The 55379-nt window shown below is 66.2% G+C and carries 51 protein-coding genes and 1 pseudogene (1 of these 52 running past the window's edge); 13 read left to right on the plus strand and 39 right to left on the minus strand.

The window, feature by feature from the left end; translation table 11 throughout:
* Nucleotides 1–114: pseudogene (locus ACYQ4T_RS07360) on the plus strand (IS5/IS1182 family transposase); the annotation flags it as partial.
* A gap of 392 nt (nucleotides 115–506) precedes the next feature.
* Here ACYQ4T_RS07360 and ACYQ4T_RS07365 read toward each other — a convergent pair.
* Nucleotides 507–1256 carry an SDR family oxidoreductase gene (locus ACYQ4T_RS07365; RefSeq protein WP_459852069.1) on the minus strand — a complete coding sequence of 250 codons (750 nt, stop codon included), beginning with the start codon at nucleotides 1254–1256 and terminating at the stop codon, nucleotides 507–509.
* A gap of 19 nt (nucleotides 1257–1275) precedes the next feature.
* Nucleotides 1276–2286, minus strand: coding sequence for a dipeptidase (locus ACYQ4T_RS07370; RefSeq protein WP_459852071.1), 1011 nt, complete (start codon nucleotides 2284–2286; stop codon nucleotides 1276–1278).
* A 189-nt stretch (nucleotides 2287–2475) separates the two neighbouring features.
* Here ACYQ4T_RS07370 and ACYQ4T_RS07375 point away from each other — a divergent pair, with 189 nt between their 5' ends.
* Nucleotides 2476–4212, plus strand: a complete 1737-nt coding sequence (locus tag ACYQ4T_RS07375; RefSeq protein ID WP_459852073.1) for an adenylate/guanylate cyclase domain-containing protein — start codon at nucleotides 2476–2478, stop codon at nucleotides 4210–4212.
* Here ACYQ4T_RS07375 and ACYQ4T_RS07380 read toward each other — a convergent pair.
* The 5 genes from ACYQ4T_RS07380 to ACYQ4T_RS07400 all read right to left on the minus strand — a co-directional run bounded on the left by ACYQ4T_RS07380 (nucleotide 4209) and on the right by ACYQ4T_RS07400 (nucleotide 8657).
* On the minus strand, nucleotides 4209–4625 hold the full coding sequence (locus ACYQ4T_RS07380; protein WP_459852075.1) for a thioesterase family protein: 417 nt from the start codon (nucleotides 4623–4625) through the stop codon (nucleotides 4209–4211). The genes ACYQ4T_RS07375 and ACYQ4T_RS07380 overlap by 4 nt on opposite strands.
* Nucleotides 4595–5572 carry a bifunctional helix-turn-helix transcriptional regulator/GNAT family N-acetyltransferase gene (locus ACYQ4T_RS07385; RefSeq protein ID WP_459852077.1) on the minus strand — a complete coding sequence of 326 codons (978 nt, stop codon included), beginning with the start codon at nucleotides 5570–5572 and terminating at the stop codon, nucleotides 4595–4597. Before ACYQ4T_RS07385 ends, ACYQ4T_RS07380 begins: the two co-directional genes overlap by 31 nt.
* A 117-nt stretch (nucleotides 5573–5689) precedes the next feature.
* The gene (locus ACYQ4T_RS07390; protein WP_459852079.1) at nucleotides 5690–6469 is read right to left on the minus strand and encodes an ATP-binding cassette domain-containing protein; all 780 of its coding nucleotides are present in this window, start codon (nucleotides 6467–6469) and stop codon (nucleotides 5690–5692) included.
* Nucleotides 6466–7527, minus strand: coding sequence for an ABC transporter permease (locus ACYQ4T_RS07395; RefSeq protein ID WP_459852081.1), 1062 nt, complete (start codon nucleotides 7525–7527; stop codon nucleotides 6466–6468). The genes ACYQ4T_RS07390 and ACYQ4T_RS07395 overlap by 4 nt, the downstream gene beginning before the upstream one ends.
* 104 nt (nucleotides 7528–7631) lie before the next feature.
* Nucleotides 7632–8657: a substrate-binding domain-containing protein gene (locus ACYQ4T_RS07400; protein ID WP_459852083.1), complete on the minus strand. Its 1026-nt coding sequence runs from the start codon at nucleotides 8655–8657 to the stop codon at nucleotides 7632–7634.
* Nucleotides 8658–8952: 295 nt separating this feature from the next.
* Between ACYQ4T_RS07400 and ACYQ4T_RS07405 the strand changes: the two genes are divergently transcribed.
* From ACYQ4T_RS07405 to ACYQ4T_RS07415, 3 genes are all read left to right on the plus strand, one after another.
* Nucleotides 8953–10080 (plus strand): ROK family transcriptional regulator, encoded by a 1128-nt coding sequence (locus tag ACYQ4T_RS07405; protein ID WP_459852085.1) that lies wholly within the window; start codon nucleotides 8953–8955, stop codon nucleotides 10078–10080.
* Nucleotides 10080–11087, plus strand: coding sequence for a hypothetical protein (locus ACYQ4T_RS07410; RefSeq protein WP_459852087.1), 1008 nt, complete (start codon nucleotides 10080–10082; stop codon nucleotides 11085–11087). The genes ACYQ4T_RS07405 and ACYQ4T_RS07410 overlap by 1 nt, the downstream gene beginning before the upstream one ends.
* Nucleotides 11088–11160: 73 nt before the next feature.
* Nucleotides 11161–11517 (plus strand): hypothetical protein, encoded by a 357-nt coding sequence (locus tag ACYQ4T_RS07415; protein ID WP_459852089.1) that lies wholly within the window; start codon nucleotides 11161–11163, stop codon nucleotides 11515–11517.
* 90 nt (nucleotides 11518–11607) lie between these two features.
* On the opposite strand, the gene ACYQ4T_RS07420 is transcribed toward ACYQ4T_RS07415, so the two are convergent.
* The 4 genes from ACYQ4T_RS07420 to ACYQ4T_RS07435 form a co-directional block, all read right to left on the minus strand.
* On the minus strand, nucleotides 11608–12618 hold the full coding sequence (locus ACYQ4T_RS07420; RefSeq protein ID WP_459852091.1) for an ABC transporter permease: 1011 nt from the start codon (nucleotides 12616–12618) through the stop codon (nucleotides 11608–11610).
* Between the two features lie 10 nt (nucleotides 12619–12628).
* Nucleotides 12629–14143, minus strand: coding sequence for a sugar ABC transporter ATP-binding protein (locus tag ACYQ4T_RS07425; protein ID WP_459852093.1), 1515 nt, complete (start codon nucleotides 14141–14143; stop codon nucleotides 12629–12631).
* Nucleotides 14144–14291: 148 nt separating this feature from the next.
* Nucleotides 14292–15242 (minus strand): sugar-binding protein, encoded by a 951-nt coding sequence (locus ACYQ4T_RS07430; RefSeq protein ID WP_459852095.1) that lies wholly within the window; start codon nucleotides 15240–15242, stop codon nucleotides 14292–14294.
* Nucleotides 15243–15571: 329 nt separating this feature from the next.
* Nucleotides 15572–16198, minus strand: a complete 627-nt coding sequence (locus ACYQ4T_RS07435) for a DNA-3-methyladenine glycosylase (RefSeq protein WP_459852097.1) — start codon at nucleotides 16196–16198, stop codon at nucleotides 15572–15574.
* A 414-nt stretch (nucleotides 16199–16612) separates the two neighbouring features.
* Between ACYQ4T_RS07435 and ACYQ4T_RS07440 the strand changes: the two genes are divergently transcribed.
* The 3 genes from ACYQ4T_RS07440 to ACYQ4T_RS07450 all read left to right on the plus strand — a co-directional run bounded on the left by ACYQ4T_RS07440 (nucleotide 16613) and on the right by ACYQ4T_RS07450 (nucleotide 17735).
* Nucleotides 16613–16846 carry a DUF2934 domain-containing protein gene (locus ACYQ4T_RS07440; protein WP_459852099.1) on the plus strand — a complete coding sequence of 78 codons (234 nt, stop codon included), beginning with the start codon at nucleotides 16613–16615 and terminating at the stop codon, nucleotides 16844–16846.
* 7 nt (nucleotides 16847–16853) lie between these two features.
* Nucleotides 16854–17213, plus strand: a complete 360-nt coding sequence (locus tag ACYQ4T_RS07445) for a hypothetical protein (RefSeq protein WP_459852101.1) — start codon at nucleotides 16854–16856, stop codon at nucleotides 17211–17213.
* Nucleotides 17214–17561: 348 nt separating this feature from the next.
* Nucleotides 17562–17735, plus strand: a complete 174-nt coding sequence (locus ACYQ4T_RS07450) for a hypothetical protein (protein ID WP_459852103.1) — start codon at nucleotides 17562–17564, stop codon at nucleotides 17733–17735.
* Nucleotides 17736–17751: 16 nt separating this feature from the next.
* Here the strand turns inward: ACYQ4T_RS07450 and ACYQ4T_RS07455 are convergent, their stop codons facing one another.
* On the minus strand, nucleotides 17752–18069 hold the full coding sequence (locus ACYQ4T_RS07455) for a hypothetical protein (protein WP_459852105.1): 318 nt from the start codon (nucleotides 18067–18069) through the stop codon (nucleotides 17752–17754).
* A gap of 359 nt (nucleotides 18070–18428) precedes the next feature.
* Between ACYQ4T_RS07455 and ACYQ4T_RS07460 the strand changes: the two genes are divergently transcribed.
* Entirely contained in the window at nucleotides 18429–19034 is a 606-nt protein-coding gene (locus tag ACYQ4T_RS07460) for a hypothetical protein (RefSeq protein ID WP_459852107.1), read from the plus strand.
* 17 nt (nucleotides 19035–19051) lie between these two features.
* Here ACYQ4T_RS07460 and ACYQ4T_RS07465 read toward each other — a convergent pair whose 3' ends face one another.
* From ACYQ4T_RS07465 to ACYQ4T_RS07500, 8 genes are all read right to left on the minus strand, one after another.
* Nucleotides 19052–20659: a hydantoinase B/oxoprolinase family protein gene (locus ACYQ4T_RS07465; protein WP_459852109.1), complete on the minus strand. Its 1608-nt coding sequence runs from the start codon at nucleotides 20657–20659 to the stop codon at nucleotides 19052–19054.
* Nucleotides 20656–22707: a hydantoinase/oxoprolinase family protein gene (locus tag ACYQ4T_RS07470; RefSeq protein WP_459852111.1), complete on the minus strand. Its 2052-nt coding sequence runs from the start codon at nucleotides 22705–22707 to the stop codon at nucleotides 20656–20658. Before ACYQ4T_RS07470 ends, ACYQ4T_RS07465 begins: the two co-directional genes overlap by 4 nt.
* Nucleotides 22708–22788: 81 nt before the next feature.
* Complete coding sequence (locus ACYQ4T_RS07475; protein ID WP_459852113.1) at nucleotides 22789–23649, minus strand: phytanoyl-CoA dioxygenase family protein; 861 nt, start codon at nucleotides 23647–23649, stop codon at nucleotides 22789–22791.
* A 66-nt stretch (nucleotides 23650–23715) separates the two neighbouring features.
* Entirely contained in the window at nucleotides 23716–24657 is a 942-nt protein-coding gene (locus tag ACYQ4T_RS07480) for an aldose epimerase family protein (protein WP_459852115.1), read from the minus strand.
* Complete coding sequence (locus tag ACYQ4T_RS07485) at nucleotides 24654–25520, minus strand: carbohydrate ABC transporter permease (RefSeq protein WP_459852117.1); 867 nt, start codon at nucleotides 25518–25520, stop codon at nucleotides 24654–24656. Before ACYQ4T_RS07485 ends, ACYQ4T_RS07480 begins: the two co-directional genes overlap by 4 nt.
* On the minus strand, nucleotides 25517–26398 hold the full coding sequence (locus tag ACYQ4T_RS07490; protein ID WP_459852119.1) for a carbohydrate ABC transporter permease: 882 nt from the start codon (nucleotides 26396–26398) through the stop codon (nucleotides 25517–25519). Before ACYQ4T_RS07490 ends, ACYQ4T_RS07485 begins: the two co-directional genes overlap by 4 nt.
* A gap of 134 nt (nucleotides 26399–26532) precedes the next feature.
* Entirely contained in the window at nucleotides 26533–27864 is a 1332-nt protein-coding gene (locus ACYQ4T_RS07495; protein WP_459852121.1) for an ABC transporter substrate-binding protein, read from the minus strand.
* Between the two features lie 28 nt (nucleotides 27865–27892).
* Nucleotides 27893–28669: an SDR family NAD(P)-dependent oxidoreductase gene (locus ACYQ4T_RS07500; protein ID WP_459852123.1), complete on the minus strand. Its 777-nt coding sequence runs from the start codon at nucleotides 28667–28669 to the stop codon at nucleotides 27893–27895.
* 122 nt (nucleotides 28670–28791) lie between these two features.
* On the opposite strand from ACYQ4T_RS07500, the gene ACYQ4T_RS07505 reads away from it, so the two are divergent.
* Nucleotides 28792–29649 (plus strand): SMP-30/gluconolactonase/LRE family protein, encoded by an 858-nt coding sequence (locus ACYQ4T_RS07505; RefSeq protein WP_459852125.1) that lies wholly within the window; start codon nucleotides 28792–28794, stop codon nucleotides 29647–29649.
* Nucleotides 29650–29651: 2 nt separating this feature from the next.
* Here the strand turns inward: ACYQ4T_RS07505 and ACYQ4T_RS07510 are convergent, their stop codons facing one another.
* Genes ACYQ4T_RS07510 through ACYQ4T_RS07525 form a run of 4 tightly spaced genes read right to left on the minus strand, consistent with a single transcriptional unit; the run spans nucleotide 29652 to nucleotide 33239 of the window.
* Nucleotides 29652–30446: an SDR family NAD(P)-dependent oxidoreductase gene (locus tag ACYQ4T_RS07510; protein WP_459852127.1), complete on the minus strand. Its 795-nt coding sequence runs from the start codon at nucleotides 30444–30446 to the stop codon at nucleotides 29652–29654.
* A gap of 6 nt (nucleotides 30447–30452) precedes the next feature.
* The gene (locus tag ACYQ4T_RS07515) at nucleotides 30453–31673 is read right to left on the minus strand and encodes a mandelate racemase/muconate lactonizing enzyme family protein (protein ID WP_459852129.1); all 1221 of its coding nucleotides are present in this window, start codon (nucleotides 31671–31673) and stop codon (nucleotides 30453–30455) included.
* 17 nt (nucleotides 31674–31690) lie between these two features.
* Nucleotides 31691–32464 (minus strand): SDR family NAD(P)-dependent oxidoreductase, encoded by a 774-nt coding sequence (locus tag ACYQ4T_RS07520; protein ID WP_459852132.1) that lies wholly within the window; start codon nucleotides 32462–32464, stop codon nucleotides 31691–31693.
* Between the two features lie 13 nt (nucleotides 32465–32477).
* Complete coding sequence (locus tag ACYQ4T_RS07525; RefSeq protein ID WP_459852134.1) at nucleotides 32478–33239, minus strand: SDR family NAD(P)-dependent oxidoreductase; 762 nt, start codon at nucleotides 33237–33239, stop codon at nucleotides 32478–32480.
* Between the two features lie 119 nt (nucleotides 33240–33358).
* Here ACYQ4T_RS07525 and ACYQ4T_RS07530 point away from each other — a divergent pair, with 119 nt between their 5' ends.
* Entirely contained in the window at nucleotides 33359–34066 is a 708-nt protein-coding gene (locus ACYQ4T_RS07530; RefSeq protein ID WP_459852136.1) for a GntR family transcriptional regulator, read from the plus strand.
* On the opposite strand, the gene ACYQ4T_RS07535 is transcribed toward ACYQ4T_RS07530, so the two are convergent.
* The 5 genes from ACYQ4T_RS07535 to ACYQ4T_RS07555 form a co-directional block, all read right to left on the minus strand.
* Nucleotides 34063–35241: a mandelate racemase/muconate lactonizing enzyme family protein gene (locus tag ACYQ4T_RS07535; protein ID WP_459852138.1), complete on the minus strand. Its 1179-nt coding sequence runs from the start codon at nucleotides 35239–35241 to the stop codon at nucleotides 34063–34065. The two genes, ACYQ4T_RS07530 and ACYQ4T_RS07535, sit on opposite strands and share 4 nt — an antisense overlap.
* Nucleotides 35222–37282, minus strand: a complete 2061-nt coding sequence (locus tag ACYQ4T_RS07540) for an ABC transporter ATP-binding protein (RefSeq protein WP_459852140.1) — start codon at nucleotides 37280–37282, stop codon at nucleotides 35222–35224. The genes ACYQ4T_RS07535 and ACYQ4T_RS07540 overlap by 20 nt, the downstream gene beginning before the upstream one ends.
* A complete protein-coding gene (locus ACYQ4T_RS07545) occupies nucleotides 37279–38166 on the minus strand; it encodes an ABC transporter permease (protein WP_459852142.1) in 888 nt (295 codons plus the stop codon). Before ACYQ4T_RS07545 ends, ACYQ4T_RS07540 begins: the two co-directional genes overlap by 4 nt.
* Entirely contained in the window at nucleotides 38166–39116 is a 951-nt protein-coding gene (locus tag ACYQ4T_RS07550; protein WP_459852144.1) for an ABC transporter permease, read from the minus strand. Before ACYQ4T_RS07550 ends, ACYQ4T_RS07545 begins: the two co-directional genes overlap by 1 nt.
* Nucleotides 39117–39196: 80 nt before the next feature.
* Nucleotides 39197–40726 carry an ABC transporter substrate-binding protein gene (locus tag ACYQ4T_RS07555; protein ID WP_459852146.1) on the minus strand — a complete coding sequence of 510 codons (1530 nt, stop codon included), beginning with the start codon at nucleotides 40724–40726 and terminating at the stop codon, nucleotides 39197–39199.
* A gap of 152 nt (nucleotides 40727–40878) precedes the next feature.
* On the opposite strand from ACYQ4T_RS07555, the gene ACYQ4T_RS07560 reads away from it, so the two are divergent.
* Entirely contained in the window at nucleotides 40879–42024 is a 1146-nt protein-coding gene (locus ACYQ4T_RS07560; protein WP_459852148.1) for an extracellular solute-binding protein, read from the plus strand.
* On the opposite strand, the gene ACYQ4T_RS07565 is transcribed toward ACYQ4T_RS07560, so the two are convergent.
* Nucleotides 42021–42851 (minus strand): IclR family transcriptional regulator, encoded by an 831-nt coding sequence (locus ACYQ4T_RS07565; RefSeq protein WP_459852150.1) that lies wholly within the window; start codon nucleotides 42849–42851, stop codon nucleotides 42021–42023. The two genes, ACYQ4T_RS07560 and ACYQ4T_RS07565, sit on opposite strands and share 4 nt — an antisense overlap.
* A 94-nt stretch (nucleotides 42852–42945) precedes the next feature.
* On the opposite strand from ACYQ4T_RS07565, the gene ACYQ4T_RS07570 reads away from it, so the two are divergent.
* Nucleotides 42946–44076: a mandelate racemase/muconate lactonizing enzyme family protein gene (locus ACYQ4T_RS07570; RefSeq protein ID WP_459852152.1), complete on the plus strand. Its 1131-nt coding sequence runs from the start codon at nucleotides 42946–42948 to the stop codon at nucleotides 44074–44076.
* Between the two features lie 144 nt (nucleotides 44077–44220).
* Here ACYQ4T_RS07570 and ACYQ4T_RS07575 read toward each other — a convergent pair whose 3' ends face one another.
* The 9 genes from ACYQ4T_RS07575 to ACYQ4T_RS07615 form a co-directional block, all read right to left on the minus strand.
* Complete coding sequence (locus ACYQ4T_RS07575) at nucleotides 44221–44418, minus strand: hypothetical protein (protein ID WP_459852154.1); 198 nt, start codon at nucleotides 44416–44418, stop codon at nucleotides 44221–44223.
* 67 nt (nucleotides 44419–44485) lie between these two features.
* Entirely contained in the window at nucleotides 44486–45649 is a 1164-nt protein-coding gene (locus ACYQ4T_RS07580; protein ID WP_459852156.1) for a mandelate racemase/muconate lactonizing enzyme family protein, read from the minus strand.
* A 15-nt stretch (nucleotides 45650–45664) separates the two neighbouring features.
* Nucleotides 45665–46414: an SDR family NAD(P)-dependent oxidoreductase gene (locus ACYQ4T_RS07585; RefSeq protein WP_459852158.1), complete on the minus strand. Its 750-nt coding sequence runs from the start codon at nucleotides 46412–46414 to the stop codon at nucleotides 45665–45667.
* A gap of 68 nt (nucleotides 46415–46482) precedes the next feature.
* Complete coding sequence (locus ACYQ4T_RS07590) at nucleotides 46483–47391, minus strand: precorrin-2 dehydrogenase/sirohydrochlorin ferrochelatase family protein (protein WP_459852160.1); 909 nt, start codon at nucleotides 47389–47391, stop codon at nucleotides 46483–46485.
* On the minus strand, nucleotides 47366–49990 hold the full coding sequence (locus ACYQ4T_RS07595) for a nitrate reductase (protein WP_459852162.1): 2625 nt from the start codon (nucleotides 49988–49990) through the stop codon (nucleotides 47366–47368). Before ACYQ4T_RS07595 ends, ACYQ4T_RS07590 begins: the two co-directional genes overlap by 26 nt.
* On the minus strand, nucleotides 49983–50321 hold the full coding sequence (nirD, locus tag ACYQ4T_RS07600; RefSeq protein WP_459852164.1) for a nitrite reductase small subunit NirD: 339 nt from the start codon (nucleotides 50319–50321) through the stop codon (nucleotides 49983–49985). Before nirD ends, ACYQ4T_RS07595 begins: the two co-directional genes overlap by 8 nt.
* Nucleotides 50318–52756 carry a nitrite reductase large subunit NirB gene (gene nirB / locus ACYQ4T_RS07605; RefSeq protein WP_459852166.1) on the minus strand — a complete coding sequence of 813 codons (2439 nt, stop codon included), beginning with the start codon at nucleotides 52754–52756 and terminating at the stop codon, nucleotides 50318–50320. Before nirB ends, nirD begins: the two co-directional genes overlap by 4 nt.
* 8 nt (nucleotides 52757–52764) lie before the next feature.
* On the minus strand, nucleotides 52765–54429 hold the full coding sequence (locus tag ACYQ4T_RS07610; RefSeq protein WP_459852168.1) for an ABC transporter ATP-binding protein: 1665 nt from the start codon (nucleotides 54427–54429) through the stop codon (nucleotides 52765–52767).
* 5 nt (nucleotides 54430–54434) lie between these two features.
* Nucleotides 54435–55379, minus strand: partial view of an ABC transporter permease gene (locus ACYQ4T_RS07615; RefSeq protein WP_459852170.1) — the 3' portion only. 120 nt of this gene lie beyond the right edge of the window; 945 of the gene's 1065 nt are visible here — the last part of the coding sequence; the start codon falls outside the window, past its right edge — the gene reads right to left on this strand; its stop codon occupies nucleotides 54435–54437.

Raw genomic sequence — 55379 nt, forward strand, 5'->3', positions numbered from 1 at the left:
CTGTGGTGCAGGCTCAAAGACTGGCGCCGCATCGCAACCCGTTACGACAAGCTTGCCAGAAACTTCCTCAGCGGCGCCTATATCGCCGCCATCTTCACGTGCTGGATCAATTGAGTCCGGACCCTAGGGCGAGATTGGTTCAGCCTCGATCCAGCCAACGTTCCTCTCCCCGGCGGAGATCTCGTGAATACCTGTGGCGCAGGTGCAGCATCGCCAGACCACTGCCCCGCGGGCGCAGAGCCTCGTAAGTCCCTGGTGGTGATTGTTTCCCCGCCCCTTTCCGGGCAGCAGATTTTTTGCTTCGTCTGCGTCCGGTCTGCGACGCGGTGCAACACAGACGGCGTCAAACCGCGCGCGGGCTCGACACAAGATTTACGATCTCAAACAGCACGCCGATGATACCACAAGAAGCACTGGACGTCAGGCGCGAGAGCTGGCGCAGATTGCGCTCAGGTTCGGTCGCCTCCGCTCCGGATTCGACTGAACCGATCTGCTCTAAACCAGTTCTACCGGCCGCCGCCAACGCGGATGATAGCGCCGGTCATGTAGGAAGCGGCGTCCGACATCAGGAACAGCACCGGCCCCGCCACCTCGTCCGCCGTGCCGCCGCGGCCGCCCAGCGGCACGCTGGGGGTAAGGCGCGCCAGCCGACCCGGCGGGCCGGCGGCTTCGTGGATCTCGGTCTCGATCAGGCCGGGCTCTACCGCGTTGACGCGGATGCCTTCGTTGCCGACTTCCTTCGCCAGCCCGATGGTCATCGAGTTGATCGCGCCTTTGCTGGCCGCGTAGGCGATGAATTCGTTGGGCGAGCCCAGCGTGGTCGCGGCCGAGGAGATGTTGACGATGACCCCGCCCTTTCCGCCATGCGCAGTCGACATCCGCCGCACCGCCTCGCGGGCGCAGATCAAGGCACCGGTCACATTGATGCTGAGCAGCTGCTCGACATCCCTCGCCTTCAGGGCCTCGACCTTGCCATAGGGACCGATCACGCCGGCATTGTTCACCAGCGCGTCGAGGGGGCCGTATTTGTCGTCGATCGCCTTGAACAGGCGCTCGATATCCGCTTCGACGCCGACATCGCCTTGGATGGCCACCGCCTCGCCGCCATGCTGCTTGATCTCGCCCGCCAGCGCCTCGGCCGCACCCTTCGAATGCGCGTAGTTCACGACCACGCGATAGCCGGCCTTGCCGGCGGCGCGTGCGATTGCCGCTCCGATACCCCGGCCGGCGCCGGTCACCAACACCGTCTTGCTCATGCGCTTACTCGGCTTTCGGTTATTCGGGGACCCAGGTCTGTTCCGCGGCGCGGAGGAAGTTGCCGCCGAGAATGCCGGCGATGTCGGCCTCGGCATAGCCGTGCTTCACCAGGCCTTCGGCGATCTCCGGCAGTTGCTCGGGCGGCACGATCTGCATGGCGCCGCCCGTGCTGCCATAACCGAGCGCGCGCGGCCACCACTTGTCGGGGCTCTCATGCGCCGGCAGGTCGTCGATCTCCGGGTGGAAGACATAGTCGAGGCCGAGGCCGATATGCCGGGCGCCGACGCGCTGCGCCACATAGTCGATGTGGCGGATGATGGTCTCGGTCCGGATGTCGTTGTTGCCGAGGAAGGGTCCGATGCCGCAGATGCCGATGACGCCACCGGTCTTGGCGCATTTGTCGATCTGCTCGTCGGTGATGTTGCGGACATGCTCGCGCAGGGCCAGCGGGTTGGAATGCGAGAAGATGACCGGCTTCGAGGAGACATCCATGATCTCCAGGCTGGTCTTGCGGCCGGTATGCGAGCAGTCCATCAGCATGCCGACACGGTTGATCTCCTTGACCACCGCGCGGCCCAAAGCGGTCAGGCCGCGGTCCTGGTCATGGCAGCCGGACGCGATCGAGTTGTTGAGATTGTAGGCAAGGTGAATCTGCCGCACGCCGAGATCGCGGTAGAGGCCGAGCATGGCGAGATCGTCCTCGAGCATGGCCGAGCCTTCGAGATCGAAGGCGATCGCAAGCTTGCCCTCGCGCTTGGCGCGCTTCACGTCCTCGACCGTGCCGGCGAGCAGGTAGCGCTCGCTGTTCCTGGCGATCCAGTCCCGGAACCCGGCGATCACACGAATGCATTGCGCCAGCGGGTTGAAATCCATCCCCACGTTGAGCGAGACGAAGGTGGCGCCGGCGCGGCGATGCCGCTCGACGGCGGAGAGATCCTGGTTCGCCTGGATCGGCATGCAGGAATGGCCGTCCCAAACGATGGACTTCCGGTAGATCTCGGGTGCTTTCTCGACCGCGGCGACGTCCATGCTGATCCCTTGAATGGCCTTTTGAACTCTTTTGGCGGGCCGTCCGGTGGAGGGTTCGGCCGGCGGCGCATTCTAGCCCGTATGGATGGGGGTCGGACAACCCCTCCCGGCGCCTTCATCCCGGCTCGATTCTGTCCTACACTTCCGCCGCGCAAGCGCCGTCCGCTGCCAGGATTCCGGATCGACCGCATGGACCGACGTCTCACCACCATCGTTGCGGCTGACGTGGTCGGCTACAGCCGGCTGATGGAAGTCGACGATGCCGGGACCCTGGCCGCGCTCAAGGAGCGCCGCAAGTCCATCCTGCGTCCCTTGGCGGCGCAGCACGGCGGCCGCCTGTTCAAAGTCATGGGCGACGGCGTGCTGCTCGATTTCTCGAGCCCGGTCAAAGCCGTCGAGTTCGCCATCGCTCTCCACCGGGCCATGGATGCGGCCAATGACTCGCTCGAAGAGGCGCGCCGGATGGTGTTGCGCATCGGCATCAACCTTGGCGATGTCATCGTCGAGGGTGAAGATCTATACGGCGACGGCGTCAATGTCGCGGCGCGGCTGCAGGCCTTGGCGGCGCCGGGTGGCATCTGTGTCTCCGCCGTGGTGCATGACCAGATCGCCAACAAGGTACCGGTCCGGTTCGACGACATCGGCGAGCCGGCGCTGAAGAACATCAGCCGCCCGGTCCGCGCCTTCCTGGCCTCGGTCGGACGGGCGCCGGGGGTTGTGGATGACCCGCTGACCGCCGCGCGCGATGTCCGCAAGCCGTCGATCGTGGTGCTGCCCTTCGCCAACATGAGCGACGATTCCGAGCAGGAATTCTTCGCCGACGGGCTGACCGAAGACACCATCACCGAGCTGTCGCGGTTCCGCGACCTGCTGGTGATCTCGCGCAATTCCTCGATGAAATACAAGGGCCAGGCCGTCAATGTGCGCGACGTGGCGAAAGCGCTGGACGTCCAGTATGTGATCGAAGGCAGCGTGCGACGCGCCGGCAACCGGGTGCGGATAACCGTACAGTTGATCGACGGCGAGACCGACCGGCATGTCTGGGCCGAGAAGTACGATCGCGAGCTCGAGGACATCTTCGCGATCCAGGACGAGGTCGTGCGCACCATCGTCGCCATCCTGCCCGGGCGGATCGAGGCCGCGACCCGCGCCCGCGCCGAGAACAAGCCCACCTCCAGCATGGCCGCCTTCGAATGCGTGATGGCGGCGCGGCTGCTGCATCACCGATCGACCCGGGAAGACAACGCGCAGGCGACCGCGATGATCGACCGCTCGATCGCGCTCGACCCGCGCTATGCCCATGCCCGGGCCTGGCGCGCCTGCATCCTGGGCCAGGCCTGGGTCAACGGCTATTGCGCCGATCGCGACGCCACCTGGGACGAGGTGCTGGCCGAGCTGGAACGCGCCGCGGCGCTCGACGACAACGACAGCGACGTGCACCGGATCTCGGCCGCGATCGCGGTCGCCCGCAACGATCTCGACAAGGCGAGCTATCACCAGGAGCGGGCGCTCAACCTCAACCCCAACGACGACTTGATCGTCGTGCAGCAGGGCGAGCTCCTGACCTGGCTCGGCCGGGCCGAGGAAGGCATCGACTGGATCCGCCAGGCGATGCGGCTCAACCCCTATCACCCGGCGCGGTTCTGGGGCCATCTCGGCCGCGCCTTCTTCGTCGCCCGCCGTTACGCGGAGGCGATCGACGCCATCAACCGGATCTCGCCGCTCGATGCCGGCCATCACGCCCTGCTCGCAGCGAGCCATGCCGGGACCGGCGACGCGAGCACCGCGGAAAGCCATGCCGCGCAGCTGCTGAAGCTGGCGCCCGATTTCACCGTAGCGGCGCATATCGCGACCATGCACCACGGCCAGGCCGCGGACGAGGCGCACCACCGCGACCTGCTGCTCAAGGCGGGGCTGCCGGCTTAGGACTTCGCTGGGCCGAGCTTCGACAGGAAACGCTCGAGATCGATCAGCACTCGGTCGTGGAAGCCCTCGCCGATCGGGCCCTTCTCGTCGGTGCAGAGCACCTTGAACTTCAATCTGCGGCCGTCGACCTCGACCAGCTCGACTTCGCAGCTGGCAATCATGCCGATCGGCGTGGCGGCGCTGTGGCTGACGTTAACGTGTGTGCCGACGCTGCGTTGGCCCGGCGCCAGATACGGTTTCAGCGCGGCAACGCAGGTGTCTTCGACGAAGCCCACCATGAAGGCCGTCGCGAAGACCGCCGGCATGTCGTGGAAGCCGGCGAAATGCGGCGAGACGCTGGGGACGGTGAGGTCGGGGGTGACGGTGATGCTCTGCTTGTGCTTCAGGCCGAGCGGCGGTGCTCCGCTGGACATTCCTTTTTCTCCAAATCCAGTTCCCAGGTCTGGCCCACCAGGTCCTTGCCGAACAGGTGGTGGCGCTCCTCCTTGACCAGCTTGAAGCCCTGCCCTTTGTAGATATGCCGCGCGGCGGCGAGGACGTCATTAGTCCAGAGGGTCATTCTCTTGTAGCCGAAGGCGCGTGCCTGGGCGATGCATTCCTCGACCAGCCGCTTGCCGAGCCCGAGGCCGCGCGCCGCCGCATCGACATAGAGCATGCGCAGCTTGGCGACCTCTTCGTTCTGCTTCACCAGGAAGATCGAACCTACCGCCTCCCCGCCCCGCTCCGCGATCCAGCAGCGCTCCCATTTCGGATCGAAGTTCTTGGCGAAGGCCATCGCGATCCCGTTCGCCATGACCTCGAACTCGCCGTTCCAGCCGTATTCCTCGGCATAGAGCCGCGCCTGGCGCGCGATCACTAGCGAGATGTCGCCGGGCTTGGGCGCGCGGAGAACATAGCCCTCCGGCTCGGTCCGCGAGCCCATCGCCGCTTCGATTGCATCCATCGCCTGCATCATGCGCTGGCGCTGGGCTTGCGGCATCGGGTCCAGCATCGCGGCCACGTCGCGGCGGGTGGACTCCTCGAGCGGGGCGAATGTTTTGCGGCCCTTCTCGGTCAGGGAGAGATGATAGCGGCGCCCGTCGCTCTCGGAAGGGGTGCGATTCAGCAGCTTCTTCTTCTCGAAGCTGGCGAGAATCCGGCTGAGATATCCGGCGTCGAGTCCGAGGTCGCGGGCGAGCTCGGTCGCGGTCGCGTCCACGCGATGTGCGATCTCATAAAGGACGCGCGCCTCAGTCAGGGTGAACGGGCTGTGCAGCCAGCCCTCGCCGAGCACGCCGATCTTCTGGGTGTAGAAGCGGTTGAAGCGCCGCACCGCGGCAATGTCCCGCTCGAGGTCGTCCTGGGGAGATGAGATAGCCATCTATATCCGTCATCCGCGGGCTTGACCCGCGGATCTCCATCCATGTCTGGCAGATCGCCGGGTCACGCCCGGCGATGACGAATACTGCGGCAGATAGTTGACTCAGTCAAGTATTCGTCAGGCAGCCTCGGGAACCGCGGGTGGGGCCTTGGCGCCGGTCATCAGGGCGACGGCATCCGACATCGAGTGCTCCTTCGGGTTGATGACGCAAAGCCTGCGGCCGAGACGATTGATGTGGATGCGGTCGGAGACCTCGAAGACATGCGGCATGTTGTGGGAAATGAGCACGATCGCCAGCCCCCGCTTCTTCACGTCCAGGATCAACTCCAGCACGCGGCGGGATTCCTTGACGCCCAGGGCCGCGGTCGGCTCGTCCATGATGACGACCTTGGAGCCGAAGGCGGCGGCGCGCGCCACCGCCACGCCCTGACGCTGGCCGCCGGACAATGTCTCCACCGCCTGGCCGATGTTCTGGATCGTGAGCAGGCCGATCTCCGAGAGCTTGTCCCGCGCCCGGCGCTCCATCTCGGCGTGATCGAGGGTGCGGAACAGCTTGCCGACCAGCCCCGGCTTGCGGAGCTCGCGGCCGAGGAACATGTTGTCGGCGATCGAGAGCGCCGGCGAGAGCGCCAGGTTCTGGTAGACGGTCTCGATTCCGGCGAGCCGCGCCTCCATCGGCGAGCGGAACGCGACCCTTTTCCCCTCGAACTCGATCTCGCCGGCATCGACCGTCAGGGCGCCGGTCATCGCCTTGATCATGCACGACTTGCCGGCGCCGTTGTCGCCGATCACGCCGAGGATCTCGCCGGGATAGAGGTCGAAGTCGCAGTGATCGAGCGCCACCACGCGCCCGAAACGCTTCATCAGGCCGCGGGCCTTGAGGATCGGCTCGCTCATGCGGACACCCTCCGGATCCATTGGTCGATGGCAACCGCGATGATGATCAGCGCGCCGACCGAGAAGTAGGTCCATTGCGGATCGGTGCCCCACAAGCGGAGGCCCAGCCCGAAGGTGCCGACGATCAGGGCGCCGAACATGGTGCCGAGGATCGAGCCGCGCCCGCCGAACAGCGAGGTGCCGCCGATCACCGCGGCGGTGATCGCGTCGATATTGGCGTTGAGGCCGCCTTGCGGTGAGACCGAGCCGATGCGGCCGATCAGGGCCCAGCCGGCCACGGCGCAAATCAGCCCGGCGAGCGCATAGACCGAGATCAGCTTGCGCCGGACATTGATGCCGGAGAGCTGCGCCGCCTCGGGGTCGTCGCCGATCGCATATACATGCCGGCCCCAGGCGGTGTGGTTCAGCACGTACCAGAGCAACAGTGCGAGCAAGATCATCAGGAAGACCGCGAAGGTGAAGTTGGCCTGGCCGAACTCCACCTTGTTGCCGAGGAAATGCAGCAGCGGCGCCTGGGCATCGACGTCCTGGCTGCGGATGGTCTCGTTCGCCGCATAGATGTAGTTGGCGGCGCTGAAGATCTGCCAGGTGCCGAGCGTCACGATGAAGGGCGGCAGCTTGACATAGGCGACCAGCAGGCCGTTGAAGGCGCCGCAGGCCAGCCCCAGCAGCAGTCCCGCCCCCAGGCCGACGATCGGCGGCAGGCCGTAGTTGATGCTGAACTTGCCCATCACCACCGAGCAGAGCACCAGGATGGCGCCCACCGAGAGATCGATGCCGGCGGTCAGGATGACCAGGGTCTGCGCCGCGCCGACGATGCCGACGATGGCGACCTGCTGCAGGATCAGGGTGAGCGCGAAGGGCGAAAAGAACTTCGAGCCGTTGGCGATGCCGAACAGCGCCACCGACATGACCAGCACCAGCAGCGGCACCGCGGAGGGGCTGGAATGCAGGAAGTGCTGGAGCCGCTCGATCGGCGAGCGCTCGCGCACATCAAAGGAGGCGACCCTGGTATCGGCATTCGCCAGGGACTTCTCGAACTCCGCTTCGGCCATCATTCGCTCCCGGCATGCGCGGCGGCGACGGCCCCCGGGATTGAGCCCGGGGGCCGCGCACCGACTTCAGAGTGACGCTTAGAGTGTCTTGCCGTTGCGCGAGACGGTCAACCCCAGCACTTGGCGAGGCCTTCCTTGGTGTCGATCGAAGGCACGCCGTCCACCGGCTTGTCGGTGATCAAGGTGACGCCGGTGTTGAAGAAGTCGAGGCCCGGGGTCTTCTCCGGCTTCTTGCCGGTATCGGCGAAGGCCTTGATCGCTTCCATGCCCATCGAGGCCATCAGCAGCGGATATTGCTGCGAAGTGGCACCGATGACGCCGTCGGCCACGTTCTTGACACCGGGGCAGCCGCCGTCCACCGAGACGATCAGCACGTCCTTCTCGCGGCCGACCGCCTTCAGCGCTTCATAGGCGCCGGCCGCGGCCGGCTCGTTGATGGTGTAGACGAGATTGACGCCCGGGTCCTTCTGCAGGAGGTTCTCCATCGCGCGGCGGCCGCCTTCCTCGTTGCCGTCGCTGAAGTCGTTGCCGACGATGCGCGGATCCTTCTCGTCGGCGTTGCGATGGATGTCGACGGTGTCGATGCCGAAGCCGGTGAGGAACCCCTGGTCGCGCAGCACTTCCACGGTCGGCTGGGTGACGTTGATGTCCAGGAGCGCAATCTTCGCGTCCTTGGCCTTGTCGCCCATGGTCTTCAGGGCCCATTCGCCGATCAGCTTGCCGGCCATGAAGTTGTCGGTGGCGAAGGTGGCGTCGGCGGCGTCGATCGGCTCCAGCGGCGTGTCGAGGGCGATCACCAGGATGCCGGCGTCGCGCGCCTGCTTCACCGAGGAAACGATCGCCTTGGTATCGCTGGGCGTGATCAGGATGCCCTTGGCGCCATCGGCGATGCAGCTCTCGATCGCCGCGACCTGGCTCTCGTTGTCGCCGTCCATCTTGCCGGCGTAGGCCTTCAGGGTCATGCCGAGCTCGTCGGCCTTCTTCTGCGCGCCTTCCTTCATCTTGACGAAGAACGGGTTGGAGTCGGTCTTGGTGATCAGGCAGGCGCCGATATCCGCGGCCTGCGCCGAACCGGCGAAAGCAAAGCCAAGCACGGCCGCGCCCAAAGCCGACGAAAGCAGAGACTTCTTCATCGTGGAAACTCCTCCCAAGGGGTTAGGGCCGCTGTTGCCGCGACCTTCATTACGCCGGAGGTCCTATGCCCCCAACACCCACCATCAAAAGGCAGTGCGCGGTTAGCGTCAATATGTAAATTAACTTGATTAATTAGCAATTCTCCTTGAGCATCAAGGGGCCAGCCAAATTTCGTCGATCGGATGCAACGCCGTGGGCGTGGGTCCTCAGGTTTCGAAGCCACTCCGCTCAACCGTACCGCGTCCCGGTCGCGGCTCGAAGCAGGCCGATCTCCGCCTGCACAACGAGCAATTGATGCTCACGTTGCTGCGTCGCCACGGCGCCCTGGCCAAGGCCGAGCTCGCGCGGTTGACCGGGCTCTCGACCCAGACCGCTTCCGTCATCATGCGCAAGCTGGAACAGGATGGATTGCTGGCGCGCGGCACGCCGGTGCGCGGCCGGGTCGGCCAGCCGTCGATCCCGATGACCCTGGCGGCCGACGGCGTCTTCTCCTTCGGCTTGAAGATCGGGCGGCGCAGCGTCGAGCTGGTGCTGATGGATTTCGTCGGAAGGGTGCGCGGCACGCGCCGGCAGAACTATGCCTTCCCGCTGCCCGACACGGTGCTGAAATTCGCCCGGCGCGAGATCGCCGCGCTCTCGGCGGAGCTGCCGACGCGGATGCGCGCGCGGATCGCCGGGCTCGGCATCGCCGCACCCTTCGAGCTCTGGAACTGGGCGCAGGAGCTCAACGCGCCGCAGCGGGAGATGGATGCCTGGCGCGGCGCCGACCTCCGCGCCGCCCTGGAAAGCGAGCTGCCCTTCCCTGTCTTCCTGGAGAATGATGCCACCGCGGCCTGTGTCGCCGAGGTCCTGTTCGGGCGCGGCAGCGCGTTCAAGGACTTCTTCTATTTCTTCATCGGCTTCTTCATCGGCGGCGGCGTCGTGCTGAACGGCGCGGTCTTCACCGGCAGCGGCGGCAACGCCGGCGCGATCGGCTCGATGCCTGTACCCGGCAAAGGAAAGTCGCCGATCCAGCTGATCGACGCGGCCTCGATCCACCTGCTAGAGAGCCGCCTGAAGGCGGCGGGCATCGATCCCTCCCCGCTCTGGCTGCAGCCGGAAGACTGGGACGGCCTCGGCAAGCCTCTCGATGCCTGGATCGCCGAGATCGCCGGACCGCTGGCGCATGCGATCGTCGCCACCTGCTCGGTGGTGGATTTCCCGGCGGTGATCATCGACGGCGGCTTCCCGCCGGCGATCCGTCGCCGCATCGTCGCCCGCACCGCCAAGGCCATGGCCGACCTCGACCTCCAGGGCATCACCCCGCCGGCCATCATCGAAGGCGAGGTCGGGCAGAATGCCCGCGCGATCGGCGGCGCTTGCCTGCCGCTGCTCAATCGCTACATCCTCGACCCGATGTCCTTTGCGAAGGAGACGGCTTGATGCGCGCACCCTGGCTTGGGGCCGTGCTGCTGCTGGCCTTCGCCGTGGACGCCCGGGCCGAGGCCGGCTGGGCCGAGGCGACCTTCGCCTTCGCCACGGTCGAAGAAGCGGCCGCGGCACTGGGCGCGGACGACGCGTATACGGTCGCGATGACGCCGCTCGACCGCGCGATGCGGCTGAAGACCGACCGCGCCGTCTCCCGCGAAGAGTATCGTCGCTTCGCCGCCGAAGCGGCGCGGGACTGGACCGCCGGCGAGCGCCAGGCCTTGCGCGCCGACATTGCCGCGCTGGTGCCGGCTTTGACCGCGCTCCAGGTGCCGGCGCCGCCGCGTATCCTGCTGATCAAGACCAGCGGCGCCGAGGAAGGCCATGCCGCCTATACCCGGGGCGATGCCGTCATGATCCCGGAGGTCATGGCCGACGGCGCTAAGGAGGATCTGCAATGGATACTCGCCCATGAAGTCTTCCACATCGTCTCGCGGCAGAACCCGGCCTTACGCGCGCCGCTCTATGCCGCGATCGGCTTCGTCAAAGTAGACCCCTTTCCCCTGCCTGCCGACATTGCCGCACAGCTGGTCACCAATCCGGATGCCCAGGGCAACGATCACCTGATCCGCGTGACGGCCGACGACGAAGAGGTCTGCGGCACGCCGATCCTGATGTTCACGACCGACCGCTACGACCCTGCTCAGGGCGGCGACTTCTTCAGCTACATGAAGGACCGATTCCTGGTTTCCCGCCGCATCGCCGATCGCAAGGACGGCGTGCCCGTGGACCTGCGCGTGGTTGCCAGCAATCGGGTCGTCGGGCTCGAGCGCGGGACCGGCGAGAACACGCTCTACAACATCCATCCCGAAGAGATCCTGGCCGAGAACTTCGCGATGCTTTCCACCGGGCTCGTGAAACCCCGCTCGCCGGAGGTGCTGAACCGCATCCGCGCCGTCTTCGCCCATGCCGCCGATCCGTCGACCGCCCTGGCGCCGGAACCGCCGCCACCCTGTCCCTGACCGGGTCACCGACGGGCTTGCCTGCCGGCCCCGCCCTCGGCTACAGAGGACGCCCCATCAACGGAGGCTAAAGATGCTGCGATTCCTCACCGCGACGGCGTTCATTCTCGTTTCCGTTCCCGCTGCGTCGAACATGGCCCGGGCGGATGCCACCGGCGCCGGCTTCTGCACCATCATGCAGGAGGGAATCGCTGCCTGTGCCGACGAAATCGCCGCCACGAAGATCCGCCAGTGCCCGAAGGCGATCAAGGATGTCAAAGCGTCCTACGATGCGACCAAGGACGAGCCCAGCAAGGCCATGCGGGCGGAATTGCAGAACGCCAACTCCATGTGGATGGCCATCGCACAGCAACCAACCAAGGACCGGCTGAAAGGCGCCGGCGCCGCGATCGAGAAGAGCTGCGCCAAGCTGAAGAAGCTCGACCAGTAATTCAACCGTCGTCATGCCCGGGCTTGACCTGGGCATGTGTCGCCATGCGGAGCAAGATTGCCGGGTCAAGCCCGGCAATGACGTTTGATTTTACTTCTCTTCCTGCGCCGCGGGACTGAGCGCGCCATGGGTGAGCGCGCGCTTGCGCTCGTTCGCCTTCATGGTTCGGTAGCGGACCAGCTGCTGGTCGGCGATGACGCCGATCAGGATGACGCCGCCCATCACCGCGAAGTTGAGCGAGCTCTCGATGCCGAGCAGGTTCACGAGGTTCTGCAGCACCTGCAGCAGCACCGCGCCGAGCACGATGCCGAGCACCGAGCCCTCGCCGCCTCGCAGCGAGCAGCCGCCGAGCACCGCGGCGGCGATGGCGTAGAGCTCATAGAAGTTGCCGTGCGACGCCGGTGAGATCGACCGGGTGTACATCGCGAAATAGACCGTGGAGATCCCCGCCAGCAGGCCGGAGATGACGTAGGCCGCGGCGATCACTTTCCGAGAATTGATGCCGGAATAGCGCGCCGCCTCCTCGTTCTTGCCGACCGCGAAGAGATAGCGGCCGAACACCGAACGGTGCAGCACCACACCCATGATCACCGCGACGATGATGAAGGCGACGAAGCTGTGCGGGACGCCGTAGGTGCGGCCGGTGGTGATGAACTCGAGGCCGGGGAAGGTCTGGCCGAACTCGAAGCCGGCGGTGCCGTCGCCGGTATACCAGCGCGCAAGGCCGCGATAGATCAGCAAGCCGCATAGGGTCACGACGAAGGGCTGGATCTTCATCTTTGTGACCAGGAAGGCATGGATGCCGCCCAGCGCCACGCCGGCGATCACGGTCAGGAGGAAGGCCAGGGGCCAGGGCACGCCCCAGAGGCCGATCATGTCGATGAAGATGACGCCGAGCAGCGCGAAGATCGAGCCGACCGATAGATCGATGCCGCCGGTGATGATTACAAAGCCCTGGCCGATCGCGAACAGGCCGAAGAGGCCGATCAGGTTCGCGGTGTTGGAAAGATTGATCGGCGAGATGAAGCGCGGGTTCAACACCGCGACCACCGTGCCGACGATCAGGATCAGGAGAAGGAGGCCGAGATCTTTCTTCAGCATGGGCTCTGTCTCAATTCAGGTGCTTGCCGACCGCCAGCTGCAGCACGTTGTGCTCGCTGAACCGGTCGCGTTCCAGGAAGCCGCTGATCGCGCCCTCATGCATCACCGCCATGCGGTCGCTGACGCCGATCACCTCCTCCATATCGGAGGAGATCATCAGCACCGCGACGCCGGAATCGGCGAGGTTGCGCATCAGCTGGTAGATTTCGCTCTTGGCGCCGACGTCGATGCCGCGGGTCGGCTCGTCGAAGATGATGACACTGGGTTTCATCGACAGCCATTTCGCCAGCACGATCTTCTGCTGGTTGCCGCCGGAGAGCGTGCCGGCACCAGTCCCGACGTCGAACGCCTTGATGTTGAGGCGCCGCTTCTGGGCCTCAGCGTTCTTCGCTTCCGCCGTGTTGCTGATCAGCAGGCCCGGCGCGTAGCGCTTCAGGTCCGGCAGCGAGATGTTCTCGGTGAGAGAGAAGTCGAGATGCAGGCCGGCCTGCTTGCGGTCCTCGGGAACCAGGAACAGGCCGCGGTCGATGGCGTCCCGCGGGGTATTGATCGCGGCGGCCTGGCCACTGAACTTCAAGCTGCCGCCGACCGGCCGATCGATGCCGAACACTGCGCGGGCGAGCTCCGTCCGCCCGGCGCCGACCAGGCCGGCAAGGCCCAGAATCTCGCCGCGCCGCAGACTGAGGCTGACCGGATGGTTGGGAAATGTCGTGGTGCGAAAATCGACGATCTCTAGGGCCGGGTCGCCGGGCGCCACCTGCGGCGGGATGTAGAGCGATTTCAGGTCCCGGCCGATCATCAGCCGGATCATCGCCTCCGGCCGTGCCGCCTCGCGGTCGAGCGCGCCCACCATGCGCCCGTCGCGCAGCACCACCACACGATCGACGCAGGACTTCACCTCGTTCAAGCGATGCGAGATGAAGATGATGCTGACGCCGTCGGCGCGGAGGTCGTTCATCACCGCCAGCAGGCGCTCGGTCTCGGACAGGGTGAGGCTCGAGGTCGGCTCGTCCATGATCACCAGCCGCGCATCCAGCGAGAGCGCCTTGGCGATCTCCAGGAGCTGGCGCTGGGCCAGTGATAGATCCGCGACCATTGTGTCCGGGGCGAAATCGACGCCGAGTTTCTTCAGCAGCGGCCGCACCTGGTCGTGCAGCTTCTTCTTGTCCAGGAGCTTAAGCGGGCCGCCATAGAGCGGCTCGCGGCCGATGAAGACATTGCCGGCGACGTCGAGATTGTCGAACAGGTTGAGTTCCTGGTGGACGAAGGCGATGCCGCTCTTGATCGCCTCGTTCACGGTCAGCGCCGCGTGCTCGCGGCCGTCGACCTTGATGGTGCCCGTGCTGGGCGCAATCACGCCGCCCAGCACCTTCATCAAGGTGGACTTTCCCGCCCCGTTCTCGCCGATCAGGCCGACGATCTCGCCACGGCCGACCGCGAGGCTGACATCGCTCAGCGCGACGACACCGGGATAGGTCTTGCTGATCCCGTTCAGCTCCAGAAACGGATCGTTCGGTTGGCCCATGAGTGCCCTGGTAGAATTCTAAGGAGTCGGAGTCTTCTGATCGCCTGGTCGGAATGGAAGCAGAGAAGCGGCTTTATTGCAACGAAAGGGCCGGTGCCGTCGCCGGCACCGGCCCCCAAGTCACTCGGTCAGGCTTACTTACGCACCGTTACTTGCCTTGGCGCTTCTTCAGTTCCGCCTCGAATTCATCGACATTGGTCTTGTCGATGATCTTGGTCGGGACGATCAGCAGCTTGTTCTCCGGAATCCAGGACTTGTCCCCTTCCAGATACTTGGCCAGGTACTTCATGCCCTGGTAGCCCCACTCATAGGGCTGCTGCACAACGGTGCCGATGATGGTGCCCTCGCGGACGCCGCCCAGGGTCGTCGGGTCCTCGTCGAAGCCGATCACCTTGATCTTGCCGAGTTGGCCGGCTTCCTTCAGCGCCTCGTAGATCTTCGGCGTGTTATACGAATAGAAGCCGATCATGCAGTTGATATCGGGGTTCGCGGTCAGCGTGTCCTCGACATTGCGCTTGGCGCGCGTGAAGTCGATGTCGTCGCCGCGAACGTCCACCAGCTCGACTTTGGAGCCGGCGATTACGTCCTTCACGCCCTGGATGCGTTCCTTCGCGTTATCCGCGCCCAGGAGTCCGACGAAGCCCATGCACTTGCCGCCGTCGGGGAGCGCCTTCAGCACCAGCTCGCCGGCCTGCTTGCCGGCGTCGGTGTTGGAGGAGCCGATATAGGCGATGCGGCTGGTCTGCGGCGCATCGGAATCAGTGGTGGCGAGAGCGACCTGCTGGCCGATGCGATTCAGTGCATCGCTTTCGGTCTTCGGATCGACGGCGCTGACCATGATGGCGGCGACACCCGAAGCGACCAGATCGTCCATCAGGCGGATCTGGATCGCCGCGGAGGACTGCTCGGGATACTTCAGCACGAGCTCGTAGTTCGGCAGCTCGGCTTGCGCAGCCTTCACGCCGGCTTCGGCGGCCTTCCAGAAATCGGACGCGCCGTTGACCACGAAGGCCAGGGTCTTCTTGTCCTCGGCATGCGCTGCGCCGGCGAAGGCGAGGCCCAAAGCCAGGGCAATGGCGGTGGATGCGATACGCTTCATGTCGTGACTCCTCCCACAGAGTTTTTTGACCAGAGAGTTTGAATGTGACCGGTCGAGTTTCTTGCGACGTTGGATCGCTTGATCGCGGCGCTGTCGCCGCCAACTTGCACTCCCCTGTTATTGCGTCCCGGTTTTTTGGTTCGAACGCTTATCTATTTGTCTTACTTAAATACAAATCCCCGGCCGAAGACAAGGCCGCTGTGAGCGCACAAGTGGCGCCGCAACATTTGTGCATCCGCAAAAGGAGACCCGGGCATCACGTCGGAGCGATGACGAACAAATTCGCGCTATCGGTAAACCACCCCTATCGGCGCTGAAAGGCGTGAGAATCAGCGATTGAGCCACGCCGGCCCGCTGACATAGGGGCTGCCCTTCAAAAAAAATCGCAGCCGCCGATGCGCATCCTTGGTGAGGCCGATGCGCGTGCTCACTCCGAGCTTTGCGGGCGAAGTGCTTTCGCTCTTGGCCTCTACCCCAAGCCACAGCCGCTTGTCCCGGGTGAGATCGAGGCCGTCCAGCGCCCGGTCGATCCGCATGGCCTGAGCGATGCGCCCGGGTCCGCGCAGCAGGTCGCGCGCCTTCTCGGTGCCGCGATGGCGCGCCATCGGCTCCGTCCCCAGCAGCGGTTCGAGCGCCCGGATCAGGACGCCCGACCCGACACCCTCTGCCTCGCTCGAGACGTTCAGCATCCAAGCCGTGCCATAGGCGACATAGACGTAGGCGTGCCCATGGCGGAGGAAGAGCGAACGGTTACGCGGCGTCATTCCATTGAATGCGTGGCAGGCGGCATCGCCTTGGATATAGGCCTCGGTCTCGACGATCCGCCCGACGAGACATCCCGCTTCCGGCAGATCGCGGACCACGACCTTGCCGATCAGGAATCGCGCCAGCGCCACCGTGTCGCGCGGCAACTGCGCGCGGGTCAGACGCCGCAGGGTATAGGGGCCGGCTTTCATCGCTTTGTCACAAGGGCTTCCAGCCCGGGCGGGTTAGCACGTGGGCGCGCCGCGCGGCAATCCGCCGCCGCCCAGATCCCGGATTGAAACTCGGGGGCATGTCCCTATATCATTGTGCAGCGCAGCATCAGACCGCGCTTCTGGGAGGAAGAACCGCCAAAACCAATGGAGGTCTTCCTATGTGGCCCTATAACGATGAAGAGGCAGGTTGGCTCAAGCCGCGGGAACGTGCCGAGCCGCCGCGCCGTATCACGGCGAACGATAATGAAACCGGACACCGCGTGCCGGATCGGACCCTGGCCCGTGTCAACGGATCTGTTGCGGACCCGAATCTGCCGCCGAAAAGCTGAGGGAACAGAGCCGCCGATACCGGGGTTGACTGGGTGACTTCCACAAATTGCCGGAGGATATCCCATGGACAACCGGGAGGATCGCATCCGCGCCAAGGCCCAGGCGCTCTGGGAAGAAGCGGGCCGACCCGAAGGCGAGGCAATGGATGAGCACTGGATGAAGGCCGCGCGGTTGATCGACGCTGACCAACATAAGCGCAAGAAGACCGGGAAGGGACCCGGCGTTGACATTGCGCCGGCTAGCGAAGGCAACAGCCTCGGCGATATCCGTCCGGCCGGCCCCTTGCGCGGCAGCTGACAAGACAATGCGCGAAGCCCTCCAAAAACGTGAGGCACGCCAGGATGCGCGGGGCAACCAGCGCTGGCTGATCGAGCCCAACGCCGCCTCCGATGATCCCTGGTGGCAAGGCCGGGACATCTGGCAGTTGGTGGTCGCGGCGCCGAGTGCCGCTTTTGCCCGGCTGGAGGCGGAGCGCTGGGCTCTGCGCCAGCGCCGCTTGGTTCCGGTCGGCAACGAGAGCCCCAGCATGAATGCCGGCTTCATCGACGAGAAGCTCTACTTCGCCAAGCTGCTTCCCGACGATGCCGGACCGCCGCTCGATGAGTTCGACGCTTCGAGCGTGATGGTGCTCGCCGGGCCGATGCGGTCCAGCGCAAACGCCTAGCTGGCCGCCCCCGGCGCACGCCGGGTTTGCTCCGAATCGCGCCGATTTCTCCCGCCCGCGGAACGAACGCAGCGGAACGGTGTTGGATCCTCTTGGACGGTCAGTTCCGATTGGACGCGACGGACTCCCCTCCGGCGCGCGGCGGTCCCCAGCCTTGACCGTCTCCCTGGCGAACCAGGGGCCGCAGCCCGGTGCATCCCCTGCCCGATTCTGCGGCGCATTACATGGTCTCGACCTGACCCCTCCGCTTCCCCGGCGGAGGGGTTATTTCTTTGCTCAGGGTGCCGTCTCCGAGGTCAGCGCTCGGCCAGGCCGCTCACCGGGGTGAAACGATCCGGAGCCGACAGGATGAAGACCACGCTCTTTTCCATCATCGCGGCGCTGGCCGCTCTGGGGCTGCTGGTCGGCGCGGTCTTACTCTATATCGCGGCCCGCATCGCCCTGGCGGCGGTCTTGTTTCTGCTCTTCGCCGGCATCGTGGTCTGGGCCGTGGCGCGACACCTCCGCGCAACGCCAGAATGAGCCTGCGCACGCCGTATCAACGTTGCGTCGAATCTTCGCGCGACAGGAGCGTCACGCATTCCTCGATCTGGCGCTCGCCGCGCTGGATCGCGGCATTGACCTCGATCTCCAGACGGGTGCGCAGGAACGATCCCAGCCTGGTCTTGCGCGCCGGGGCGCTGGCGTCGAGATGCGAAATCGGCAGCTTCGCGCTGCGCAGGATCGTGATCGAGCCGACGTCGCGGTTGCCTTGAATCTTCACCCGGAACACGCCGAGACGATCGTCCCAGATCGCATTATCCGCGACCGAGACGATGCCCCGGTCCAAGCCACTGCTATCGATATCGTCACGCATGATGGTCCGACCGTGATCTGCTCTCTGCCTTCGTTGCCTCCCCACGGACGCCGCCAAGGGCGTTGCACATGGACGCAAACCTGCGCATCCCGGTTCGAGCGGTCAATCGCAGCGCAACCATGCGGGTGTGTGGAGAGAGGCCGAGGCGCGATGACTCCGGAGACTTCTTTGCCCGCGGTGATGGATGTCACTGCAGCCTCGCGCGAAGCGCGGCACCGGCTGGCCCATCCTGGTTCGGGGCGCTGGCCTTGTTCGCGCCGCCGGGCTTCATGTAGGGTGAGCTACCGAGAGTTGGGTCCAGTGGGGGAATCACAATGTCTGCAAGAGGTTGCGCCGGCCGGTCCGCCGCTCGTCGCCGCTTGGGCCAAGCGATCCGGCGCCGCGGGGGTGCAACGCTGTTCGGCCTGTTCGCGATCCTGGGAATTTTTGCCGGTTCGATGCGCAGCGAAGCCGCGACGATCAGCACCTATTCCTTCTTTCAGGACGGCTACGCCGACCCGGGCAACTTCGCCGGGACCGCGACCGTGCAGGGCAGCTTCACCGGATCGGTCGAGCCGAATGGCCTGATGAACTCAGCCGGACTGATGGCCTTCCAGCTGACGCTGACACTCATCCAGCCGAACGGTTCGTTCCAGCTCCACAGCAGCGGCCTGCCCTCGTTCTTTTCCTTCGATACCTTGAGCAGCCCCAATCCATCCGGCGGCAACAGCACGTTTGCGCTGGCCGTTGCCCTCGCCAACTCGGGGAACACTGTGTGCATCGGCGTTGCGACGCCGTTCATCTGTGGCCGCGCCGCCAATGGTGGGTTCACCGTCTATGGTCTGACGACCATGAACTTCGCCAAACTGACCCTGGTGCCCCCAACCGTCACGCCGATCCCGGCGCCGGTGCTGCTGTTTGCGACGGCTTTGGCCGGGCTCGGCCTGCTGGGCGCAAAGGCACGGCGCCAGCCGCGCGCCGCCTGACCAGCGGCCGGCCTCGCCTACTTCGCCCGGCCCCAGCCACCCCCGCCGGCGGAGCGCAAGACCAGGCGATCGCCCTTATCGACGCGGATAGCCACGAACTTGCTCGGGATCGGCTTCGGACCGGTGCCGTTGGTTTCCAGTGTCGCCTTGCCGGGGGCACCGGGATCGCCGCCGGCGAGACCCCAAGGGGCGGTCTCGGCCCGGGTCTGCTGCAGATAGCCGGAGAGCGAGAGGCCGTCGCAGAGCATCTCGTATTCTCGTTCGATCGCGGCACCGCCGCGATGTTGGCCGCCTCCGCCGGAATCCGCGATCAGCGTGGTGCGGGTGACCCGCACCGGCGCGGTCAGCTCCATCACCTCCGCCGAAAGCAGCGCGCAGTTGCCGCCATGGGTATCGACCGCATCCAGGCCGGGGCCGAACTGCGACGCGCCCATGCCGCCGCCGATGATGTCGCAAGTGACGAAGTACGGCGCCTGGCCGACGGCGGCGGCTCGGGTGTCCAGCCCGCCGACGACGAAGGTCGGAAACGAGATCTGGGTGCCGGCGATCGACTTGTCCGGTGCGATCTCGGCCAGCGCCTTCAGCACGACGTCGGCGACCGCTTGTTGCGTCAGGTGCCGCACCGACACGGCCGCCGGTGCTCTCGGATTGAGAATGGATCCTTCCGGTACCGAGATCGAAAGCGACCGATTGAAGCCCTCATTCTGCGGCAGGTCCGGCGTGAACACGACTTTGACGGCATAGCAGACCATCGAGATCGTGCTCGCGATCGGATTGTTGAGGCCGTTCTGGCGCTGGTCGCTGGTGCCGGAAAAGTCCAGGGCAATGCGGCCGTTGCGGATCGCGACGCCGACGCGAAGCTGCATCGGTTCCTCGGATGCCGCATCGTCCTCCATCAGCACGGTGGCTTCAGCCTGCGCACCTTCATATCCGAGCAGCACTCGTGTGAGCACGGTCTCGGCATAATCGGCGATCGCGCCGCAACGCAACGCAAACCCCGGAATGCCGTATTTTTCGATCAGCCGGACAATAGACCTGGCGCCGACGTTGCAGGCGGCCATCTGCGCGTCGAGGTCGCCGAGCGACGCGTGCGGATCGCGCACGTTGCGGGCAAATATCTTGAAGAAAGTTTCATTCCGCCTGCCCTGGTCGATCGCCTTCAGCGGCGGAATGAGCAAGCCCTCCTCGTAGATCTCCACGGCGGTCGCGGATTCGGTGCCCGGCACCCGACCGCCGACGTCGATGTGGTGCGCGATCGAGGACGCAATCGCGACCAGCGCCCCATCGGCGAAGACCGGCGCGAACATCACGATGTCCGGGGTATGTGTGCATCCGGCATAGGGATCGTTGCAGACGACGACGTCGCCTGCCCGCCACTCTGAAAGCGGGATCGCCTTCACCGTCTCGCGAAACGCCATCGGCATGATGCCCAATTGCGCCGGGATGGTCGGCGCCTGGGCCACCATGTTGCCCTCGGGATCGAGAATGCCGCAGGCATAGTCGATCATGTCCCAGATGATCGGCGAGAAGGCCGAGCGGCGCAGGACCGCGGACATCTCCTCGGCCGCGGCGATGATCTCGTGCTGGAAGACGTCGCGGTCGATATCCGAAAGCCGTTCGGTCATGGCTTCACCTCCGCCACGATGAGCGCGCCCCGCGCGGCGACCCGCGCCACCTGCCCTGCCAGCAGCACCGTCGTGCTGTCCCGTTGCACGATGATCGCCGGGCCTTCTTGGCTGCCCTTGGCATTCACCGTCGCGCGGTGGACGACCGGGACCTCGACCGCCGCGGGTGAATCCAGGAACAGCACCGCACGCCGTCGTTCGCCCGCGGCAGCTGCGTCTTCCCCCGCGACTTCGGGCGGGCGGACCTGGCCCATCTCGCCCAGCATCTCGGCGCGCAGGTTGACGACCTCGACCGCGCGGCCGCGGTCGCTGTGACCGAAGGTCGCCCGGTGGCGGTCGTGAAACAGCCCGGCGATGGCGACCGGATCGAAGTCGTCGAGCAGCGCCTGCGGCACCTCGACGGCAAGCTCGTGAAACTGCCCGCGGTAGCGCAGGTCAAGCAGGATGGTGAAACGGCGCCGCTCGGCCGGAACGCCGTCCGCCTCCAGCTCGGCTTCGAGTGCGTCATGCAGCGATGCCAAAGCGGCGGCCAGCGCCTTGCGATCGACCTGGCCCAGCAAGGCACGGAACGCCCGCTGATCGACATGCCGGATATCGGTGGCGAGCAGGCCTTCGGCCGCGAACACGCCGGGATATTGCGGCACCACCACCCCGCGCATGCCGAGCTCGCGCGCCAGCATGCTGCCGTAGAGCGGCCCGGCCCCGCCGAAGGCGACGAGATGGAAGTCGCGGAGATCAAGGCCACGGGCCGAGGTGATAGCGCGGAAGGCCTGCGCCAGTTGGGCATTGGCGACGCGGATGATGCCCTGCGCCGCCGCGTCAACCGATATACCGAGCGGCTCGGCGACTTGTCGGCCAATCGCCGCGCGCGCCAAGCCGGCGTCGAGCCGGATCTCACCGCCGAGATAATCCTCCGCGCCGAGCCATCCAAGGACCAGCGCGGCATCGGTGACCGTGGGCTCGGTGCCGCCGCGGCCGGTACAGGCCGGGCCCGGCACCGCGCCGGCCGAGAGCGGTCCCACCCGCAGCGCTCCGCCGATATCGACCCAGGCGATCGAGCCGCCGCCGTTGGACAAGGTCTCCACATCGATCGCCGGCAGGCGGATCGGCTGACCGTCGATGACCCCGGCGGTGCGCCGGCCGGGCTGCCCGGCGGTGATGATGGCATGGTCGGCCGAGGTACCGCCGACATCGAGCGTGATCGCCTGCCCGATATCAAGATCCGCGCAGAGCCGGGTGGCGGCCATGACACCGCCCGCAAGGCCGGAGGTCAGCATATGCCCCGGACTCTGGCGGGCTGCACGCGACGTCGCCACGCCGCCGTCCGATCGCATCAGGCGAAGACTGCCGCGAAAGGTCTCACCGTCGAGACGCGTCTCGAGGTCATCGAGATAGCGTCCGACGATCGGCCCGAGATAGGCGGTGATCGCCGTGGTGCTGGCGCGCTGCCATTCCTCCTGCTGGGGATTGACCTCGTGCGAGACATAGACCGGGCAACCGGGCAAAGCCGCGCGGATCGCCTGCGCCAGCCTTGCCTCATGCGTGCCGTTCAGGAAGGAGAACATCAGCGAGATCGCGACCGCATCGGCGCCGAGCGAACGAATCCGAGCGACGGCCGCGGCAATGGCGGCATCGTCCAGGGGGCGCACGATCCCACCTTGGGCATCGACGCGTTCATCCACCTCGACGACCATGCCGCGATCGACCAGCGGCGCCGGTTTCGTCTGAAACAGCGCATAGGTCTGCGGCCGGACCTGATTGCCGATATGAAGCACATCGGCAAAGCCCTTGGTGGTGACCAGGGCGACGCGCGCGCCGCTCCGCATCAGGAAGGCGTTGGTCGCCACCGTGAAGCCGTGCACGAAGAGGTCGATGTCGGCGATGCGCGCCTCGGTCCGGCCGGTGATCCGCGCGAGCCCGTCGACGATGCTGCCCGCGGTGCCGCGGGCGCCCGAGGATACCTTGTCCACCAGAACCAGATTGCGCTCGGAATCGACGAGGATCAGGTCCGTAAAGGTGCCGCCGACATCGGCTGCGACTGCCAACACGCTTCAATCCCCCAACGACGGCTTGCTCTGGTCTTTCGGCCGACGGCCATGATCGCAGATCCGATGACCGTGCTCAAACCCCTAGCTTGGTCGCTTTGCGGCGCCGGCATAGAGAATTCGCGTCGTGTCCTCGTAGCTCTTGGCGTGGAAGGCGACGGCATCCGGGTGGAAATCGGCCACCGGAACCGGCTCCGGATCGAAATGCCCGAAGCTGTCCACGCCGCGCACCAGCATGGCGGTGTCGCGCATGCCGCTGGTCTGGCGCACGCTGGTTGGCAGATAGCGGATCGCAAAGCCGATGCGGCGATGAGCGGCGCGGTTCGGCTCCGAACCATGGATCAGGCGGACGTGGTGCAGCGACATCTGCCCCGGCTGCAGCACGACATCGACCGCATCGCGCTCATCGACCTTGACCTGGATCTCCTGGCCACGACTCAGCATGTTGTCGGCGGCGAAGGTATCACCATGCGGCAGCTGGTCCCGCAGATGGCTGCCGGGCACGACGCGGAGGCAGCCGCTTTCGACCGTGCTCGGGGTGAAGGCGACCCAGGCGGTGACGATGTCGGGCTTGGAGAGCCCCCAATAGGTGGAATCCTGGTGCCAGGTGACGCGCATGCCGTCGTCCGGACTTTTGCTGAAGAAGTCCGAGGCCCAGCAGAGCAGGTTCGGCCCGAGCAGGCTCTCGATCTGGTCGAGGATGACCGGATGCCGCACGAGATCGGCCAGCCAGGTCAGCAGCAGATGCGGCTTGTGGTTGGTGCGCTTCGAGAGGCGCCCGCCCTCCTTGCGCTCCAATGCCTCGAACTTCTCCAGCATGCCCTGCGCCGAGGCCGCGCTGACGGCCGGGCGCGGATAGAGCACGCCGTTCTTCTGGTATTCGGCGATCTCCGCTGCGGTCAAGGCGAACTGCTTCTGTCTCGGTGCCAAGGACTCATCGGGCATGGCAGATCCTGGTAAGAGGTGGATGTCCAATATCGCGCAGGCGCTCGCTCATCTCCATCCCCAAAGTCAAGGCTTGAACACCTTCAACCGCACCCAGGCCGACACCGTCCGGCGCGGATGCAGGGTCAGCAGCGGGCCATCGCGGCGATGGACATCCGCCAGCCCATTGCCGGGCCAGGTCGTGTTGGGCTCGATCCCGATCAGCCGCGTCCTGCCCGACCAGGGCGGCTCCGGTGTGCCTTCGAGCTCGATCCACAGCCAGGCACAGGGGAAGACCGCCTCGTCCCAGGTCAGCGTGACCGCGATCGCGCCATCCAGCCGCCGGATCGAAGCCCAGGGCTTGGCAAAATCCAGAAGATACGCCATCGCCGTCATCGGCACATGTGGATGGTCGAGGCGATAGGGCGCGGCCTTGCCCGGGACAACCGGCCAGTCCGCGCCGACACCGGGTTTGAGCGGATTGAGGGGAGGATCGAACCGATCATCGACCGCGACCCGCCGCGCACCGCACCCGATCTCGAAGGGCGCGGCGAGAAGGTCGGAGCCGAAGCTCGGATGATGCCCCCACATGACAGCGAGCGGATGCTTGCCGTGCGAGGTAATCGTCTCTCGGATCGTCAGAGACTCGCCCTCGACGACGAAATCGCGCTGCATCTCGACCGGCACCGTCTCGAAGCGCCGGCGCAGGCGGAGGCGCTCGGAGACTCGATCAACGTCCCAGACCGCCAGCGAGGCTTCGCCGTGGAAGCCATGGAGCACGCCGTCGAAGCTGCAGGCATCGCCGCCATTGGGGAACAGCAGCGGCCAGCCACCCGAGTAGTAGGTCAGCCAGACACTCTCGTCGGGCGCCGCAACCGTCGCGGCCGGGCCCGGCAGTGGCTTCCACGGCACGGTGCCGAGGACCGACAGGCCTTCCGCCTTGTGCACCACGGAGGTGACGGTTCCGCCGAGCTGCGGATCGACGGTGACTCGGAGATCCGCCGTCTCGAGCCGGATCGGCTCGGTCATTTGATCGCGCCCGCCATCAGGCCGCGGATGAAATATTTCTGGAAGGCGATGTAGAGGATGATCATCGGCGCACTGCCGATCGCCATCCCCGCCATGACCAGCGGGATCTGGTTCTCGTAGCGGCCCTGGAACACGCTGATCCCGGCCATCAGGGTGCGCTTGGCGTCGTCCTGCAGGAAGATGATGGCGATCAGCAGGTCGTTCCAGACATAGAGCGCGTTCACCACCAGCAAGGTCAGCAGCGCCGGCAAGGACAGCGGCAGGACGATCCGCCAGAGGATCAGGAAATCGCCCGCCCCGTCCATCCGCGCCGCCTCGAACAGCTCCTTCGGCAGGGTACGGAAGAAGGTGGTGAGCAGATAGACCGAGAAGGGCGTGATCAGGCCGGCATAGATCAGGATGGCACCCTCATAGGTGCTGATCAGCCCGATCCTTGAATAGAGCACGAAGAGCGGCACGATCATCACCACCGGCGGGATCGCCATCAGCGCGACCGAGATCGAGAACAGCAGGTTGCGGCCCTTGAACTGCATCCGCGCGATCGCATAGGCGCCGAGGCAGGAGACCGCCGAACTCAGCAGCACCGATCCGCCGGCGAGGATCGCGCTGTTCAACATCCAGTGGAAGAACGGGCTGTCGAACAGCACCATGTTGAAATGGTCGAAGACCAGGGCCTGGGGGAAGCCGACCTTGTTGAAGGTGTATTCCTCGTCGCTTTTCAGCGCCGTCATGATCATGAAAATGGTCGGCACCAGGGCGATGAAGACGGCGATCAGCAGCACGACCTGCTTCAACACGGTATCGACGCCGACCAGCGCAGGCGCGGGCGGCGCGGCGGTCTTCACGGGCGTCTCGGCCGTCATGCCACTTCCTCCTCGTTGGCGCGGCGCCGCACCGCGAACAGCGGCACGATCAGCAGCAGCGAGACCAGGAACAGCAGCACCGAGACTGCGGAGGCGATGCCGGGCAGGTTCTGCCGTACCACCGCGCCGAAGATGTAGAGCTCGACCACCATGGTCGAGGTGCCCGGCCCGCCGCGCCCGCCGCCCATGATGTAGACATAGGCGAAGACCGAAGAGAGCATGGTGATGACGCTGACGACCACGTAGAACTCGATCACCACCCGCATCTGCGGCAGGATGATGTAGCGCACCCGCTGCCACCAGTTGGCGCCGTCGAGCCGCGACGCCTCCAGCAGCGATTCATCGAGATTGAGCAGGCGCGCCAGGAACAGCACGATGCCGAGCGCCGCCTCGCGCCAAATGATCAGCAGCATCACGGTCCAGAGCGCGTAGTCCGAATTGCCGATCCAGTCCAGCGCCAGGAAATCCGCACCGAGCCAGCGCAAGGCCTCGTTCACTGGGCCGTTGAACTGGAACATCTTCTTCATGATCGCGGCGATGATCGGCACCGCCAGGATGTAAGGCACGAAGATCACGATCCGGTAGAGTTTCCAGCCCTTCAGCCGGTCATAGAGCAGGATCGCGATCAGCAGCGACCAGGCCACCATGATCGGGATCGCGACCAGCAGCATCAGGTTGTGCCGCACCGCCTCCCAGAACAGGTCCTGGCCGAAGATGAGCTCGTAGTTCCGCAAGCCGATCCAAGGCCCGTCGATGCCGCGGATCTGCTTGAACGAATACTCGAAGATCTGCACCAGCGGATAGCCGAACACGAACAGCAGCAGGGCCAGCAGCGGCGCGATGTAGAGATAGGGCTTCAGGCGCGAGGTCTGGTCCATCCGTGTTCCACTCGGTCGTCATCCCCGGGCTTGGCCCGGGGATCCCTGAGTTCATGTCTCTAAGAAGTAACTCGTGGATGCCCGGGCCAAGCCCGGGCATGACGGTACTTTGTTTGGCTGGAGGATGCGAACTCTCAGCCGAGATCCTTCGCCCACTTCTTGTAGTGATCGACCATGTCCGGGTTGAAGTCGCGCCATTCCTTGGCGACCTTGGCGGCGAGCGCGCCGGCTTCGGTGCCGGTGATCTTGCCGGCGACCACCTGCTGGCCGGCCGGCAACAGCGCCTGCTCGTACCACTGCCCCGGCACCACGTTGGCGACATAGGGGATGTTCTCGCCCTGGCCCCAGCGCTTCCACATCGCCACCACCGAAGGATCGGTGATGACCGAGGTGTCGAAGGTGCTGTTGGACGGCAGCCATCCGGTCTTCTCGTGCAGCAGTGCCAGCTGCTCCGGCGCCTGCATGAACTCGAGGAAGGCGGCCGCGGCCTTCGGGTCCTTGGCATCCTTGGAGATGCCGATGCCCTGGGCGTCGAAGATCGGCTTGCCGGCGAGCTTGCTCTTGCCGAAAACCGGCATGACCATGGCGCCGATCTTGCCGTTGGTCGCCTTGCTGTCGGCCGGCATGCGCGAGCCGATCGATTCGCCCATCGCCACCTTGCCGGCGACGATGAGATCAATGCCCGGGTAGAGCTCGGTCGAGGACATCTCCGGGTTGAGGAAGCCGGCCTTCTTCAGTTCTTCAAGCTTCACCCAGGGCGCGTGATAGGCCGGATCCTCGAAGCTGCGCTCACCGGTGAAGAGCTCGACCGCCTGACCGGGGGAATCCACGCATTGCGCCAGGCCATGGCCGAAAAACCACTCGCCCCAATAGCCGTCCTGGATGCCGCCGCCGACCGGCGACATGCCGGCAGATTTCAGCTTCTCGCAAGCGGCCAGGAAACTGTCCCAGGTCTCCGGCGCCGCTTCCGGATCGAGCCCGGCCTTCTCGAACATGTCCTTGTTGTAGATCCAGATCATCGGCAGCGGATACCAGCCAAGGCGATAGGTATGGCCGTCATAGTTGCTGAGCAAAGTCGGCTGCGACGCCTTGATCACGTCGTCCTTCACGAGGCCGTCGAGATTCTGCAGATAGCCGAGCCAGACGCTCTCCATGTGATAGATGCCGTTCCACAGGAACTGGATGTCCGGCGCATTGCCGGCCGCCGCCGCGGTCTGGAACTGCGAGATCACCACCGCGGTGTCCTGCAGCATCGGCTTCACGGTCGCGGCGGTGTAGCGCTTCACCACTTCATCGACATAGCCCTGGAGGCCGGGCAGCTCCTGCTCGCCCCACCACCACATGGTCATCTCCTCGGCGGCGCGGGCGCGCCAGGCCGGGAACGCACTGCCGGCGAGAGCGCCGGCGCCGAGCGCCGCGGAAGCCTGCATCAGCCGGCGGCGCGAAAAGTTCGTCGTCTTGGTCATGGTTCGTGCCTTCCTGTTGGTTCTTGTTTCAAAACGTCGTCATCAAGCCGCCATCGACCACCAGCAGTTGGCCGGTCATGTAGCGGCAATAAGAAGAGGCGAGGAAGATCACCGTGCCGGAGACATCCTCGGGGAAGCCGGTGCGGCGCAGCGGAATCTTGCCACGCTTCACATACCATTCGATGAAATCGGGCGTTTCCGTCTCGTCGACGCCGTTGACGAAGGACATCGGCGTGCGCATGAAGCCCGGCGCCACCGCGTTGACCAGGATGTTGTGCGGCCCCAATTCCACCGCCATCGACTGGGTATAGGCGATGATCGCGCCCTTGGCGGCGTTGTAGGACCCGACCTCGCCCGACGAGGCGAAGCCCTGGATCGAGGCGACGCTGATGATCCGGCCCTGCTTCCTCGCCACCATATGCGGCGCGACGAGCTTCGAGCCCATGAAGACGGATTCGAGATTGATCGCGATGGTGCGGCGCCAGTTCTCGAGCGTGTCGTTGAGAATCGTCAGCGACGGGGGATTGATGGCCGCGTTATTGACCAGCACGTCGATCCTGCCCTGTTTGGCGGCGACGTCGGCGACGATCTTGCCATAGGTCTCGTAATCCGTGACGTCGAGCCGATAGGGCATCGCCTTGTGCCCTGCGGCGGTGATCTCCGCCGCGGTTTTCTCCAAGGTATCGGCATTGCGCTCGAGCAGCACCACGGTCGCGCCTTCCGTCGCCATCTCGAGCGCGATCGAGCGCCCGAGCCCCTGCCCGGCGCCGGTGACGATGCAAACCTGATCCTGCAGCAACGCCATTATGCCTCGACCTGTTCGATGCCGTTTTCCGGCATTCTGGAACTTGTTCTGATATGATGGACAATACTATGCTGCCGGTGAAATCGGCGGTCAAGCCGTGCGAAATCAGGGAGATAGGAACGATGACGGCGCCGCGGAGTCTTTCGACGCTCACCAACCTCGGCCATGCCCTCGATCATCCGGAAGCGGTCGCCTGGGGGCCGGACGGAAGGGTCTATGCCGGCGGCGAGGCAGGGCAGCTCTATCGCATGGGCCTCGATGACTCGATCTGCGAACAGATCGCCAAGGTCGAAGGCGGATTCCTGTTGGGCCTCGCGCACGACGCCGACGGCAATACCTATGCCTGTAACGACCGCGGCCCCTGCGTCAACCGGATCACGCCGCAAGGCGCGGTCTCGGTCTATTGCAACGGCAATACGGAACAGCGGATGCGGGTGCCGAACTATCCGGTGTTCGACGATGCCGGCAATCTCTACGTCTCGGACAGCGGCGATTGGGGCAAGCAGAACGGCTGGATCTGGAAGATCGCGCCCGGCGGACAGGCCGAGATCTGGGATCGAAGCGCCAACGGCTTCACCAACGGCATGTGTCTCGCGGCCGACGGCAAGGCGCTCTATGTCGTCGAATCCTCGCCGCCGCTGATCTCCAAGGTCGAGATCAAGGCCGACGGCTCGGCCGGCAAGCGCAGCGTCGTGGTCGAGCTGCCGCGCACCGTCCCGGACGGAGTTGCCTTCGACCAGAGCGGCGATCTCTATATCTCGCTTTATAATCCCAACATCATCTACCGCTACACCGCGAAGGGTGATCTCATCACGCTCTATGACGACTGGGAGCAGTTGATGCTGGTGGCGCCGACCAACATCGCCTTCGGCGACCCCGACATGAAGACCCTGATCATCGCCAGCCTCTGCGGCTGGTCGGTGCATTCGGCGCCGATGGAAGTGCCCGGACTGCCCATGCGATATCCGAAGATCGGCTGACATCAGAACGTCGCCGAGGCGCCGCCGTCGACCATGAGGATCTGGCCGGTGACATAGCGCGCGTCGTCGGAGCAGAGGAAGAAGGCCGGCCCCGCCATGTCGTCGGGATTGCCGAAGCGCCGGAGCGGGATGCGGCCGTATTTCACATAGATGTCGCGGAACCAGTCGGCATCGTATTCGTGGCTGCCATCCGGCTGGATCGACATCGGCGTATCGACGAAGCCCGGCGCCAGCGCGTTCACCATGATGCCGTGCGGCGCCAGATCGCAGGCCAGCGCCCGGGTGAAATTGACGATGGCGCCCTTCGCGGTCGAATAGGGAACCGCATCCGGCCAGCCGCGGACGCCCATGATCGAGGCGATGTTGAGGATGCGCCGCCCTTCCCCACCCTTCTTCAGCAGCGGCACGAAGGCGAGGGTTATGCGGATGGCGCCATCCTGGTTGACCCGGATCACTTCGTGATAGCGCGCCATGGTGAGCTTCTCGATCCCGGTGCCGTCGGAGATCGCGGCGTTGTTGACCAGGATCTCGCAGCGGCCGTGCTTGGCCTCGATCTTCGCCGCCAGGGCCGCGACGCTGGCATCATCGCCGATATCGACCGCGCAGCCGCAAGCGGTGCCGCCCGCAGCGTTGATCTTGGCCGCGGCGCCCTTGGCCGCCGCCTCCTTGATGTCGGCGATCACAACATGCGCGCCCTCGTCGGCGAAGCGGCGGGCGATGCCGAAGCCGATGCCTTGGGCGCCGCCGGTCACGACCGCGACGCGTCCATCCATTCGCTTGGCAGGACGTTCCGTCATCTCGCCTCAAGCCACCCGATACTTCTTCACCACGTCCCAATCGACCTCGACGCCGAGGCCGGGCTTCTTCGGCAGCGGGATCGTGCCGTCGGGCCGGAACTCCAGTTCCTCATGCGCCAGCTCTCGGCGCAGCCTTTCCACGCAGAGCTGCGGCGGCAGGTATTCGATGAAGGCGCAGTGGTTGGTGACGAAGGCCATATGCGCCGTGCCGGAGATCGAGATCCCGGTCTTCCAGCAATGCGGCACGATGGTGCGGCCACGCGCCTTCGCCATGTCGCAGACGATGGTCGCCTCGCCGATCCCGCCGACCCGCCCCACATCGGGCTGCGCCACCTGGACCTTGCCGATGTCCATCAGTTCCTCGAACTCGAAGCGGGTCGCCAGCCATTCGCCGAAGGCGATCTTCATCGGCGCCTTGGCGACCAGCTTCGCCATCTCATGGACATTGTCCGACCAAAGCGGCGTCTCCAGGAAATAGATGTCGTACTCGCCCCAGTCCTGCACGGTCCTCAGGCAGGTTTCGGCGTCCTCCCAGAGATACTGCACGTCGACCATGAGCGTGACGTCGTTGCCGATGGTCTTGCGCACCGCCTTCAGCACCTCGGTATGGCGCTCATAGCTTTCGCGCATGCCGCCATGGGCATAGGGGCCGTTCATGGTGATCTCGGTCTTCATCGCCTTGAAGCCCAGCGCCTTGGCCTTCTCCGCGGAGGCGCAGAGCGCGTCGCGATATTCCTCGAAGCGATGCCCGGCCGGCTGCAGCGAGGCATAGGGAGTGATGAAGTCGCGCGTGGCGCCGCCCAGCAGCGCATGCACCGGCTTGCCCACCGCCTTGCCGCAGAGATCCCAGAGCGCCATGTCCACCGCGCTCATGGCATGGATCACCATCCCGCGGCGGCCGTTCATCGCGGTGCCGAGATACATCTTCTTCCAGAGCGCGCCGATCTGAAACGGGTCCTCGCCGATCAGCATCTCCTTGATGCAGAGGCCCATCGTGTGCGTGCCGGGCGCCTCGACGCAAGCCTTGGCCATCCAGGGATTGGCATCGCATTCGCCGACGCCGCTGACCCCGCCGTCGGTGTGAATGATGACGATGAAACTGTCCTGCGCCGAGGAGGTGAAGCTGGCGTCATAGTCCGGCGCCAGCAGCACATGGCATTCGACATCGGTGATCTTCAGCTTGGGCGCGGCGCCTTCGAGCTTCGGCGAGATGGTCTGGAACGGCATGTTCTTTCCCTGCGTGTTCAAACGTTCACCAGGCCGCCGTCGATCGGCAACACGGTTCCGGTGATGAAGGAGGCCTGGTCGGAGGCGAGGAAGGCCGTGGCGCTGGCGATCTCCTGCGGCACCGCGATCCGGCCGAGCGGGTGCATCGCCGCCAGGGTCTTCAGGCCTTCCGCCTCGCCGCCCGGCATGCCGGAGGCGTAGTTGCGGGTGAGCGGTGTGTCGATGACACCCGGTGCGATCACATTGGCGCGCAGGCCACGCTTGGCATAATCCGAGGCGATGCAGCGCGCGAGATGCTGCAGCCCGGCCTTGGCGACGTTGTAGGCGACATCACCCTCCCAGGCGACCAGGCCGCAGACCGAGCCGATGAAGACCAAAGCCGGCTTGTTGCCCTGGAGCAGGGTCGGGATCAGCGCCTTGGAGAGAAAGAAAGCCGCGTTGAGATGGAGGTCCATCATCTTGTCCCAGAGCGCTTCCGAGGTCTCGTGCGTCACCGCGGTCTGAGTCACGTCGACGCCCGCCGAATGGACGAAGATGTCGAGCCCGCCCAGGCCCGCGACCACCTCCTGCGCGGCCCGCGCGATCTGCTTCCGGTCGGTGAGATCGGCCTTCACGATCAGATGCCCGCCGCCCGGCAGCGCCTTCGCCATCGCCTCGGCTTCCTTCGCGTGGGTAGAAGCGCCGATCGCGACCTTGGCGCCTTCCTCGGCGAAGGTCTTCACGATGGCGGCGCCGATGCCGCTGGAGCCGCCGGTGACATAGGCCCGTTTGCCGGAGAGCAATCCCGTCATTCGCCCATCCTCCTCAGCGTGTGGTGAAGCCGCCGTCGAGCGCGATCGCCTGGCCGGTCATGAAGCCCGCGAGATCGCCGGCGAGATAGACCGCGAGCTCGCCCACCTCCTCCAGCCTGCCGGGCCGCGGGATCGGGTGCATGCGGCGCTTGAACTCGATGACCTCTTCCCAGTTCGGCTCGAGTTTCGCGACCTCGATGGCAAGATCGGTCTCGATGAAGCCCGGGCAGATCGCATTCACGCGCACATTCTTGTCGGCGAAATCCATGGCGGCGGATTTCACCAGTCCGATGACGCCCGCCTTGCCGGCGCAGTAGGCCGCGCGTTCCTTCTGTCCGGTGAGGCCGAACATCGAGGAGATGACGATGACCGAGGCGCCGTTGGCTTTGAGCAAATGCTCGGCGCCGAAGCGCATCGCCAGGAAGGGCGGCAGCAACGAATGGTCGGTGATGCGTTTGAACTCCTCGACTGGCGTGTCGAAGATCGGCGTTTTGCCGCCCGCACCCGCGCTGACCACGATCGTGTCGATCCCGCCCATGTAGTCGGCGGCGGTCCGGGTCACGCGCTCTACGTCCTCCGCCAGCGTGGCATCGCCCGCGGCATAGCCGGCCCGGCCGCGCTGCTTCAGCCTGCCACGCGCTTCGGCCAGCACCTTCTCGCGGCGACCGGAGAGGAAGACGGTGGCGCCCTCGCGGGCCATAGCTTCGGCGCAAGCAAAGCCGATGCCCGTGCCGCCGCCATAGACCAGCGCCTTCTTGCCCGGAAGTCTTGCCACGCCCGTCCCTGTGCTTGCTGCGCGGCATCTTGCGGCCGCTTTCTACTGGGCAGATTGGCAGTCCTGCGCTAGGATGTCGACATAATAAATGTATACAATCTTACAAACTCGAGAAATCAATGCCGCGCCGCCGTCTCTCCCCCACCACTGCCCCTGCCGAGCCCGTTCCGCAGGTCCTCGCCATGGCGCCGGCTGCCGGCCTGGCCGAGCGCGCGGCGGAGGCGATCGTGCTCGGCGTCGCATCGGGCGCACTGCAACCCGGCCAGCGCCTGGTCGAGGTCGAGCTCGCGCGCCTGCTGCAGATGAGCCGCGTGCCTTTGCGCGAGGCGCTGAAGATTCTCGAGGCCCAGGGTATCGTCGAAAGCACGCCGCACCGCGGCACCCATATCGCCGGCTTCGACGAAGCGCGGATCGACGAGATCTGCGAGGCGCGCCTTGCGCTGGAGAAGATTGCGATGCGCGGGGCGATGACCGCCTATCGGCGCGAACCGGCGCTGCTCGCGCGCCTCGACCGGATCATGGCCGCCATGGAGCGGGCCGCCTCGCATTTGGAATGGATCGAGATCAGCCGGGCCGACCTCGACTTTCACCGCGAGATCTGCCGCGCCTCGGGCAATGCTATCGTGCAGAAGCTGTGGGACGCCCTCGCCCGCCACGTCCTCATCGTCTTCGGCAAGGAGATTCGCAGCGAGCGCGACGCCAAGGCCATCCTCGCGCAGCACAAGAAGTTGCGCGATATCCTCGCCGCCGGCAAGCTGGATGCGCTGGACGACGAGCTCGACCAGCACATCCACCGCCTGCAGCGCCGCAAGGGCCGCGCGCGCTAGCTCAAGCTGGGTGTCTTGTAGAGCACCTTGCCGCCGACCTTGATCTCGGCGTCGATCAGGTACTTCTTCACCGCCGCAAGATCGATCTCGATGCCGAGGCCCGGCGCCTCCGGCACCACCACCTCGCCCTGGGCATTGGGGGCGATGTGGGTCTTGCACATCTCCCAGGCCATCGGCTGCGGCCGAACCGGGTATTCGCAGATCTTGTGGTCCTTGAGGCCGGCGAAGGGCTGGATCGAGGCGCAGAGCGCCAGATGCGTGGTGAAGGTGTGGTTCACATAGGTGACGCCCTTCCCCACCGCATAGTCGGCGACCTGCTTCGCCGGGCCGATCCCGCCGATCCGGCCGCAATCGATCTGGATGAAGCCGACGCCGCCATAGTCGATGGTGTGCCGCGCCATGAAGATATTGTGCGCGGCCTCGCCGCCGGCGAGGCGCACCTTCGTGCTCCGCTTCGCCAGCGCGCCATAGGCCTCGTAGGCGCTGCCGTTGAACGGCTCCTCGAACCAGGTGGCATTGACGCCTTCGAGCGCCGGCAACCGCGCCGCCGCCGCCTCGACATCCTCGCCGAAGATCTGGCCGGCATCGATCAGCAAGGTTCCTTCCTTGCCGATGCCCTCCCGCGCCGCCTGGAGATGATCGGCATCGTCCTTCAAGGTGCCGCGGCCGAAGGGACCCCAGCCGCACTTGACCGCGCGATAGCCGGCATCGCGCGCCGCCTTGCAGAGCGTCAAGGTCTCCTGCGCGGTGTCACCGAAGAGCTGCGAAGCATAAGGCAGCTTGGGATAGGCCTTGTCATAGCCGAGCAGCTTGTAGACCGGCACACTCTCCCTTTTGCCTAGGAGATCCCAGAGCGCGATCTCGATCCCCGACCAGGTGTGCGCCGCCTGCAGCAGGTCCATGCAGTTCCACTGGATGGTCGCGGCAAGGCGCGCGATATCTTTCGGCGAAGAGACGTCCTCGCCCAGGACCTGCGACGAGACCGGGCGGCAGGCGCCGTGCGACATCGGCGCGATCGATGAGGCAATCGACGTGAGCGGCGAGGCCTCGCATTCGCCCCAGGCCTCGATCCCGCCGGCGCGCACCCTGACCAGCAATGCGTCCTGGCTGCCGTCGCCGGCATCGGTGACGACCGGCATGGAAATGTAGAAGAAATCAATCGACTCGATTTTCATGATTCGTCCTTGTTCTACGCGATGTGTTTGCAGCCGCCGGTTCCGGCGGCCAGTCGGCCAGCTCGTTTAGTTTGTCGATATTGTGATGGCAGCGCAGCCGCAAGCCGCCCGTGCTTTCCCGCCAGGGCGGGCGCGTGGTGTCGCAGATCGCGCCGATCTTCCAGGGACAACGCCCGGCGAAGACACAGCCTGGGCTGCCGCGCTTCGGCTCGCCGGTCTTCGCTGTATCGCCCGTGGCCGGCGGCTGCAGCGGTACCGGCACGGCGTGCAGGAGGGTATGCGTATAGGGATGGAATGGTGAGGCAAATATCCGCTCGACCGGCCCGACCTCCATCACCTCGCCGCCATAAAGCACGCAGACATGGTCGGCGAGCATCCGCACCACGGCAAGATCGTGCGAGATGAACAGCATGGCGATCGCATGATGAGCCTTGAGCTTCTGCAGCAGCTTCAGGATGCTTGCCTGCACCGAGACATCCAGCGCCGAGAGGATCTCGTCGCAGAGCAGCAGCGACGGCTCGGCCGCCAGCGCCCGGGCGATCGCCACCCGCTGACGCTCGCCACCGGAAAGCTGGTCGGGGAAACGCGCGGCATAGCTGCCGTCGAGCTGCACGTCGGCAAGCGCTTCCGCCACCGTCCTTCGCGCCTGTGCCCGGTCGAGATGGAAGAAATAATGCAGGGGCCGGGCGATGGTCTCGCCGACCCGCGCCCGCGGGTTGAGCGAAGCATCCGGGTTCTGGAAGATGTACTGGATCCGCCGCCGCTCGTCGCTGCTGCGGCGGTTGACCCGCTCCGCCAGCGGCCTTCCGTCCAGCGCGACCGTGCCCCCGGCCGGCGGCACCAGCCCGCTGATGGCGCGGGCGATGGTCGACTTGCCGCTGCCGGACTCGCCCACCAGCGCGAAGACCTCGCCCTGGCGGATGGCGAAGGAGACATCGCTCACCGCGCGGAACGCCTTCTCACCGCGGCCATAGTGGATATCGAGCTTGTCGATCGAGAGTAGCGGCATCTCGCCCGTTGCCCGCGGCAAGGACGGCACTTCGATCGGCTCGGACGGCAGTGGCGCGATCTCCTGCCAGCGCCAGCAAGCCACCGTGCTATCCGGCCCGGTCCGCTCAGACCGTTGCGGCTCGGCGAAACAGCGGTCCTGCGCGAAATCGCAGCGTGGGCTGAATGGACAGCCGGCCGGCAGTTCGCCCCGGCGCAAGAGGCTGCGCAATGGCCGCTCGCGCTCCGCCGTGACGAAATCGATGCGCGGGATCGAGCCAATCAGCCCGCGAGTATAGGGATGCTTGGGCGCGGTGAAGATCATATCGGTCGGCGCGACCTCGACCATCTTGCCCGCATACATCACGCCAATCCGGTCGGCGATCTGCGACAGCAGCGCCAGGTCGTGTGTCACATAGAGCATGGAAAGGCCGATCCGCGCCCGGAGTGCGATCAGCAGCGAGACGATCTGCTCCTGTGTCGTGACATCCAGTCCAGTCGTCGGCTCGTCCAGCACCAGGAGGTCCGGATCGCAGCACAGCGCCATGGCGATGCAGACCCGCTGCTGCTGGCCGCCGGAGAGCTGGTGCGGATACCGCCGCAAGAAGCCGGGATCGACCGGCAGACCGACCAGTTTCAGATACTTGCCGACAACTTGATCCGCGCCGCCGAGATCCTTGGCGCGCCCATGTGCGACCATGGTCTCGGACACCTGTCGTCCGATGCGGATGCCGGGGTTGAGCGCGGTGGTCGGATTCTGTGGGATGAAGGCGATCTTCTCTCCGCGCAGCCTGTCGAGCTCAGGGCGGGACAATGCCAGAAGATTCTGGCCCTTGAACAACACCTGCCCCGCTTCGGCTTTCATCGAAGGATGGCGATAGCCGAGCAGCTGCAGCGAGACCGTGGACTTGCCGCAGCCGGATTCGCCGACCAGGCCGAACACCTCGCCCTTCTTCAATGCGAATGAGACGTCATCGACCGCACGCGACCAGCCGCCACCCTGCCGGTAGGCGACGGAGAGGTTGCGCACTTCGAGGATCGTGTCCGGCGTCATTGGTTGCCCAGCCGCACGGTGCGCCCGAGGATTCGCGCGAGACCTTCCGTGAAGAGGTTGAGACCGACCACCAGCGAGGCCAGTGCCAGGCCCGGCCCCAGCACCGTGATCGGCGTGATGATGATGAGCGCGCGGTTCTCGCTGATCATCAGCCCCCATTCCGGCGTCGGCGGGCGCAGGCCGAAGCCGAGGAAGCCGAGCGAGCCGATCAGAACCGGTGCGTAGCCGGCCCGCAGCGCGAACTCGACCAGCAGCACGCTGGTAGCATTGGGCAGCAGCTCGCGGCGCATCACCGACCAGGCGCTCTCGCCGCGGAGGCGCGCCATGGTGACATAGTCGCGGGTCGCGATGTCGATCGCCGCCGCCCGCGCCATGCGGGCGATGCGCGGCGCGTAGACCAGCGCCACCACCAGCACAACCAGCACCGGGTTGCCGGAAAGCTGTGGGCCGGCGGAGGCGATGGCGATCAACGCCAGGACAAGGAAGGGAATGCTGATCAGGGCTTCCAGCACGCGCTGCAGCGCATTGTCGAACCAGCCGCCGATATACCCGGAGAGCAATCCCAGGATCGCGCCGACCACCAGCCCCAGCGCCGTGCCGGAGAGCGAGAGCAGGATCACGATATGGCCACCGTGGACCACGCGGCTGAACACATCGCGGCCGAGCTGGTCCACGCCGAAGGGATGCTTCCAGGTCATGCCGGAAAGCGGAATGCCGGTGCCCATCTGCGAGAAGCCATAGGGCGCCCAGAAGGGACCGGTCGCGGCGATGATGACATGCAGCAGCAGGATCACCAGACCGATACGGAAGCTCTGCGGCGTCTGCCGCCAGAGACTCCGCCATTTCCAGGAGGCGTGCGGCGCCATGTCGGTCGTCACCGCCATTAAGCCGTCCTCAGGCGCGGGTTCAGCAGCACGGCGGCAATGTCGGCGATGAGATTGGCGCCGACATAGACCACGGCGGCGATCATCACCGTCGCCTCGATCACCGGCAGGTCGCGCAGTTGCAGCGAATCCACCAGCTGGCTACCGAAGCCCGGATAGGAGAATACCTTCTCCACCACCACCACGCCGCCGACCAGATAGGCGAGGTTGAGCGCGGTCACGTTCAGGGTCGGCACCAGCGCGTTCGGCAAGGCATGGCGCAGCAGCACGCGCCGCGCCGACAGGCCCTTCAGCTCCGCCATGCGGATGTAGTCGGAATCCAGCACCTCGATCAGGTTGTCGCGCAGCATGCGCACTGCATAGACCGCCATGACGATGGCGAGGGTCAGCGCCGGCAGGGTGGTCGCCATCAGATAGTCCGTGGCGGTCGAACTGTGATCGACCAGCGAGATCGCCGGGAAGAAGCGGAACACCACCACGAACAGAAAGAGCAGGATGGTCGCGAGCAGGAAATCCGGCATCGAGAGCAGGACCAGGGTGACGACCGAGAGCGCGTGGTCGCTGGGCTTGTCGCGACGGATCGCCTGGATGATCGCCGGCATCACGGTCAGCGGCAGATAGAGCAGGAAGGCGTAAGCCGAGAGCACGACCGTGTTGAAGATGCGCGGCGCCAGGATCTCGGTGACCGGCCGGCTGGAGACCAGCGACTGGCCGAAGTTCCCGGCCACGAAATGCGACAGCCAGTGCCAGTAGCGCACCACCGCGGGATCGTAGAGGCCCAGCTTCTCGCGCAGAGCGTTCAAGGTCTCGGGCGTCGCGTCGCGCCCCAGGATGCGGCTCGCAACGTCGCCGGGCAGGATCTCCAGCACGAAGAAGATGATCAGCGAGACGAGAAGCAGCGTCAGCAGCGAGAGCAGGATCCGCGTGGCGACGAGCTTCAGGATCGACAAGGGTAATCTCCGCCTCGGCCCTCAGAAAAGAAAAGCGCCCGGATGCCGATCCCGAACCGGCATCCGGGCGAGGGTCGAGCTTACTTGCTGCAGCTCAGATCTTCAAAGTTCAGGTTGAAGTTCTGCGCCCGCGGGGTGTAGCCCTCGCAACCCTTGCGCAGCGCCAGAACCTGGTGGACGAACATCGGCAGCACCAGGCCGCCTTCCTTGGCCAGCAGCTCGCCGGTCTGCTGGAACAGCTTCTGCCGCTCGGCATCGTCGACCGTGGTGTTTGCCTTCAGCAGAAGCGCGTCGTAATCCGGCCGCTCCCAATGGGTCTCCTTCCACTTCGCGGTCTGGACATAGGCGACGGCGAGGCCCTCTCCCGGCGGCCGCATCGACCAGGCCGAGGTCACAGCCGACTGCTTCAGCCAGACATCGTCCCAGAAGCTCTCGGCCGGGGTGACGATGACGTTGATGTCGATCCCCGCGGCCTTCGCCTGCTCGGCGTAGACCTGGGCCATGCGCACCATGCCCGGCACGCCCTCGGCAGTGTAGAGGTCGAACTTCAGGCCGTCCTTATGACCGGCCTCGGCCAGCAGCGCCTTCGCCTTCTCGATGTCCTGCTTCGGCGCTTCCTTGACATAGGAGTTCGGGTTGCCGACCGGCACCGGGTTGTCGGCGCCGGGCTCGCCATAGCCGAGCAGCACGGTATCGACCATCGCCTGGCGATCGACCACCAGCTTCAGCGCCTCGCGCACCTTCGGATCGTCGAAGGGCTTGGCATCGACCCAGAAGGAGATGGTCATCGAGTTGGAAGCGCCGGTCTCCAGCAGGGTCACCGATGGGTCGTCCTTCAGGGTCGGGATCACCGAGGGATCGACGTTCAGCATCAGGTCGACCTGGCCGGCTTTGAGCGCGGAGACCGCGGCGACCGCTTCTTGCGCCACCGTGATGCGCAGGCAGTCGGCCTTCGGCTTGCCCGCATCCCAGTAGTTCGGGTTCTTCTTCAGGATGCGGACCGGCGCGTTCGGCGTGAACTCTTCCTGCATGAAGGGCCCGGTGCCGTCACCGTGCAGGACGAGGTCCTCGTGCTTGGCGCCGTCGGGCACGATGTTGGTGAACTTGTTGCTGATCAGCACCGGCAGCTCGACCACAGGCTTCTTGGTGGTGAAGGTGACGGTCTTCGCGTCCGGCGCCTTGATGCCGTCGGGATCAAGGAACTCCAGCACCGCGCGGGCGCCGGAGCCGAGCTTCTCGTCCAGGAGGCGCTTGAAGGTGTAGACCACGTCGGCCGAGCTGAAATCCTTGCCGCTGTGGAATTTGACGCCGTCGCGCAGCTTGAAGGTCCAGGTCAGGCCGTCGGCCGAGACCGACCACTCGGTCGCGAGCTCGGGGATGACCTTGAAGTTGTCATCGACATCGACCAGGCGGTTGTAGACCGCGAAGGTGTGATAGGCATCGTCGCCGGAATGCATGTCGGCAGGATCCATCGACTGCTTCTCGCCGCTCCACTCGTAGCCGAGCACCTTCACGCATTCGTCGCCGGCCGCCGCCATGGCCAGGTTCGCCGCGCCGGATACCGCGATGGCAAACGCCGCCGCACCGGACATCAGTTTCATGAGTCTCATTGCGCCTCTCCCTGTTGCTTGCCCCGCGTCCGTTGGCTGGATCGCTGGTTGAATTGCGATTTCCAGAATACCGGACTGTTGTACGTATTCCCAGAATGCTAGGGTAGGCTGAATCAGGAGTCAATCTAGGACCGATGGGCCGGGAGAGCCGAATGGCGCGGATCAAGTTGCGCGGAATGACCTGGGGACATCGGCGCGCCATCGACCCACTGCTGGCGACCAAGGCGCTGTTCGAACAGCGACATCCGGAAATCGAGATCGAATGGGCCTCGCGCCCGCTGAGCGGCTTCGAGTTCACGCCGGTGCCGGACCTCGCCCGTGACTACGACTTGATCGTGCTCGACCATCCGTTCTGCGGCGAGATCGCGACCACCGGTTGCCTGCTCGCCGTCGACGACGCCATTTCGTTCTCCGGTGGCAACCGCTATGTCGGTCCCTCGCTGGAGAGTTACAGCTATGCCGGCGCCTGCTGGGCGGTGCCGATCGACGCGGCAGCCCAGGTCGCGGTCTCGCGGCCCGACCTGCTGCAGGCGCTGGAGGCGACGCCGCCGGCCGATTGGCGCGCGTTGATCGCGCTGGGCGAGAAGGCATCGCGAAGGGCCCTGAAGCTCGCGATCGGCCTCAAGGGCGTGCACAGCCTGATGACCTTCTTCACGCTCTGTGCCAACCTGGGCATGCCCTGCTCGACCGATCCGGAGCGGCCGCTGGTCGATCGCGATACTGCCCGGCAAGTCCTCGATCATATCCGTGCCCTGCTCGCCTATTGCCCGAGAGAGGCGCTCGACTGGAACAGCATCGAGCTCCATGACGCGATGGTCACGCGGGACGATCTGGTCACCTGCCCCGCCGTCTATTGCTACGCCACCTATGCCGAAAGCGATCAGCGCAAGCCGCTGCGCTTTCATGACCTGCCGGGGCCGATGGGTCCCGGCGGCTCCACCATCGGCGGCACCGGCCTTGGCCTCTCCGCCTACCGCGGCAATGACGAGGCCACGCGCGCCTATGCGCGCTTCGCCGCCTCGCCCGAGGTGCAGCGCCTGTTCGCCACGCACCACGGCCAGCCGGCCCGGCGGGAAGTATGGACGGATACCGCCGTCGATGCCCGCTTCGGGCGTTGCTACGCTGCGACCCTCAAGACCATGGAAGCCTGCTGGATCCGGCCCCGCTTCCCCGGCTATCTCGGCTTCCAGGCCAAAGGCGGCGATCTCATCGAGCAGCATCTCCGCGGGCAGATGGACGAAGCGACGCTGCTGGATAGGTTGCAGCGGGCGTTCGCGGCCAGCGGCAAGCGCGCCTAGCGGGCGCCGAGGCGCTTCGAGAGTTCCGCGGCCGCGGCGCAGACCTTCTTGGTCAGCGCTTCGCGGTTGGTCTTGCCCAGCCGATGCTCGGGGGCGACGATGCTGATCGCGGCGACACAGCGGCCGGTGCCGTCGATCACCGGCGCGGCAACGCAGCCGGCATGCTCGTTGGTCTCGTTCAGTTCCGAGAAGAAGCCCTGCTTGCGCGCCTTGCGCACCTGCTGGATGAACTTGTCGATCTCGACCGTGGCGCGGCCGGTCGGCGACTGCCGCACCGATTTGCTGAGCAAGCTGGTGAGCTCGTTGTCGTCCAGGTCGGAGACCAGCAGCCGGCCCGACGCCGCCCAGTTGACCGGCACACGGGAGCCGACCCGGCTGATGATGCGGACCGGATGCGAGCCCTCCTCCTTCAGGAGCACCAGCATCATGTCGTTCTCGAGCACCGAGAGCTGTACGGTCTCGCCGCAGTCGTTGCGCAGTTCCTCGACGATCTGGCTGCCGTCGCGCAGCAGGTCGACCTGGGCGCGGTAAGCCATGCCGAGCTCGAACAGCTTGCGGCCGAGGGTGATCCCGCCGCCGCGGCGGCCGGGCTCGAGGTAGCCGGAATCGGAAAGCGTGCGGACCAGCTCGTAGGCGGTCGATTTCGGAATCTGCAGCGCGCTCACGATCTCCCCGATGGTGGTCGGCGCGTCGAGCTGCAGCAGGAACTCGAAGATCTCCAGCGCGCGGCGCACGCTGCGCGACCCGCCCGCCTCCTCGGCATTGGCCGCGGCCTGCGGCGCGGCGGCAGCGCGCGGCTTCGCCCGCGTCTTTGCGTCTTGTCTCATTCCATCAATTCCAGCATTCTGGATTAGTATCCAATATTTCGGACGGCCGGGCAATGGTCGTCCAGCAGGGGGCCGCCAAGGCGCGGTGGGGCAAATGAAGATAACCGATATTGAGGTGATCGAACTGCGCACCCCCGGCTGGACCGGGGAAACGTTCGACGGGTCATACGACAATTGCTTGGTGCTCGTCCACACCGACGCCGGGATCACCGGCATCGCGGAAGTGGACTCCGTCCCTGCGGTCATCAAGGCGATCATCGAAGCACGCCGATCGCATTCCCATGCCTATGGCTTGAAGGAGGCGGTGCTTGGTCAGGATCCTCTCAATCCGCCGGCGGTCTGGGACCGGATGTATGACCTCACCTCCTATTACGGCCGGCGCGGCGTCGTGATCCACGCGATCAGCGCCATCGACATCGCGCTCTGGGACATCAAGGGCAAGGCGGAAAAGAAGCCGCTCTCCGACCTGCTCGGCGTCAAGAAACGCGACCGCCTGCTCGCCTATGGCACGGTCTATCCGCTCGGCGAAACCCCAGACGAAGTGCGCTTCAACATCGACCGCGGGCTGAAGCGGGGCTTGAAGGCGATCAAGATCGTGGCCGACCCGCATTGGCGCCATGACTTGAAGAAGACCGAACTGCTGATCCGCACCGCGCGCCAGCATGTCGGCCCGGACATCAAGCTGATGTGCGACGCCGCCACCGCCTGGACCGAGGCGGAGCAAGGCCTGCCCCTGGTGCCGATCTTCCGCGACAACGGCTTCCTCTGGCTTGAGGCGCCCTTGCCGATCGACGATCTCGCCGGCCATGCCCGCTTCGCCGGACAGGGGGTGCCGATCGGCGGCGGCGATCTCGGCCTCACCACCCATTTCGAGTACGAGACCGCTTTCGATGTCGGCAAGATCGACATCGCCCAACCCGACGTCACCATGGCGGGTGGTCTCACCGAGTTGGTGCGGATCGCCGATGCCGCGAAGAAGCGCGGCAAGCGTGTGGTAACCCATGGCTATAAATCCAACATCACGATCGCCGCCAACCTCGCTTTCCTGTCGCAGCATTGGGCCGACGAGCCCTGCGAATACTCGACCAGCGAATCCGAATTGCGCTGGGAACTGACCAACGAGCGCTTCGATCTTGGGCCGGATGGACGGATCCAGGTGCCGACCGCGCCCGGCCTCGGTGTCTCGCTCAACATGAAGACGGTGGAGAAGTACCGGGTCGGGTGATGCCGGCCCAACACGGGCGGGTCCGACCTCTTTTCAAATCCAGATCTACGCCAAGTCTTTGATTCCAGATTGGTCCTGGATGCGTCCGTGTGACGCGAATCTTGATTCTGTCCGGGTCCTGTCCGTGACGCGGTGCAGCATGAATCAGGGTTCTTTGGCATCCCTGGGACACCAGGGCACGTCGGGGCCGCCCCAATGCATCAGATATTCGGCTCTCGAGTTCGGCTTCGGGACCTCAATGCAGCGCCGCCCCGGGTCGCGAACCGGATCGTAGCGATGCGCGGGCCAGACCAGCATGAAGATGATGCCGAGCCCGAGCAGAATGAGTGGCGACCTCACCATCCGTATATTGTAGAGATCGGGTGCGGGCCGATCAAGCAATTCAACCGTCGCTAGAATTCAGACGGTGCTAACGGTCGGTGCGCAGGCGTTGCACCAAGTCTTCGTTGAGATCGATGCCGAGGCCCGGAGAATTCGGCAGATCCATATAGCCGTCCTTCACCGCCGGCTCCGGCGAGACCAGCTCGCGGCGCAGCAGGGAGTCGAAGACTTTCGGCGAGACATATTCGAAGACCGGCGAGGGTGCGCAGGCGGCGTGGAAGTGCCGGCCGGCCGCCGAGGTGATGCCGGTCTTCCAGCCGTGCGGCACGACTTCGGCGCCCATCAGCTCGCAGAGATCGGCGATGCGGCGGATCTCGGTCAGGCCGCCGCCGCGGCCGATGTTGGGCTGGACCACGCCGACCTTGCCGCGGGTCAGCCATTCGCGGATTTCGAAGCGGGTGGCCGCCGCCTCGGCGCCGCCGATGCGAATTCTGCTCCGCGTGGCAAGCTCGGCATGGCCGTCGAGGTCGTCGTGCTGCAACGTCGCCTCGGCGAACAGGATGTCGCAATCCTCGACCCGGTCGAGCAGCCAGAGCGCGTCATGCCAGTTGTGCCAGCGATAGCCGAAGTCCACCGCCATCTGAATGCCGTCGCCCAGCATCTTGCGCCCGCGCTTGATGAGCTCCACCAGTTCACGATCGGTGACGAGGTCATCGAACAGCACCTCCATCTTCACCGCGCGGAAGCCGAGATCGACCGCTGCCTCGAACTGCCGGGCGATCTCCTTCATCAACACCTCGATACCGCGGCCATGCGGCATGCCGGGGAAGATGGTGCAATAAGGCCGGATGCGCGGGCGGCGCGCGCCGCCCATCAGCTTGTAGGCCGGCACGTTGTGCTGCTTGCCGGCGAGGTCGTAGAGTGCGATGTCGATGGCGGAGAGCGCATGGATGCCGAGGCCGCGCCGGCCCGGCCAAAAGGTGCCGTCATAGAGCTGCTGCCAGATGCCCGCAGCCTCGATCGGGTCGGCGCCGATCAGGATCTCGCTCACGTTGCGGCTCCAGAGATGCGCGGTCGGCATCTCCAGGAAGGCCTTCACCACATGGGGCGGCGCGTCGCACTCGCCGATCCCGGTCTTGCCGTCCTCGCCGGTCAGCCTGACGATGACGGTGTCGGTCGTGCCGTCGAGGTCATCGGCGACCGCATCCGGCGCCGCCAAGGGAATGACTTCGATGGCTGCGATCTTCCCCATGTTGGCTCCCCTGGTTCAGTAAGTCGCGCGGCCACCCGAGAGATCGAAGGTGAAGCCCGTGGTGAAGCTGCAGGCCGGTGAGACGATCCAGGCGATCAGCTTCGCCGCCTCGTCGAGCTCGCCGCAGCGCTTCATCGGGATCTTCGCGGTCATGTAATCGACCGTCGCCTGCGGCAAGGCATCGACCATCGCGGTGCGGATGACCGCCGGCGCCAGGGCGTTGATGGTGATCCCCTGCTCCACGTAGTCCTTGGCCAGACTCTTCACCATGCCGATCAAGCCGGCTTTGGTCGCGGAATAGGCGGTCATGCCGGCATTGCCCTCCTTGCCGGCGATCGAGGCCACGTGCAGCAGCCGTCCGTATTTCCGGGCGATCATGTGCGGCAGCACCGCCTGGGAAACCAGCATCGCGCCCCTGAGGTTCACCTGGTAGACCCGGTCGAAATCCGCCATCTCGACCTGGTGGCCGGGAACATTGGTCTTGCCGGTGATGCCGGCGCAATTCACCAGCGCGTCGATGCGCGCCAATGACTGCAGCGCGGCGTCGATCGACTTCGCGTCGACCACGTCGACCATCGCGGCGCTCGCGCGGCCGCCGCCGGCCATGATCGCGGCGGCCGTCTCCTTCGCCGCGGCGCCGTCGCTGTCGAGGCAGGCCACCGCAACCCCCTGGCGCGCCATCACCTCCGCCGCAGCGCGGCCGATGCCGCGACCGGCGCCGATCACGGCGACCGCGTAGTCGCGATCGTCGAAGTAGTTCAGCAAGATTGCCTCCTCCGGAATCCCGAGGAGTCGTCATATCGCCAAATGTCGATGCCGTCCAGTATTCCGCATTATGGTCCGGTATTTCGGAATTTCGCCATGTGCACATGGACGACCCGGCTGTCGGGCCGGTGGCTTTCCGGCTTGAGCCGCTCCAGCACGGCTGCCGGCGTGTCGGCGGCTTCGAGGACGATGCGGCGGGCTTCACGGCGCCCCAAAGCGAGAACCGGCTCGCCGACATCCGCGTCATGAAGGATGAAATCGGCAGTCCTCAGCCATCGCGCCGCGCGCAGGGTCAGCATTTCCGGGTCGTCGGAGGTGACATCGACCACCGAGATTGGCGGCATGCAGGACCCCGTCTCCAATTCGGCGATGAGCGATTCCGCGAGCGTGGCGGCATCGTCGATCCGCCCGGCAAGCGCGAGCTGCGCCGTCTCGCCCTCAAACAACCGCTCCCAGAAGATCGCGCTGCGCCCCTTCGCCGCGAGGCGCGTGGCGACGGCGGCCCGCAGCCGCGCGGCGAGCATCGCCAGGCGGCCAATGCCCGCCGGTATCGCCGTCTCCAGGCGCTGACGGATGAGGCGCGCGATCGCCGGCGCCAGGCCGCCGGTGGAGACCGCCACGATGACCGGCGCGTGATCCAGGATCGCCGGGAAGATGAAGTCGCACAGCGCCGGACGGTCCACGACATTGAGCGGAACCCCGGCTTCGCGCGCGAGCGACCGGGCGCGGCGGTTGGTGGCGGGATCGCCGGAAGCATCGACGGCGACGGCGGCATCCGCGAGATGCCGCGGTTCGAGGGCTGCGCCGGCGACCCGCCGCACACGCGCACCGGCCCGCTGCAGCAAGTCGAGCTTCGACTCCGCGCCGTCGCCGCCGCCGATCAGCAGCACGGGTCGGTCCCGGAGGTCGAGGAAGATCGGGAGATAGGCGAGCCCGGCGCCGAGGCCGGCGCTATTCTGCGGCGAGACGGCGTTCATGGGCGATGATCTCCCGCAGTTCCGGCAGGCAAGAGCCGCAATTCGTCCCGCATTGCAGGCGGCGACCGAGCGCCGCGACGTCGGCGATCCCGTCGCCGCGGATGGTCGCGGCGATGCGGTCGATCCCGACCTGGAAGCAACTGCAAACGATGCGGCCTTCCGACACCGCACCGAGCGGCCCGCGACCGGAGAGCAGCGCCCGTCGATCCGCGTCGCGCAACGGCCGCTGCTCCGCAAGCAGGGTCAGCAGCCAGGCATCGGGAGCGCCCAGGCTCGGCAGACCGACGAACAGGCAGTCGGTCAGGCAGCCCCGCGAATCAACGAAGGCGGCGCGGAAGGTGCCGCGGCGCGCGTCGCGATATTCGAGCACGCCTTCGCGCGGCAGCCCCGACAGCATTCGCTCGGCCAGCAGGATGCCGTCGGCGGTCGGCTCCGGGCCGGCCAGTTCGTAGAGCCAGCCGCCTTCGATCGCGCGTCGGCTCCAATGCACCAGGCCGGTCGGCCGCAAGCCGCGCCGGCTGACGAGGAATCCCGCCCAGCCGACTTTCAGCGGCGCGATCGCGATCGGCGTATGCTTCAGCTCCGGCTGACCCGACCAGGGATCGGTGGCCGGATTGACGACCGTCCCCGCCACCGCCTGCGCCGCGAACTGATCGCTCCAATGCATCGTCATGAAGGCGCTGCCGGGCCGCTGTGCGTCGGTGACCTGCACCCGGCGGATCGCAGCACCTTGCGCGCTGCGGATCCGCACGAGGTCGCCTTCGGTCAGGCCCTGCGCCGCCGCATCGCTGGGTGCGAGCTCGATGCACGGGATCGGCGCATGGGCCGAGAGCCGCGGCACCGCGCCGGTCCGGGTCATGGTGTGCCACTGGTCCCGCCCGCGCCCGGTGTTGAGCAGGATCGGATAGCCGCCGGTCGGCGCAACGGCGGCTTCCTGGCGCAGCGCCACGAAGCGCGCGCGGCCATCCGGCGTCGAGAATCCGCCGTCGGTGTAGAGCCGCTGCGCCTGCGCCGGCCATTGCAGCGGCGCCAGGGTTGCGTAGTCCGCGGCGGCGAGATCGGCGAGGTTGAAGCGGCGCGCATCCGCATTCTCGAAGGCCGAAAGCCGCGCATGCTCGCGGAAGATCTCCGCCGGCGATTCATAGGGGAAGGCCGCGCCGAAGCCGAGCCGCCGTGCCACATCGCGAAAGATCCGCCAATCCGGCCGCGCCTCGCCCGGCAACGGCCGGAACGCGCGCTGCCGCGAGATCCGCCGCTCCGAATTGGTGACGGTGCCGTCCTTCTCGCCCCAGGCCGCGGCCGGCAGCAGGACATGGGCGAAGCGGGTCGTGTCGGTGGCGGTGACGTCGGAGACCACGACGAAGGGGCATTTCTTCAAGGCCGCCGCAACCCGGCCGGCATCGGGCAGGCTGACCGCGGGATTGGTGCCGGCGATCCAGAGAAACTTGATACGGCCATCAGCCACCGCCTCGAACATCTCGACCGCCTTCAGCCCCGCCCGGGTGGCGAGCCGCGGCGCGCGCCAGAAGCGGCGCAGTCGATCGACCGCGCCCTCGTCCTCGAAGCCCATATGCGCCGCGAGCTGGTTGGCGAGGCCGCCGACCTCGCGTCCGCCCATGGCATTGGGCTGGCCAGTCAGCGAGAACGGCCCCATGCCCGGATGGCCGATCCGCCCGGTGGCGAGATGCAGGTTGAGGATGGCGTTGACCTTGTCGGTGCCGTGGGCCGATTGATTGACACCCTGGCTGTAGAGCGTGAGGCTGCGCCGCGTGGTCGCGAACCAATCGTAGAAGCGCGCCACCGCCGCCGGATCGAGGCCGCAGCCGGCCGCGACCTTGGCGACGCTGCCGGCATCGGCCTCGGCCAGCGCCAGCGCCGCGTCGAAGCCCGCGGTATGCGCGGCGATGTAGTCCCGGTCGATCGCCCCCTGCCCCGCCAGGTCGGCCAGCAGGCCGTTCAGCAGCAGGACGTCGGTGCCGGCCCGCAGCGGCAGGTGAAGATCGGCTTCGGCCGCGGTCGCGGTGCGGCGGGGGTCGATGACGACGATCCTGGTGCCGCGCCGCTCCCGCGCCGCCAGCAGGCGCTGGTAGAGCACGGGATGGCACCAGGCGGCGTTGGAGCCGATGAGGACCGCGAGATCGGCCTGGTCGAAATCCTCGTAGCAGCCGGGCACCACGTCCTCGCCGAAGGCACGGCGATGGCCGGCGACCGAGGAGGCCATGCAGAGCCGGGAGTTGGTGTCGATGTTGCCGGAGCCGATGAAGCCCTTCATCAGCTTGTTGGCAACGTAGTAGTCCTCGGTGAGGAACTGGCCGGAGACATAGAAGGCGACAGCATCGGGTCCATGCGCCGCGACGGTCTGCGAGATCCTGCCGGCGACGAGATCGAGTGCCGCGTCCCAGCCGGCATCGACGCCGCCGATCCGCGGTCGCAGCAGCCGGTCTTCGAGGCCGAGCGTCGCCCCGAGCGCGCTGCCCTTGGAGCAGAGCCTTCCGAAATTCGCCGGGTGGTCGGGGTCGCCGCGGAGTTGATCGCCCTCGACCAGCACGCCGCAGCCGACGCCGCAATAGGCGCAGGTGGTGCGGACCGCTTCACCCATGGACGGCGCGGGTGACGCGCGGCAGCCCGAGCAGGATGCGGCCGCCGTCGAGCGTCACGGAGAGTCGCGCGGCGCAGCCCTGGTCCGGACCCTCGACGGCGCCGCTCTCCAGGCTGATCACCCAGTTGTGCAGCGGGCAGCTGACCGAGCGGCCATGCACAATGCCTTCCGACAGCGGCCCGCCTTTGTGCGGGCAACGATCGTAGAGCGCGAAGACCTGGTCGTCCGCGGTGCGGAACACCGCGACATCGCCGTCCGCGGTCCGCACCACGCGGGCGCCCAGCACCGGCACGTCGTCGAGCGTGCCGACATCCATCCAGTCGATCCTCATGCCGTGACCTCCGCCATCGGGGAAAATTCCTGCGCCGCCGCACCGGCCGCGCGCTCGGCCCAGGGATCCTTCTGGGTGAAGCCGACCGCGTGGCGGAACCGCTTCTCCAGCGCGCGCCGGCTCAATTCATCCTCGACGATCCGGCGCTTCAAGTGATCGAGCCCGACCCGTTCGATCCAGGGCCAGGCCCGCTCGAGGTAGCGCGCCTCCTCGCGGTAGAGCTGCAGGAAGGCGCAGCAATATTCCAGCACCTCCTCGGCGGTCGCGACCTTGCACAGCAGATCGGTGGCGCGGACGTGCATCCCGGCGGCGCCGCCGACATGAAGCTCCCAGCCGGAATCGACCGCGACCACGCCGAAATCCTTCACCGTGGCTTCGGCGCAGTTCCGCGGGCAGCCGGAGACCGCCATCTTGAATTTGTGCGGCGTCCAGGCGCCCCAGGTCGCGCGTTCCAGCGCGATCCCCATCGCCGTCGAATCCTGGGTCCCGAAGCGGCACCATTCCGAGCCGACGCAGGTCTTCACCGTGCGCAGCGCCTTGCCGTAGGCATGGCCCGAAACCAGGCCGGCCCGGTTGAGGTCGGCCCAGACCGCCGGCAGCTGATCCTTCCTGACACCGAGCAGATCGATGCGCTGGCCGCCGGTCACCTTCACGCTGGGAATGTCGTAGCGGTCGACCACGTCGGCGATGGCGCGCAGCTCGGCGGCACTGGTCATGCCGCCCCACATCCGCGGCACGACCGAGAAGGTGCCGTCCTTCTGGATATTGGCGTGGACCCGTTCGTTGACGAAGCGCGATTGCGCGTCGTCGCGATACTCGCCGGGATATTCGCAGAGCAGGTAGTAGTTGAGCGCCGGCCGGCATTTCGAGCAGCCGTTCGCCGTCTTCCAGCCCAGCTCCTGCATGACCTCCGGGATCGAGCGCATCTCCTCGACCCGGATCAGCTTGCGTATCTCGTCATGGCCGTAGCTGGTGCAGCCGCAGACCGGCTTCACCGTCGCCTGCTGAAACCCATCGCCCAAAGTCACCTGCAGCAGCTTCTCCACCAGGCCGGTGCAGGTGCCGCAGGAGGCCGAGGCCTTGGTATGTGCGCGCACCTCCTCTACCGACTGCAGGCCCTTGGCGGCGATCGCATCGACGATCTTCCCCTTGCAGACGCCGTTGCAGCCGCAGATCTCCGCTTCGTCGGAGAGCGCTGCAACGGCCTCAAGAGGGTCCGGCGCCGCACCCCCGGCGGCAAAAGCAGGGCCGAAGATCAAAGTGTCGCGCGTCTCCGAGACGTCCGCGCCGTCGCGCAGCAGCTGGAACAGCCGCGCCCCGTCGCCGGTCTCGCCATAGAGCACGGCGCCGATCACCCGGTTGTCCTTCAGGATGATCCGCTTGTAGATCCCGCGCGCCGCGTCGCGGAAGACGATGTCCTCGGATTCCTTGTCGTTGGCGAAGCTGCCGGCGGAGAAGACATCGACCCCGGTCACCTTCAGCTTGGTGCTGGTCACCGAGCCCCGGTAGGCCGATTCCGCTATGCCCGCCAACTGGTCGGCGGCGACCTTGGCCATCTCGTAGAGCGGCGCCACCAGGCCATAGCTCTGGCCGCGGTGTTCGACACATTCTCCAACCGCCAGGATCGCCGGATCGGAGGTGAACATGCCGTCGTCCACCACGATGCCGCGGTTGACGGCGAGACCGGCCGCCTTGCCGAGATCGCCGTTGGGGCGGATGCCGACCGCCATGACCACGAGATCGGCCGGGATCTCGCGCCCGTCCTTCAGCCGTACGCCTTCAACCTTGTCCGTGCCGAAGATGCATTCGGTGTTGGCGCTGGTGACGACTGCGAGGCCGCGCCGTTCCAGCTCGCGCCGCAGCAGATACCCGGCGGCATCGTCGAGCTGGCGCTCCATGACCGTCGCCATCAGGTGGACGACCGTGACCGTCATGCCGCGGGCCAGCAGTCCGTTGGCCGCCTCGAGCCCCAGCAGCCCGCCGCCGATGACGACGGCATGCCGGCCGCTCCCAGCGGCCGCGAGCATCGCGTCGACGTCGGCGGCATCGCGGAAGGTGATGACGCCGGGCAGCTCCCTGCCCGGGACCGGGATGATGAAGGGATGCGAGCCGGTGGCGATCACCAGCTTGTCGTAAGGCGTGCGGGTACCGTCCCCGGCGACCACCTCCTGCTGCGCGCGGTCGATCGCGGTGATCGGCGTGCCGGTCCTGAGATGGAAGCCATGGCCTGCATACCAGGCGCGATCATGGGTCACGATCTCGTTGAAGGTCTTCTCGCCGGCCAGCACCGGCGAGAGCATGATCCGGTTATAGGTCGGGTGCGGCTCGGCGCCGAACACGGTCACCTCGTATTTGCCGGGGGCGCGCTCCTGCAATTCCTCCAGCAGGCGGGCCCCCGCCATGCCGTTGCCGATCAGAACCAGCCTCTTGCGCATGCGTCCTCCTAGGCCGCGGCTTCCGCGGACGCCGGCTTCGGGCTGCCGCCCGAATCATGGTCCTTCAGGAAGCTCAGCAGCGTCTCGCGGTATTCGTAGTATTTCGGGTGGTCGAGCAGCGCCTTGCGACTGCGCGGCCGCGGCAGATCGACCTCGAGAATGCCGCCGATCCGGGCATGGGGGCCGTTCGACATCATCACCACACGGTCGGCCAGCAGGATCGCCTCGTCGATGTCATGGGTGACGCAGATCGCGGTGACCCGGGTCCGGGTCCAGACCTCCATCAGCAGTTCCTGGAGCTCCCAGCGGGTCAGCGCATCGAGCATGCCGAAGGGCTCGTCGAGCAGCAGCAGCTTGGGCGAGAGCGCGAAGGCCCGCGCGATGCCGACCCGTTGGCGCATGCCGTTGGAGAGATCCTGCGCGCGCTTGTGCATCGCATCGCCCAGGCCCACGCGCTGCAGATAATAGGCCACGATGTCGCGACGTTCCCGGCGCGATGCGTGCGGATAGACCCGGTCGACGCCGAGCGCGACATTCTGCGCCGCGGTGAGCCAGGGGAAGAGCGAGGGCGATTGGAAGACGACGGCTCGGTCGGGGCCCGCCCCGTCGATCTCGCGGCCGTCGAGCGCGATGCCGCCGCGGCTGATCCCGGAAAGGCCCGCCGCCATCGAGAGCACGGTGGATTTGCCGCAGCCGGAATGGCCGATCAGGGTGACGAACTCGCCCTTCGCCATTTTCAAATCGAAACCGTCGACCACGGTCAGCGGCCCCTTCGGCGTCGCGTAGACCTTGGCGACGTCATAGAACTCGACGTAGCGGCCTTCGGCGCGGGCCGGCGCCTTCCTCCGCTTGCCCAGGCGCACCGGCACGATCTTCGGCGCCTCGCGCTCGTCGGCCGCCGAACCCTGCTGCTCGGCCGCGTCCATCAGATATTGCGTGATCGCCGCGCGCAGCCGGCGGTATTCCGCATCGTGGTTGAGCGCCGTGCGATCGCGCGGCCGATCGAGGGTCACGCGAAATTCCGGCCCGAGCGTGGCGTCCGGCCCCGGCGTCAGCGGAATGATCCGGTCGGCCAGCAGCAACGCCTCATCGACATCGTTGGTCACCAGCACGATGGCCTTGCCTTCGACCGCCCGGATGGCCTCGATCTCGTCCTGCAGCTTGGCGCGGGTCAAAGCATCGAGCGCCGACAGAGGCTCGTCCAGCAGCAGGATCTCCGGGTCCATCGCCAGCGCCCGCGCCACGGCGACCCGCTGGCGCATGCCGCCGGAGAGTTCCGCCGGTCGCCGGTCCTTGGCGTGGGAGAGGCCGACCAAGTCGATGTAATGCCGGACCCGCGCCGCCCGTTCGTCCCGCCCGGCCTTCATCGTCGCATCGACGGCCAGCGCGATATTGCCCTCGACGGTCAGCCAGGGCATCAGCGCGTAGCTCTGGAACACGATGCCGCGCTCCGGGCCGGGTCCGGCGACCGGACGACCGCGGAAGGTGACGCTGCCGCTGTCCGGCAAGGCGAGGCCCGCCATCAGCGATATCAGCGTGGTCTTTCCGGCGCCGGAAAAGCCGACGATGGCGACGAACTCCCCCACATCGACCGCGAGCGACACGTCTTTCAGCACGTTGCTGCGCGATGCGCCGTTGCCGTAGGACTTGCTGACGTTCTGCAGTTGCAGCATCGCGTTCACCGTTGCGCCGAATGGGTGACGGCGGCCTGCAGGGTCAGCATCAGGCGGTCGAGCAGGAAGCCGATCAGGCCGATGGTGAAGACCGCGACCATGATGCGGGCGAGCGAATCCGACGAGCCGTTCTGGAACTCGTCCCAGACGAATTTGCCGAGGCCCGGATTCTGCGCCAGCATCTCGGCGGCGATCAGCACCATCCAGCCCACGCCCAGCGAGAGCCGGAGGCCGGTGAAGATCAGCGGCAGCGCAGAGGGCAGCACCAGCTTCCTGACCTTGGTCGGCCAGGAGAGCTTCAGCACCCGCGCTACGTTGACCAGGTCCTTGTCGATCGCCGCAACGCCGTAGGCGGTGTTGACCAGGGTCGGCCAGAGCGAGCAGAGCGTCACCGTGATCGCCGAATTGAGGAAGGATTTCGGCAGCAGCGGATCCTCGCTGACATAGAGCGCGCTCACCACCATGGTGACGATCGGCAGCCAAGCCAGCGGCGAGACCGGCTTGAACACCTGGATCATCGGGTTGAACGCCGCGTTGATCGCCGGCGAGAGGCCGCAGAGGATGCCGAGCGGCACCGCGACCAGGGTCGCCAGCACGAAGCCAGTGAAGACGGTCTTCAAGCTGGTCAGGATCTGGTCGAAGAAGGTCGGGCGGCCGGTATAGGGCCGCAGCTTCACCGCTGCATTGGGATCGGCGGCGAGAAGCTCGGCGTTCTTCTCTTCCTGGCGTTCATAGAAGGCCATTTCCTTCTGCCGCTCGGCGACATGGCTCTCATAGAGGGCGGCCGCCTGGCGCCAGACCTGGGCCGGTCCCGGCAAGGTGCCGAGGCTGGTCTCGACCCGAGGCGCGACCGCGGCCCAGGCGAGCAGGAAGACCAGGATCGCGACCAGCGGCACGCCGAGCCCGCGCCAGAGCAGCGGCAATTCCGCGCGCGGGCTGGCGCCGGCCAG

The sequence above is a fragment of the Dongia sp. agr-C8 genome (genome assembly GCF_054658695.1).

What these genes read in the sequence shown, in the direction of transcription:
- nirD (WP_459852164.1), bottom strand. Translation starts at nt 50,321, where the DNA reads ATGAGGATCGACTGGATGGATGTCGGCACGCTCGACGACGTGCCGGTG.
- ACYQ4T_RS07520 (WP_459852132.1), bottom strand. Translation starts at nt 32,464, where the DNA reads ATGACGGGATTGCTCTCCGGCAAACGGGCCTATGTCACCGGCGGCTCC.
- ACYQ4T_RS07575 (WP_459852154.1), bottom strand. Translation starts at nt 44,418, where the DNA reads ATGGTGAGGTCGCCACTCATTCTGCTCGGGCTCGGCATCATCTTCATG.
- ACYQ4T_RS07440 (WP_459852099.1), top strand. Translation starts at nt 16,613, where the DNA reads ATGGACAACCGGGAGGATCGCATCCGCGCCAAGGCCCAGGCGCTCTGG.
- ACYQ4T_RS07590 (WP_459852160.1), bottom strand. Translation starts at nt 47,391, where the DNA reads ATGAACGCCGTCTCGCCGCAGAATAGCGCCGGCCTCGGCGCCGGGCTC.
- ACYQ4T_RS07510 (WP_459852127.1), bottom strand. Translation starts at nt 30,446, where the DNA reads ATGACGGAACGTCCTGCCAAGCGAATGGATGGACGCGTCGCGGTCGTG.
- ACYQ4T_RS07500 (WP_459852123.1), bottom strand. Translation starts at nt 28,669, where the DNA reads ATGGCGTTGCTGCAGGATCAGGTTTGCATCGTCACCGGCGCCGGGCAG.
- ACYQ4T_RS07390 (WP_459852079.1), bottom strand. Translation starts at nt 6,469, where the DNA reads ATGAGCGAGCCGATCCTCAAGGCCCGCGGCCTGATGAAGCGTTTCGGG.
- ACYQ4T_RS07410 (WP_459852087.1), top strand. Translation starts at nt 10,080, where the DNA reads ATGCGCGCACCCTGGCTTGGGGCCGTGCTGCTGCTGGCCTTCGCCGTG.
- ACYQ4T_RS07495 (WP_459852121.1), bottom strand. Translation starts at nt 27,864, where the DNA reads ATGACCAAGACGACGAACTTTTCGCGCCGCCGGCTGATGCAGGCTTCC.
- ACYQ4T_RS07560 (WP_459852148.1), top strand. Translation starts at nt 40,879, where the DNA reads ATGGCGCGGATCAAGTTGCGCGGAATGACCTGGGGACATCGGCGCGCC.
- ACYQ4T_RS07540 (WP_459852140.1), bottom strand. Translation starts at nt 37,282, where the DNA reads ATGACGCCGGACACGATCCTCGAAGTGCGCAACCTCTCCGTCGCCTAC.
- ACYQ4T_RS07365 (WP_459852069.1), bottom strand. Translation starts at nt 1,256, where the DNA reads ATGAGCAAGACGGTGTTGGTGACCGGCGCCGGCCGGGGTATCGGAGCG.
- ACYQ4T_RS07395 (WP_459852081.1), bottom strand. Translation starts at nt 7,527, where the DNA reads ATGATGGCCGAAGCGGAGTTCGAGAAGTCCCTGGCGAATGCCGATACC.
- ACYQ4T_RS07420 (WP_459852091.1), bottom strand. Translation starts at nt 12,618, where the DNA reads ATGCTGAAGAAAGATCTCGGCCTCCTTCTCCTGATCCTGATCGTCGGC.
- ACYQ4T_RS07445 (WP_459852101.1), top strand. Translation starts at nt 16,854, where the DNA reads ATGCGCGAAGCCCTCCAAAAACGTGAGGCACGCCAGGATGCGCGGGGC.
- ACYQ4T_RS07425 (WP_459852093.1), bottom strand. Translation starts at nt 14,143, where the DNA reads ATGGGCCAACCGAACGATCCGTTTCTGGAGCTGAACGGGATCAGCAAG.
- ACYQ4T_RS07400 (WP_459852083.1), bottom strand. Translation starts at nt 8,657, where the DNA reads ATGAAGAAGTCTCTGCTTTCGTCGGCTTTGGGCGCGGCCGTGCTTGGC.
- ACYQ4T_RS07430 (WP_459852095.1), bottom strand. Translation starts at nt 15,242, where the DNA reads ATGAAGCGTATCGCATCCACCGCCATTGCCCTGGCTTTGGGCCTCGCC.
- ACYQ4T_RS07370 (WP_459852071.1), bottom strand. Translation starts at nt 2,286, where the DNA reads ATGGACGTCGCCGCGGTCGAGAAAGCACCCGAGATCTACCGGAAGTCC.
- ACYQ4T_RS07405 (WP_459852085.1), top strand. Translation starts at nt 8,953, where the DNA reads ATGCTCACGTTGCTGCGTCGCCACGGCGCCCTGGCCAAGGCCGAGCTC.
- ACYQ4T_RS07535 (WP_459852138.1), bottom strand. Translation starts at nt 35,241, where the DNA reads ATGAAAATCGAGTCGATTGATTTCTTCTACATTTCCATGCCGGTCGTC.
- ACYQ4T_RS07415 (WP_459852089.1), top strand. Translation starts at nt 11,161, where the DNA reads ATGCTGCGATTCCTCACCGCGACGGCGTTCATTCTCGTTTCCGTTCCC.
- ACYQ4T_RS07485 (WP_459852117.1), bottom strand. Translation starts at nt 25,520, where the DNA reads ATGACGGCCGAGACGCCCGTGAAGACCGCCGCGCCGCCCGCGCCTGCG.
- ACYQ4T_RS07580 (WP_459852156.1), bottom strand. Translation starts at nt 45,649, where the DNA reads ATGGGGAAGATCGCAGCCATCGAAGTCATTCCCTTGGCGGCGCCGGAT.
- ACYQ4T_RS07465 (WP_459852109.1), bottom strand. Translation starts at nt 20,659, where the DNA reads ATGACCGAACGGCTTTCGGATATCGACCGCGACGTCTTCCAGCACGAG.
- ACYQ4T_RS07375 (WP_459852073.1), top strand. Translation starts at nt 2,476, where the DNA reads ATGGACCGACGTCTCACCACCATCGTTGCGGCTGACGTGGTCGGCTAC.
- ACYQ4T_RS07380 (WP_459852075.1), bottom strand. Translation starts at nt 4,625, where the DNA reads ATGTCCAGCGGAGCACCGCCGCTCGGCCTGAAGCACAAGCAGAGCATC.
- ACYQ4T_RS07385 (WP_459852077.1), bottom strand. Translation starts at nt 5,572, where the DNA reads ATGGCTATCTCATCTCCCCAGGACGACCTCGAGCGGGACATTGCCGCG.
- ACYQ4T_RS07490 (WP_459852119.1), bottom strand. Translation starts at nt 26,398, where the DNA reads ATGGACCAGACCTCGCGCCTGAAGCCCTATCTCTACATCGCGCCGCTG.
- ACYQ4T_RS07545 (WP_459852142.1), bottom strand. Translation starts at nt 38,166, where the DNA reads ATGGCGGTGACGACCGACATGGCGCCGCACGCCTCCTGGAAATGGCGG.
- ACYQ4T_RS07450 (WP_459852103.1), top strand. Translation starts at nt 17,562, where the DNA reads ATGAAGACCACGCTCTTTTCCATCATCGCGGCGCTGGCCGCTCTGGGG.
- ACYQ4T_RS07565 (WP_459852150.1), bottom strand. Translation starts at nt 42,851, where the DNA reads ATGAGACAAGACGCAAAGACGCGGGCGAAGCCGCGCGCTGCCGCCGCG.
- ACYQ4T_RS07555 (WP_459852146.1), bottom strand. Translation starts at nt 40,726, where the DNA reads ATGAGACTCATGAAACTGATGTCCGGTGCGGCGGCGTTTGCCATCGCG.
- ACYQ4T_RS07475 (WP_459852113.1), bottom strand. Translation starts at nt 23,649, where the DNA reads ATGCCCGATGAGTCCTTGGCACCGAGACAGAAGCAGTTCGCCTTGACC.
- ACYQ4T_RS07595 (WP_459852162.1), bottom strand. Translation starts at nt 49,990, where the DNA reads ATGGGTGAAGCGGTCCGCACCACCTGCGCCTATTGCGGCGTCGGCTGC.
- ACYQ4T_RS07530 (WP_459852136.1), top strand. Translation starts at nt 33,359, where the DNA reads ATGCCGCGCCGCCGTCTCTCCCCCACCACTGCCCCTGCCGAGCCCGTT.
- ACYQ4T_RS07435 (WP_459852097.1), bottom strand. Translation starts at nt 16,198, where the DNA reads ATGAAAGCCGGCCCCTATACCCTGCGGCGTCTGACCCGCGCGCAGTTG.
- nirB (WP_459852166.1), bottom strand. Translation starts at nt 52,756, where the DNA reads ATGCGCAAGAGGCTGGTTCTGATCGGCAACGGCATGGCGGGGGCCCGC.
- ACYQ4T_RS07480 (WP_459852115.1), bottom strand. Translation starts at nt 24,657, where the DNA reads ATGACCGAGCCGATCCGGCTCGAGACGGCGGATCTCCGAGTCACCGTC.
- ACYQ4T_RS07505 (WP_459852125.1), top strand. Translation starts at nt 28,792, where the DNA reads ATGACGGCGCCGCGGAGTCTTTCGACGCTCACCAACCTCGGCCATGCC.
- ACYQ4T_RS07455 (WP_459852105.1), bottom strand. Translation starts at nt 18,069, where the DNA reads ATGCGTGACGATATCGATAGCAGTGGCTTGGACCGGGGCATCGTCTCG.
- ACYQ4T_RS07610 (WP_459852168.1), bottom strand. Translation starts at nt 54,429, where the DNA reads ATGCTGCAACTGCAGAACGTCAGCAAGTCCTACGGCAACGGCGCATCG.
- ACYQ4T_RS07570 (WP_459852152.1), top strand. Translation starts at nt 42,946, where the DNA reads ATGAAGATAACCGATATTGAGGTGATCGAACTGCGCACCCCCGGCTGG.
- ACYQ4T_RS07515 (WP_459852129.1), bottom strand. Translation starts at nt 31,673, where the DNA reads ATGCCGTTCCAGACCATCTCGCCGAAGCTCGAAGGCGCCGCGCCCAAG.